Origin of the sequence: Pectobacterium versatile (genome assembly GCF_020166435.1) — a bacterium.
Lineage (GTDB): Bacteria > Pseudomonadota > Gammaproteobacteria > Enterobacterales > Enterobacteriaceae > Pectobacterium > Pectobacterium versatile.
The window spans coordinates 346029-403309 of sequence record NZ_JAINZP010000003.1 but is presented as its reverse complement, the minus strand read 5'-3'; the positions used below and the strand labels follow the sequence as shown (position 1 = coordinate 403309).

Below are 57281 nucleotides of genomic sequence, written 5' to 3'. Positions count from 1 at the left end.
ATTTTCATCTCGCATGATAACCATTCATTACCGCTCTTATAATTATGCACACGAATAAGTTTTTCATTTTATTCATGGTTGGCGTATTGAATTACTCTGACACCGATGAAATAAATATAAAATGTTAAGCACGCCACAGTTTATATTCAACCAACCGCAGACACCTGATGAATACGTGTTAGATTTTAACGTGAAACACCTCAAGCATATATTTAAAAGGAGATTTATTATGCTTACAGTAAATAAGAAACCACACCGTATATTCCACACATTATTTCCCGTATTATTTTCTGCCTTGTTACTCTCCCCATTCACCGCTTCTGCGGTCAGTTCCTCCAAAGACGCCGACAAACTCTATTTTGAGAATAATAAATATTATGTATTCAATAACGTCTGGGGAAAAGATGAAGTAAAAGGATGGCAGCAAACGGTTTTCTATAACAGCCCAACCAGCATGGGGTGGAACTGGCACTGGCCAAGTAACTCCTCCAGCGTTAAAGCCTATCCATCGCTGGTGAGCGGTTGGCACTGGACGGCGGGCTATACGGCAAATAGCGGCTTGCCGATAAAATTGTCCAGTAATAAAAGTATTACCAGTAACGTCACCTATTCCATCAAATCCACTGGCACTTACAACGCGGCTTATGACATTTGGTTCCACACCACCGACAAAGCCAGTTGGGATTCTACCCCTACCGATGAATTAATGATCTAGCTAAATAATACCAATGCAGGCCCGGCGGGTGATTATATTGAAACAGTTTTCCTCGGTGGCAGCAGTTGGAACGTATTCAAAGGCTGGATCAACGCCGGTAATGGCAAAGGGTGGAATGTCTTTTCCTTTGTTCGTACCTCCAATACCAACAACGCATCGCTCAATATTCGCCATTTCACCAACTATCTGGTGGGAACCAAGAAATGGATGAGCAATACAAAATATATCAGCAGCGTTGAGTTTGGCACCGAGATCTTTGGCGGTGATGGGCAGATTGATATCACCAAGTGGAGCGTAGACGTAAAATAACGCTTCTGTCGTCTCGACCCTTTCCGGTTCAACCTCTTTGTCACACTGGCGTGGGGTTGAGCCGAATTTATCTCATCGGCTTCACGATCCATTTCAGCTTGGACAGATGTCGCTCATATTTTAGGCGGGTTATCCTTCCCTTCCCAACAAAATCCGTGAGCTGTGGCACGTAAATTCCATTAGCGTTATGATAATCCCCTCTGCTAATCAGGAATTTCCCATGCGTAATACGTTCATCGTGTGCTGGCAGTATTTACGCGCTTTCGCATTGATTTATCTCTGCCTGCTGGCAGGCAATGCGGTATCCGCGTTACTCCCATTCACTATCCCCGGCAGTATCATCGGCATGCTGGTTTTGTTCACCCTTCTTGCCTCGCAAATCCTGCCCGCGCAGTGGGTAAAACCGGGCTGCCACCTGCTTATTCGTCACATGGCGCTGCTGTTCGTCCCTATCGGCGTCGGCGTGATGAATTATTACGATCTGGTCAGCCAACAGTTCGGCCCCATAGTGGTTTCCTGCCTGATCAGTACCTTTATTGTGATGTTGGTTGTGGGTTTCAGTACCCAGATAATGCAGCGTGAACGAGCCGTGGCTGGCGATCGCACGCCGCCGAAGGATAACGAATAATGTTCAGCTATTTGTGGTGGTCGCTGCCCCTCACTCTGATGGTCTTTTTCGCCGCACGTAAATTGGCCGTACTGACCAGAATTTCGCTGTTGAACCCGTTGCTGGTGTCGATGGCGATTATTATTCCGCTGCTCCTAATATTGAAGATTCCCTACGAGCACTATTTTCAGGGCAGCAAAGTCCTTAACGACCTGCTGCAACCGGCAGTAGTCGCGCTGGCGTTCCCGCTTTATGAGCAGTTGCATCAAATTCGCGCCCGCTGGAAGTCGATCATCAGCGTGTGCTTCATCGGCAGCCTGACCGCGATTATCTCCGGCACGCTGGTGGCACTGTGGATGGGCGCCTCGCCAGAAATCGCCGCCTCGGTGCTGCCTAAATCTGTCACCACGCCGATTGCGATGGCTGTCGCCAGCTCGATTGGCGGGATTCCGGCTATCAGCGCCGTCTGCGTGATTTTCGTCGGTATTCTCGGCGCTGTCTTAGGCCACAGCCTGTTCAACCGCGTCGGTATCAAAACCAAAGCAGCGCGTGGGCTGTCGATGGGCACTGCTTCGCACGCACTCGGTACGGCGCGCTGCGCAGAAGTCGATTATCAGGAAGGCGCATTTAGCTCGCTGGCGCTGGTCATCTGCGGGATCATCACGTCGCTGATTGCGCCGTTAGCCTTCCCTCTACTCTTGCATGTTGCTGGCTAAATCTAGCAGGGCGGTGCGTAGCTCGCATCGCCCGTTATAAAATTGAGATACATCTCGCATTTAGCAGTTAATTTGCATTCCTTTCACTCAACAAAGAGATTTTGATCACAATTTATTGCTACTCTGCTCCCTAACATGACGTCATTGACGGGTAAAAAGAGTACGCCACCATGCATCCACGATTTGAAAACGCCTTCCAGCAATTACCTGCCAGTCTGCAAACCGCGATCGGTCCCTTGATCGATAAACCGGATTTCGCAGCCATGCTAACGGCTGACGACGTGAATGCCGCCTGTGAAGCCAACCAGTTAGACGCCGACGCATTGGCCTTTGCGTTATTACCGCTGGCAGCCGCCTGCGCACAAGCGCCTATCTCGAATTTTAAGGTTGGCGCGATTGCACAAGGGCTCAGCGGCAATTTCTACTTTGGCGCCAACATGGAGTTCAGTGCCGTTCAACTACAGCAAACGGTGCATGCCGAACAAAGCGCCATCAGTCATGCCTGGCTACGCAATGAGCATGGATTGCGGGCGGTGACCGTGAACTACACGCCATGCGGCCACTGTCGCCAGTTTATGAATGAACTACGTAATGCCGCATCGCTGCGCATTCAACTACCGGGTCGCCAGCCTGCCGTGCTCAGCCACTATCTGCCGGATTCCTTTGGTCCCGTCGATCTGCACATCGATACCTTGCTGATGGATGACATCAACCACGGCGCAACCTTGCAAAATGTGGGCGCGCTTGCGCGTCAAGCCCTGGATGCCGCCAACCGTAGCCACGCGCCCTATAGCAAAGCCATCAGCGGCATTGCGCTGGAAACTTTAAGCGGCAACATTTATACCGGACGCTACGCAGAAAATGCGGCATTTAACCCTAGCCTGCCGCCTTTGCAAGTCGCGTTGAATCTGATGAACCTTGCCGGCGACGATCCGTGTACCATTAAATACGCGGCTGTCGTTGAGCGTCGCAATGCGGTTGTCAGCCAGTGGGCTATTTCGCAAATTATGCTGGCCGAATTGGGCTGCACCGACATTGAACATCACTTTATTGAGGAATAACGGCAGAGGTCAGCGCAGGATTTCAACAAAGGGAAGTGTGAAAAACGAGAGGTGAATCGATAAAGCCTGCATTTTGACTAAGATGCAAGCCATCTGTAACTATTTTAATTAACAATTTCTGTACATATTCTCTGGGTAATTTAAGATCCGCAACAGTTTTTATCGACAACACCTGAGTTTTTTTCTGTTATCCGAGAGTAAAAAGTCATGGAATTAGAATACGAAAGCAAACGTCCTCTCCATATTCCCTACGCTGGCCCAATATTGCTTGAATTTCCCCTGCTGAATAAAGGCAGTGCGTTTACCGAAGAAGAACGCGCTAACTTTAACCTGCATGGTCTGCTGCCAGAAGCCGTCGAAACCATCGAAGAACAGGCAGAACGCGCTTGGCGTCAGTATCAGGAGTTCAAACACGATATTGAAAAACACGTTTACCTGCGTAACATTCAGGACACTAACGAGACGCTGTTCTACCGCCTGCTGGACGGTCACCTCAGTGAGATGATGCCGATCATCTACACCCCGACCGTTGGCGAAGCCTGTGAACACTTCTCCGATATCTATCGTCGCGCCCGTGGCCTGTTTATCTCCTACCCTAACCGTGCACATATCGACGATATGCTGCAAAACGCCACCAAGCAGAACGTGAAAGTCATCGTTGTGACCGACGGTGAGCGTATTCTGGGTCTGGGCGATCAGGGTATCGGCGGTATGGGAATTCCAATCGGTAAGCTGTCACTGTACACCGCTTGTGGCGGTATCAGCCCAGCCTACACCCTGCCTGTCGTTCTGGATGTTGGCACCAACAACCCGCAGCGTCTGAACGATCCGCTGTACATGGGCTGGCGTCATCCGCGTATCACCGACGACGAATACTATGCCTTCGTTGACGAATTCATTCAGGCCGTTAAGCGCCGCTGGCCGAACGTGCTGTTGCAGTTTGAAGACTTCGCGCAGAAAAACGCCACACCGCTGCTGAACCGCTATCGTGATGAGATTTGTAGCTTTAACGATGACATTCAGGGCACCGCCGCCGTGGCTATCGGCAGCCTGATTGCTGCCAGCCGTGCAGCAGGTACTCAGCTACGCGATCAGACCGTCACCTTCCTGGGCGCAGGCTCCGCAGGCTGTGGTATTGCTGAGCAAATCATCGCACAGATGAAGTCTGAAGGGCTGAGCGAAGAAGAAGCACGCGCGCGCGTCTTCATGGTTGACCGCTTCGGTTTACTGACGGACAAACTGCCGAACCTACTCGATTTCCAGAGCAAGCTGGTGCAGAAAAGTGAACTGCTGGCTGACTGGGATTGCAACAGCGACGCAATTTCACTGCTGGAAGTGGTACGCAATGCCAAGCCGACCATCCTGATCGGTGTATCCGGCCAGCCGGGTCTGTTCACGGAAGAAATCATCCGTGAAATGCACAAGCACTGCGCTCGTCCTATCGTGATGCCGCTGTCTAACCCGACATCCCGCGTGGAAGCCCGTCCAGAAGATATCATTCGCTGGACAGAAGGCTCAGCACTGGTCGCAACTGGCAGCCCGTTCTCTCCGGTTAACTATCAGGGCAAAGTCTTCCCTATCGCACAGTGCAACAACTCCTACATTTTCCCAGGTATCGGGTTAGGTGTACTGGCATCGGGCGCCAAACGTATCACTGACGGTATGTTGATGGCCGCCAGCCGTGCTCTGGCTGACTGCTCGCCGCTGGCGAATAACGGTGAAGGTGCTCTGCTGCCGGATCTGTCCGATATCCAGCAGGTGTCCAAACGTATTGCACTGGACGTAGGTAAAGCCGCACAGCTGCAGGGCGCAGCCGTGGTGACCTCTGCCGATGCGTTGCAGAAGGCGATTGACCATAACTTCTGGCAACCACAGTACCGCAGCTACAAACGGACCTCGTTCTAACTGTCTTACTGCTAAACAGTGCGGCACAAGTGCCGCGCTCCGATTGCTGAAGAACCCTATGTTTTTACATGGGGTTCTTCTTTTTGAACTGATTGCAGGCCCAGATCGTGATATTTTTCCCTACTCTCATTTTTATCCACGCTGATACATCCCAATATCACCCTGAGTACCATTTCAGCCCTCTAATAGGCGGCAAAGAAGCACTAACAGTACAACCTTCTTCATATCTGTGATACCTGTACGGTTGCCGCCAGTAGGCATTGCATCTGCACTTTTATCAACCTACGGAGCCGTGCATAGCGGTCCGCATGATGTTGTGAGAATTCTCTATGCATGGCGGTCAATCCATTATTTAATCTGACCTAATTAGATCAAAGCCCCAACCAAACGGCTGGGGCTTTGTCAGTTATCTGAAGAAAGCCAATCGGCTCACTGTCTATTTTACTTGTCCGCTGGCTTACTGCGGTTTTGCGGACGCGGCGCGCGGCGCTGGCCTTCGCCACTGCCCTTACCGCTATTACCTTTACTACCACCCCACGGGCTATCGCTATTACCGCCCGCTTTACGCGGCTGGCGTTCGCCCTGACTCTGGCTACGCTCGGACTGACCGCGTGGCGCACCAGACTGTGCGCGAGGAGATGCATTACGAGCACCGCCGCCGCCACCGCCACGGTTGCCCTGACGGCCATTCACAATCGGCTCTGCCTTGATGGACGGATCCGGCTCGTAGCCTTCGATAGCGATACGTGGAATCTCACGCTTCAGCAAACGCTCGATGTCACGCAGCAGTTTGTGTTCATCCACACAGACCAGTGACAGCGCTTCACCCGTCGCTTCCGCACGACCGGTACGGCCGATACGGTGAACATAATCTTCCGGCACGTTTGGCAGCTCATAGTTCACCACGTGCGGCAGTTGGTCGATATCCAGACCACGTGCGGCGATATCCGTTGCGACCAGCACGCGAATGCTGCCGTCTTTAAAGTTCGCCAGCGCACGAGTACGCGCACCCTGACTTTTATTACCGTGGATAGCAGCGGCAGTAATGCCGTCTTTTTCCAGCAGCTCAGCCAGGTGGTTAGCGCCGTGTTTGGTGCGGGTAAAGACCAGCACCTGCTGCCAGTTATTTTCACCAATCAACTGCGACAGCAGTTCACGCTTACGGCGCTTATCAACAAAATGCACATGCTGCGTAACCAGTTCAGACGGCGTATTACGACGCACGACTTCAACCGAGGCGGGATTAGTCAGCAGCTTGTTCGCCAGCGCTTTGATCTCATCAGAGAAGGTCGCGGAGAACAGTAGGTTTTGACGCTTAGCAGGCAGCTTCGCCAGTACACGGCGAATGTCGTGAATGAAGCCCATATCCAGCATACGGTCCGCTTCATCCAGTACCAGAATTTCAATCTGTGACAGGTCAACGGCGCGCTGATGCTCCAGATCGAGCAGACGCCCCGGTGTCGCCACCAGAATATCTACGCCGCCGCGCAGTTTCATCATCTGTGGGTTAATGCTCACCCCACCAAATACAACCAGTGAACGCAGGCTCAGATACTTGCTATACGCCTTCACATTTTCATCAATCTGCGCGGCCAGTTCACGGGTTGGCGTCAGGATCAGTGCGCGTACCGGACGGCGACCTTTCCCTTTGTGTTGCGCTTCACGGCTGGTCAGCAATTGTAATAACGGCAGCGTAAAGCCCGCCGTTTTGCCCGTACCAGTTTGTGCGCTGGCCATTAAATCGCGCCCTTCCAGCACGACAGGAATAGCCTGACGCTGAACGGGAGTAGGATCGCGATAACCCTGCTCGTCAATCGCGCGCAGAATATCGGCACTCAGGCCGAGAGAATCAAATGACATAAAAAGAACAACTCCAGATCCGCTCTGACCGGACAGCAGCCGGTGTAGTTTTCAGAGGGTCAGTAAGACGGGTTTGGCGGGCCACTATTAACGTAACAACTCACGTAACAACAACATACGCAACAACCACGGTGAACGAGCACAACTACGGTGCATGACTGCTGACGATTGTAGCAGAGATTCTATCCCCGTCATACTTCAAGCTGCATGAGCGCTTGCCGCCTGCCTGCAACTCGAATTATTTAGGGGATAACGACGAAAAGATTTTTATCTGTGAAAGTCAGTTTTTTTATGGCTAGCTTCCTGCCCGCCACCCTATGGGCCGTCGCAAGCGACGTTGAAAAACGTTCCCTACGTTTTTTTATGGCGAGCTTCCTGCCCGCCACCCTGTGGGCCGTCGCGAGCGACGTTGAAAAACGTTCCCTACGTTTTTCTAGTGGGGCGCAGTAATGGGCAGTTTTGACAGTATTCCTGCGGCTGCGATGCCTTGTAATAAAAACAGCAGGTGCGGCGAAAGCGCACGTCACGAAAACTCACAGAACACCCGGCTACAGGAATCCGCGTTTTCGCACGAAAGAACGGTTTCAGCGGGTTGTCATCACAGCCAAAACGTTCGCCGGGCGCAGCCAGCAAGGCGTCGAAATCCTGCTGCACCTGTTGTGCCAGCGTCATTCCCGGCGAACATGCCGCCGCCGGATCGTCCCACTCAATGCGCTGCTCGTATAACGAAAACACCCGCACGGCGACGTTTTCCCACAGAATGCGCAGCGGCGCGCCCGACACCGTAGACAGCGTATGCAGGATCGGCGACACGTGTTGAGCAAATAGCGTGTCGAACAAGCTATCGCGCCACACATCTCGTTGCCCCAGCTCCGGCTGGGACACCGTCAGATCGTAAAGCGGCATGGTCGACGTCCACAGGCGGTTGTGTCCGAATTCCAGCACGCTGTTATCCAGCGTCATGTTCAGCCCTTTGTTATACACCGACATGGCGTACAGGCTGGCGGCCGTGGTTAAGAACCCTATCCGCTTCGCCAGCAGCGAGGCAGTAATCTTGATCGATGGCGACAGCAACGGTGGCGTCAGCGTTTCCAGCAGCCAGCGGCAATACTCAGGATCCAGCACCCGACGGCTCGGGCAACTCTCTTGCCCTGCCCGCTGTGAGGCATCCGTTAATTGCAGCGTGCCGGAGAGCATCGCCCACTGCGGTGCCGTCAGGCGGTTAGCCGACATCGGCCACATGCTCCGCCGCGTCACGTCCAAACGGAATGCACAGCGGCGTGCCGAAGAACGGGTCGTCAATGATGCGGCAGTTCAGGTTAAACACCGTCTTTACCGTGGCTTCCGTGAGAATGTCGCGCGGATTGCCCTGCGCAAACACCGTCCGGTTATGTACCGCCACCATGTGATGTGCGTAGCGACACGCCAGATTCAAATCATGCAGTACCATAACGATGGTTTTGTGCTGCTGCGCGTTCAGTTCCCGCAACAAATCCAGCACTTCCATCTGATGCGCCAGATCGAGATAGGTCGTCGGTTCATCCAGCAGAACGATATCGGTATCCTGCGCCAGCGTCATCGCAATCCAGACACGCTGGCGCTGCCCGCCGGACAGCGAATCCACCGCACGATCCTTTAATGCCAGCACGCCGGTGCTGCGCAACGCCTGAAGCACTTTTTCTTCATCTGTTGCCGACCACTGTTTCAACCATGACTGATGCGGGTAGCGCCCCATTTTCACCAGTTGATAGACCGTCAGCCCTTCCGGCGCGGTCGGCGTTTGCGGAAGAATCGCCAGTGCCTTCGCCACCTCAACGGTGGACTGCCGATGAATATCCGCCCCGTTGACAATAATCGTCCCACTCGTGGGTTTCAGCAGGCGGGCAAACGACTTCAATAACGTGCTCTTGCCGCAGCCGTTGCTGCCCACCAGCACCGAAATTTTTCGGGCTGGCAGTGTGATATCCAGCGCATCAATCACGACCTGTTTTTCGTAACTCAGCGTCAGCGACTGGCTGGCAATCGCTTCTCGGTCAGTTGGGGCGACGTGTGTTGGCAACATATTCTCTAGTATCATCTTGCGATCTCAGTAACGTTGCCGAAGCAGTAAATAGATAAAGAAAGGCGTCCCAAGCACGGAAATAAAAATACCGGCAGGCAGATCCAGCGGTAAGAACGCCGTGCGGCCAATCAAATCGGCCACCATCACCAGTAATCCGCCCGTCAGTGCCGACACCAGCGCCAGTCCGGGGAATGAACGGCTCGCCAACTTTTTCGCAATATGCGGAGCCAGCAGGCCGACAAATGCCATCGCGCCCGCATAGGCAATCGCCGCCCCTGCCAGCGCGACGCTCAGCGTCAACAGCGCGAGCCGGATGCGCCCGACAGATTGCCCGACACCGCAGGCCAGCGCGTCATCCAACTCATGGACATTAACATGTCGCGCCAGCCCCACCAGAAACGGCGCGCCAAGCAGCAGCCAGCCCGCCAGCGCCGATACATGCTGCCACTGTGCGCCGTAAATACTGCCCGTCAGCCAGACATAGGCCGTCAGCGTAGTGCCTATCGGGCTAAACACCAGCATCATAGTCACCGCCGCGCCCATAATGGCAGACAGACCAACGCCGACCAGCACCAGCCGCAGCGGCGATGCGCCTTGTTTCCAGGCCAGCAGATAAATGGCGACGGCGGTGATCCACGCCCCGCCCATCGCTGCCACAGGGAGCCAGCGCTGGCTTATCGCCGTCGCCAGAAACGAGAGGAAGAACACTGCCGCTGCCGATGCGCCGCTGGTAATCCCCAGAATATCCGGCGAGGCCAGCGGATTGCGCACAATGCTTTGCAGAATCAAGCCGGATATCGCCAGCGCGCCACCCACCAACAGCGCCTGCAGCGCACGCGGCAACCGCAGGTCGTTGACGATAAAGTGCATGCCGCTGTCTGCTTTTCCCAGCAGCGCCGACATCACCTGAACGGGCGACAGCACCACCTCGCCCAGCGACAGCGAGAGGAACACGACAGCTAACAACACTAGCAGGAGCGACAACGCTACCGCCGAGGTGCGTAGATCAATCTGGCGCGATACCCTTCCCACGCGCACGGTATATACCTTACCCATGCCGCATTCCTCTTCTCGCCAGATAAATGAAGAATGGCGCCCCCAGCAGCGCAGTCATTGCCCCGACCGGCACTTCCTGCGGCACGATCAGCAAACGCGAGGCAACATCAGCCAGCAGCAACAGCGTGGCACCGAAAATAGCGCAGCCGGGCAGCAGCCAGCGGTGATCGGCAGACAGCACGCGGCGCACAATATGCGGCACGATCAGCCCGACAAAACCGATATTTCCGGCTATCGCCACCGCACCGCCCGCCAGTCCGATCACGCACAGCCCAGACAGCGCACGCACCAGCGCGGTTCGCTGTCCCAGCCCTTTGGCAATCTCGTCGCCTGCCACCAGAATATTCAGGTGACGCGCCAGCAACAGCGCGAGGAATAGCGCGATAAAAAAGTACGGCAGGAGCGGTAACAGCATCGACAGACTGCGGCCGGACACCGATCCGGCCAGCCAGAACAGCATGCTGTCCAGCCCGTCCTGATTGATCACCAGCAACGCCTGCGTAAACGAAATAAACAGTGCGCTAATGGCGGCTCCGGCCAGCACAATGCGTAAGTGGCTAGAACGAGCGTTGCCCAGCGTTCCCAGCACGTACACCATGACGCCAGCAACAGCCGCGCCCAGATAGACCGTCCACGCCAGCGCGATCTGCGAGGAAAAGGTAAATAGCGAAGACAGCAGGACGATGGCAAACATGGCTCCCGCATTAATGCCAAATATCCCCGGCGAGGCCAGCGGGTTGCGCGTCAACGCCTGCATTAGCGCGCCAGCAACGGCAAGGCTGGCACCGACAACGATGGCAATCACCGTCCGCGACAGACGGGTCGTCAGCACCAGAATGTGATCGATCTGCTGCGGATCGTAATGGAATAGCGCGTTGAACACGGCGCCAAATGAAATAGTGGTTTGCCCCAGCATCAGGCTGGCGACAATACTCAGCAGCAGCAATACGACACCCACTGCCGTCACGATGCACTGTCTCATCGCGCCTGACTCTCCTTGGTGATATCGGTTTTTTTGCCAGCAGGATCCATGTTACCGGCGAACTGACTTTCGATATCATCCAGCATATTATTCGCGCCCAAAATACCACCAGACAGGCTCCAGGCTACGTTATCCACTGGATAAACCTGTTGCTGCTGAGGCGCATGCAGCCGCTGCCAGAGCGGATGAGCCTGCCAGTCACGGTAGTTCTGCGCAACCGCGGGCTTGTCTGACCGCAGCAAAACAAAGAACAGATCGGCATCCACCACTGGAATGCTCTCTTTGCTCGTAAGCTTTTGCATCACACCCGCCGTATAGCTTTCCGGCCGCGACCAGACAAAACCGATTTCCGACAGCACCGATCCGGCGAAGCTGGCGGGCAGATAGCTGCGCAGGTGATCTTCACGGAATTCAAGAATAGACACGCTGAGCGGCCAGCGTTCGCCAAACCGCGCTTTCAGCCTGTCGCGCAGGGAATCCACGCGCCGATCCCAATGGAATAAAATCTCGTTCGCCTTATCTTCCCGATTCAGCACTACACCCATCATCTGCACCGTTTCTTTAAATTCAGACACCCTGTCCAGCGCAATCGTCGGCGCGATCTGCGACAGCAGACCGTAGATTTTCTCATGCCGAAACGTAGACACCACGATGAGGTCAGGTTTGAGTAGCGCGATGGTTTCCAGACTGGGCTGCGTTTCCAGTCCAACCTGCGTGACGCCCTGTAAGGCGGGGCGAAGGTAGCGATAAATCGGCTTTTCCGTCCACGATTCCACCACGCCAATTGGCTTGACTCCCAGCGCGACGGCAGAGTCGGTCGCCCCCTGAAACAGCGTCACGATACGCAGCGGCGTCCCTGTTACCGTAGTCACGCCCAGCGCGTGCCTAATCTGACGCGGCGACTCAGATGCCTGCGCCAACGTCACCAGTAAAAAAGACAACAACACGGCCAGCGCAAAACGCGGTCGTGTTGCTGAATTGAGGGCGGAATTAAATCGGTTAAGCTTAGAAGTCAATCGAATAACCCAGCGTTACCGTGCGGCCGCGCCCTGAGAAATAGCGCGTATCGTTAACAAGCCCCGCCTGCGAATAGTAGGTGATGTACTGTTTATCCAGCAGGTTAGCCACCGCGACATTGAGGCGCCCATAAGGCAGTTTGTACCCCACGGCAGCATCCATCAGCAAGTAACCGTCAAACGCCATACCCGCATCCTCAAAGCTGCGGCCAAAGGCATAATTCGCCTGCACGAACGAGCTCCATTGGTCATTCCAGTTCGCCGACCAGCTGGTGATGAGACGATCCGGTGCGATATTCAAACCATTGAATTTCTTATCCACCTTACCGTCGCCATTGCTGTCATACTTCCCTTCGCTGTGTGCGTAGGAAGCATTGACTTTGTGCCGCTCGTTAATTTGGTAACCGGCTGTCACTTCAATACCTTGAATACGCGTTTTCTCACGCTTAGAGACAAAGGTATCGCCTTGCTGCTCTACACGATCACCCAGTTTGCTGTTGGACTGGTAATAGCTGGCTTCAAAATCAAAGCGATCCTTCTTAAAGCGGAATCCCGTTTCTACGTTGTCTGTGACAATCGGCTTCAGATTATTAAAATTACTAAGCTTCACGTTAGGCGCTTTCACGTCTCTCAGCACGCGCCCCACTTCCGGCATCCCAAAGCCTTCTGAATAGCTGGCAAATACGTCCAGTGAGTTCGTCACTGAGTAAACTGCACCAACGTTATACAATGTTTCATTGAACGTTAGTGACCCACCCTCAACGAATACGCCGTTATTCGCAGCCAGAGCCTGAAAACTGTCCACTTTAAGTTTAGCGCTCTCATGACGTACACCAGCATGTAGAACTAAATCATCCAGCAGTTGATATTCACCCTGAATAAACGGTGAATAGTTGGTGTACTCCATTTTTGGCACATAGGTACGCTTGGTCAGGTAGAGATCCTGTTTCCCCTTATCGTACAGCGTATCGAAACCGACCGTGACTTTTAGCGTGTCATCCAGTAGGTCGTCTTTGGTCAGCGCCAGCTTGGTGCCGTATTTATTAGCGACCGACTGTGACTGATCGTAGAACGAACCAACAGGTGCAAGCGCCGGATCCTGGAAAGAGGATGACTGCGTCGCACCAAATAGCGCTTCATAACGCTGGTTAAACACCAGTGCGGACAGTTTCATCCCAGCCAGATCGTGGTGTTCGTAGGTTAATCCCGTCGTCCAGATACTGTTATTCGGTGCTTCACCCGGCGGTGTGCCGCGTACCGACGTTGTCGGAATGCCTTGTGCACGAATACCATCTACGCTGAGGTAGTTATTTTCGCCTTTGATGTGGTAACGGTTCACGCTCAGTTGAATGCGCTGATAGTCATCCAGCCAGTACCCAACTTTCGCTAACAGGTCGTAAGAGCGTGAGTCCATGGTGTCACCCTGCGTGTTATCCACGCCGACAGGGCGATTGTTACCGTCCAGATACAGCCCCTGATTCTCATAACCAATCGCGAACAGATAATCGAGGTAGTCTTCACGCCCATCCACCCGATAGGTGGTTTTATAGCTGGCAGTTTCGCCGCGAATTTTCTCCGTCGGGATCGTGGTTTTCACATTGATGTGCTGATTAAATGAGCCGTTTTCCGGGCGACGGGTAATGATGTTAATCACCCCACCTGTCGCCCCCATGCCGTTGGTCGCGTTGGCACCGTGGATGACTTCAATACGCTCGACCATCGAGTAGTCTATCGTATGCATCTCACGCCCGGTCGGGCGCAACGGGTTGGATTGCGGAATGCCGTCAATCATCACCAGTGCCGCACGACCGCGGAAGGTTTCACCGCTGCCGCTCATTTTCTGCCGGCTGGGGGAGAACGAAGGCAGCAGATTGCTTAGAATTTGCGATGAGTCGGAGGTGACCTGCATCTGCTGCTCGATTTGCTCTTTGGTAATCACGGTGACCACCTGCGGCGCTTTCTGCTGCTGGATATTCGAGCGTGAGGCGGTAATCACCATCTCATCGCCGCTCGCCTCATCCTTTTTGGTCGTGTCATCCTGTGCATACGCCGGAGCAATCAGCACGCATGGCATCAGTGCGAGTAAAGTACGCATCTGGTTCACTGTCCTTCCCCTTTGGTTATGTATCCAACCGTGAATAAAAGTCATTACCAGTGACGGGTGACTTATCTAAAAACAGGCACCGCGACACGGACAAAAAAATGCCAAAATGCTTCGTTTCACGCGAAACATCTTGGCGGGTTATGATCGGTTCAGGCATTGAACGCAGAGTTTTCACTCTGTACACCACGTCAATGCTGCCAGATCACTATATCGGTGCAACAAACATGTAATTGCTAATAACAATTATTATCATTCAATGAAACAAATTACAATATTGCTACATTTCTTAAGTTTTAATTTAAAATCAAACACATAATAAAAACACAAGCGGAGGTGTCTGAAAGTATCGGCCGGATGCAATGTATTTTTGTGAACTCGATCACTCTAAATCGCCATAAACCCCTGTAACCCGTCATATGATTAATAACCTCCAGAAATAAGAGACGACCAGCCCTCTTAACGGCCTGCGGGATCGCTACCGCCGACAAGCACACCGCTGATAAACAAGGAACCATGCGTGATGAACAAGAAAAAACTGGCGTTCGCCGCCCTCGTCCTTATCCTGCTCGGCGCGGGTTACAGCTTTTATCACCACCATCAGCAGCAGGAAAAACCGCTCACGCTCTACGGCAATATCGATATCCGCACCGTCAATCTGGCCTTTCGCGTCGGCGGCAGAGTGGCAGAGTTGAACGTAGATGAAGGCGATGCCGTACAGGCAGGCCAGCCGCTGGCAACGCTCGATGCCGCGCCTTACCTAAATGCACAAAATCAAGCACAGGCGAATCTCGCCAGCGCGCAAGCACAGCTTCAGCTTGCGCAGGAAGGCTACCGGCAGGAAGAGATCGCGCAGGTACGATCTCAGGTTGTCCAGAGTCAGGCGGCCTATGATTACGCCAACAGCTTCTACCAGCGTCAGCAAGGGCTGTGGGACAAACGCGCGATTTCCGCCAACATGCTGGACGATGCCAGAACGACGCGCAATCAAGCGCTTGCGACGCTACAGGCGGCGAAAGACAAGCTGAGCCAGTTCGAAAGCGGTAACCGACCGCAGGAAATTGCCGCTGCGCAGGCAGCGGTGGCACAGGCCGAAGCCGGACTGGCTCAGGCGGAACTGAATAAGCAGGATACCGAACTGCTTGCGCCGTCTCCCGGCGTGATCCTCACTCGCGCTGCCGAAAAAGGCAGTATGTTGGCATCGGGCAGTACCGTTTTCACCCTCTCCCTCACTCGCCCAGTTTGGGTTCGCGCCTACGTGAGCGAGAAAGATCTCGGCCACGTCGTGCCCGGTAGTCAAATGCTGATTTACACCGATAGCCGCCCCAATCAGCCCTATCGCGGTAAAGTCGGTTTTGTCTCACCCAGCGCCGAATTCACGCCGAAAAGTGTCGAAACGGAAGATCTCCGCACCGATCTCGTTTACCGACTGCGTATTGTCGTTACCGATCCCGATGATGGATTACGGCAAGGGATGCCGGTCACGCTGCGTTTTGAGGATGCGCACATAGGAGATACCAATCGCGCCAACGAGCCCGCTCGTCATGACTAATGCTTCTACGCAGATTACGTTGGACGGGCTGGAAAAACGCTTCGCCGGACAGGAAAAGCCCGCACTCGCCAGCCTCACCGCCGAGATACGCAGCGGTGCGGTTACTGGATTAGTTGGCCCCGATGGCGCGGGTAAAACCACCCTGCTGCGCATGCTGGCAGGATTATTAACGCCCAGCCACGGTACGCTGCGCGTGGCGAATCTGGATCCCATCAAAGAGGATCGTCAGCTCCATGCCATTTTGGGCTATATGCCGCAAAAATTCGGCCTGTATGAAGATCTGACGGTGATGGAAAACCTGACGCTGTATGCCGATTTGCGCGGTATCACCGGCGATGTGCGCAAAGAAACCTTTGACCGCTTGCTGTCATTTACCGATCTGACCCGCTTTACCGACAGGCTGGCAGGCAAACTGTCTGGCGGTATGAAACAAAAGTTAGGGCTGGCCTGTACGCTGCTGGGGCAACCTAAGGTGCTTCTGCTGGATGAACCGGGCGTGGGCGTCGACCCGATCTCTCGTCGTGAACTGTGGCACATGGTGCACGAACTGGCCGACGACGGCATGTTGATCCTGTGGAGCACGTCATACCTTGATGAAGCTGAGCAGTGTCGGGATGTATTGCTACTGAACGAAGGCGAACTGCTGTATCGCGGTGCGCCGCGCGATCTGACCGCGTGCATGGCGGGACGCTGTATTTTGATTGATACCGGCGATCGCCGACATCGGGATGTATTGCAGGAAGCGCTGCGCCTGCCACAGGTCAGCGACGGTGTGATTCAGGGGCAGTACGTCAGGCTGATGCTGAAACCCGACGCGGATCGGGCATCGCTGCTCTCCGCCTTGCATCTGGAAGCTGGCAGCCTGCACGACACCGATCCGCGCTTTGAAGATGCGTTTATCGACCTGTTGGGCGGTGGCCCGGCCAGTGATTCATCGCTGGCGAGCATCATGCCGCAGATTGACGTCAGTCGTGGCGAAACGGTGATTGAAGCTCAGGCGCTAACGAAAAAATTTGGTGATTTCGCTGCAACCGATCACGTCAGTTTTCAGGTGAAGCGAGGAGAAATCTTCGGCCTGCTCGGTCCGAACGGCGCGGGAAAATCGACCACCTTCAAGATGATGTGCGGCCTGCTGGTGCCGACTGACGGCAAAGCGCTGGTGCTCGACATGGATCTGAAAACCAGCTCAGGCAAAGCCCGTCAGCATTTGGGTTATATGGCGCAAAAATTCTCGCTCTACGGCAACCTGACCGTCGAACAGAACCTGCGATTTTTCTCCGGCGTCTATGGGCTCAAGGGCAAGGCGCAGCGCGATAAAATGGCCGGAATGACCGACGCCTTCAACTTCCAGTCCATTTACCGCCAAACACCGGACGCCCTCCCTTTGGGGTTCAAGCAACGACTGGCACTAGCCTGTGCGCTGATGCATGAACCCGACATTTTGTTTCTCGACGAACCGACCTCCGGCGTCGATCCGCTAACCCGGCGTGAGTTCTGGATACATATCAACGGCATGGTCAACCGTGGCGTCACGGTGATGGTCACCACACACTTCATGGACGAAGCTGAATACTGCGATCGCATCGGACTGGTGTATCGCGGCAAGCTGGTCGCCAGCGGTACGCCGGACGAGTTGAAGCATCAGGCGGCCAGCGCACAGATGCCATCGCCGACGATGGAGGAAGCCTTTATCGCGCTGATTCAGGCGTACGACGGGGAGGCGGAACATGGTTGAACAGAATAGGCCTGAGCAGGATAAAACGAGCCAGCGCGGCAGCACGCACTTCTCCACGCGTCGCCTGCGGGCGCTGTGCCTGAAAGAGACGCGCCAAATCTTGCGCGACCCCAGCAGCGGGTTGATTGCGTTTGTGATTCCGCTGCTGTTGCTGTTTATCTTTGGCTACGGCATCAATCTGGACTCCAGCCGCCTGCACGTCGGTATCCTGATGGAGCAACAGAGCGAAGATGCACGCGATCTGGCGAATACCTTCGCAGCCTCGCCGTTTATCGCGCCAACCATCAGCAATAATCGTCAGCACCTGATTCAACAGATGCAGGCAGGCAGTATTCGCGGCTTAATCGTCATCCCCACTGACTTTGCCGAACGGCTAGCGCGGCCGGGCGATCGCGCGCCGATCCAGGTCATCACCGACGGCAGCGAACCCAACACAGCGAATTTTGTGCAGGGGTACGCGGAGGGCATCTGGCTACTTTGGCAACAGCAGCGGGCAGAAGATCGCGGTTATACCTTCGAGCAGCTTATTGAGGTGCAATCGCGCTACTGGTTTAATCCAGCCGCCATCAGCCAGCATTTCATCATTCCCGGCGCGATTACTATCATCATGACGGTGATTGGCGCGATTCTCACCTCGCTGGTGATCGCCCGCGAATGGGAGCGTGGGACGATGGAGGCGCTGCTCTCTACGCAGGTCACCCGTGCCGAGCTGCTGCTGTCCAAACTTATCCCTTATTACTTCCTTGGGATGATCGCTATGGCGCTGTGTATTCTGGTGTCGACCTTCATCATGCAGGTGCCCTATCGCGGTTCGCTGATTTTGCTGTTTGTTATCAGTAGCCTGTTTCTTGCCAGCACGCTGGGCATGGGGCTGCTGATCTCCACCCTAACTCGCAACCAGTTCAACGCCGCAATGGTCGCGCTGAATGCCGCATTTCTGCCGGCCATCATGCTGTCCGGCTTTATTTTTGAAATCGACAGCATGCCGGAATTTGTCCGTGGCGTGTCGTACCTCATCCCAGCACGCTATTTTGTCAGCACGCTGCAAACGCTGTTTCTCGCGGGAAATATCGGTACGGTGCTGATGACTAACCTGCTGTTTCTGATTCTCTCCGCGATGGTCTTTATTGGCCTAACGGCCTGGCAAACCCGGCGCAGGCTGGATTAGGGAGCCACTATGCTACATCGTCTGTGGACGTTGATTATCAAGGAACTGCAATCGCTGTTGCGCGATCCGCAAACGCGCTCCATTCTGGTGTTACCCGTCATTCTTCAGGTTTCCCTGTTTCCTTTCGCCGCAACGCTCGACGTGACCAATGCGACTATTGCGATTTACAGCGAGGATAACGGGCCGCATGCGATAGAGCTGACGCAGCGCTTTGCCAAGGCAAAATCCTTTTCTCACGTGCTAATGCTGCATCACTCGCAGGATATTGCACCGACGCTGGATAACCAGCACGCGCTTCTCATCCTGCGCTTCCCCCCACAGTTCTCGCGCGATATCGCCAGCGGGAACAGTACATCGATCCAACTTATTCTGGATGGCAGGCGCTCAAACAGCGCCCAGATCGCCGCCAACGACGTGCAGCACATCGTACGGGATTATCAGTTAGCATTGCTGGCGGCCAGACCGGCTCAAAACGCCGCCACTCAGAACCATTCAAATCCAAACAACAGCGAGCTGGTGGTACGCCACTGGTATAACCCGAATCTGGACTATAAATGGTTTGTGGTGCCGTCACTGATTGCCATGATCGCCACTATCGGCGTGCTGATTGTCACCGCGCTTTCTGTGGCACGCGAACGGGAACAGGGTACGTTGGAACAACTGCTGGTTTCGCCGCTGTCCACCAGCCAGATATTTATTGGCAAAGCCGTGCCAGCGCTGATTGTCGCCACGTTTCAGGCTACGATCGTGCTGCTGGCGGGCATATTGATTTTCCATATCCCTTTTGCCGGATCGCTGCTGCTGTTTTACACCACGATGCTGATCTATGGCCTGTCGCTAGTGGGCTTTGGCCTGCTGATTTCCTCGCTCTGTTCAACGCAGCAGCAGGCGTTTATCGGCGTGTTCGTCTTCCTGATGCCCGCTATTCTGCTTTCCGGCTATGTGTCACCGGTTGAGAACATGCCGATCTGGTTGCAGCACATCACCTGGGTTAACCCGATTCGTCACTTCACCGACATCACCAAGCAGATTTACCTCAAGGATGCAGACTTCAGCATTATCTGGGGAAGTCTATGGCCGCTGTTTATCATCACGCTAACCACCGGTTCGGCAGCCTACGCCATTTTTAGACGAAATATTGCGTAATAGCAGGTAAGAGGAAAAGATAGGTAGGAAGCTATCTGGCGCGTGGAACCGCGCCAGATAGATGAGCAAGAATTAACGACGGTTACCGAAAATACGCAGCAGCATCAGGAACAGGTTGATGAAGTCGAGGTACAGCGTCAATGCGCCCACGATGGAGTATTTACGGAAGCTGTCTTTGTCATCAACGGACAGTTGCTCGCCGATATTTTTCAGCTTCTGGGTGTCATACGCGGTCAGACCGACAAACACCACCACACCGATATAGGTTACTGCCCACATCAGCGCTTCGCTTTTCAGCCACAGGTTCACCAGCGAAGCCAGAACAATCCCGATCAGCGCCATGAACAGCATGCTGCCGAAGCCGCTCAAATCACGCTTCGTGGTATAGCCGTACAGACTCATCGCCCCGAACATCCCTGCCGTAATCACAAAGGTGCTGGCGATGGATTCACCGGAGTACATGATGAAAATGCTGGAGAGCGTCAGCCCCGTCAGCGCGGAATAAAGCATAAACAGCGACGTGGCGACCGTGCCGCTCAGGCGCTGCACCATGCCGGAAATCACAAAGACCAGCCCCAGTTGGGCAATGATCAGCCCGAAGAACGTGATCTGGCTGGAGAAAACAAAATTCAGTACGGCAGGCGTATTCGCCGCATACCAGGAGACGAACGCCGTCAGCAGCAGGCCGCAGGTCATCCAGCCATAAACTTGTGCCATATAGGCTTGGAGACCAGACTGCGAGCGCTCAACGATTGAACCCGAGCGTGGATATCTGTCCATGATGTTACCTTTGCATAAAGTTATCTGATTAACGCGGCGCGAACCGCCTGATTGGGGGATCGAGACGGAATATTCTCTCCTCACCACCCTTTTATCCTAACACAGAAATGGACTACCAGCGCTGCGCGGCCTGTTTATCACTGTCGCGTGATTCCACCCAGCGTTCGCCTTCCGGCGTCGCTTCTCGCTTCCAGAATGGCGCGCGGGTTTTCAGGTAATCCATGATGAATTGGGCGGCATCAAACGCCGCGCTGCGGTGAGCGGCACTGACGCCAACGAACACAATTTCATCCCCCGGATAGAGTGCGCCCACCCGATGAATCACACTTACACGCGGCAGTTCCCAGCGCTCTCGTGCCAGCTCAACAATCTCCGCCAGCGCCTTTTCCGTCATGCCGGGGTAATGTTCCAGCGTCAACGCGCTAACGTTTTTCGCCAGGTTGTGATTACGCACTTTACCGGTGAACGTCACCACCGCGCCATCTTCATCACACTGCGCCAGCCACTGATATTCATCCCCTACGTTGAAGTTTTCTTCGCCGACCAGAATACGTGTTTCTGCCACGATCAACCTCCTGTTACTGGTGGGAAAAACGCCACTTCATCGCCGTCCTGTAACGGGTGCGTGAGCTCAACCAGCGACTGATTCACTGCGGCCAGCAGTTTGCCCGCCTCCAGTGCCAGCGCCCAGCGCGCGCCGCGTTGGCATAGCGCCTGTCGGACGTCCTCTACGGTGGCATACTCAGCAGGCAGCGACAGGCTGTCGGTCTCGATCAGTTCACGGACTTGTGCAAAAAACAGAATCGTAATCATGCTCCCTCCGCCGTAAAGTCGCCGGATTTGCCGCCGCTTTTCGCCAGCAGGCGCACCGGACCAATCACCATGTCTTTCTGCACGGCCTTGCACATGTCATAGATGGTCAGCGCAGCAACAGAAGCCGCCGTCAGCGCTTCCATCTCCACGCCGGTTTTCCCCGTCAGACGACACACGGATTCGATACGAACGCGATTGTGCTCCGGCTGCGCTTCCAGCTCGACAGCGACTTTACTCAGCAGCAGCGGATGGCAAAGCGGAATCAGTTCCCAGGTGCGTTTCGCTGCCTGAATCCCAGCGATGCGCGCGGTGGCGAACACGTCGCCCTTGTGGTGGCTGCCAGCAATAATCATCGCCAGCGTCTGCGGTGCCATTTCAACGAAAGCTTCCGCGCGGGCTTCACGCACGGTTTCAACTTTGGCGGAAACATCTACCATCGCGGCTTCGCCAGCGGCGTTAATGTGGGTCAATTGTGGCTTAAGTGATGACATAGTGAATAAGGCTTACCGTTAAGAGGATTTTTTCAAGTGCGGGTAAAAATTGCACGGCTTCTGGCGCGCATCCAGCTGTTCCTGAATGATACGTTCCCATGCGGTTTGACAGGCGCGAGTCGAACCCGGCATGGCGAAAATCACCGTCTGGTTAGCCAGACCGGCAAGCGCGCGGGATTGCAGCGTCGCCGTGCCAATATCTTCATACGACACCATGCGAAACAGCTCGCCGAAGCCTTCAATTTCCCGATCGAACAAGACGTCAATGGCTTCCGGCACCACATCTCCAGCCGTAAAGCCCGTCCCGCCATTAATCAAAATGCCCTGCACCTCGTCGCTGGCAATCCACGCCGAAATCTGTGCCCGGATCTGGTACAGATTCTCTTTCACGATGGCGCTGTCGACAATGCGATGCCCTGAGGACTGCGCCGCTTCGCGCAGATAGTCACCGGAGGTGTCATCTTCCGCCGTACGGCGTTCGGACACGGTTAGAACCGCAAGATTGAGAGAAACGAATTCGCTGCTGACTTTGCTCATGTCAGGCTCCTTTAAGAATCAGTGATGTCGCGGATTAACCGCCGATAAATGACAGGTTTTGCGTGATGCCGCTATTCCCTTCATGCAGGAAATGGGTCTGCTTTTTCGCCGATAGCCCGCCCGAGATACGCATTTTCAAATCATCGAGGTGACGATCGTCGGCCAGCAAATCACGCAGCGGAATGCCCTGTTCGCCAAAGAGACACAGATGAAGATTACCCACAGCGGATACGCGCAGACGGTTGCAGCTCAGGCAGAAATCTTTCTCATACGGCATAATCAGCCCGATTTCTCCCTGATAGTCGGGATGGCTGAACACCTGAGCCGGGCCGTCGCTGCGTGCACGTTGCTGCTGCTGCCAGCCTTGTTGCAGCAGTTGCTGACGGATCACCTCACCGGAAACGTGGTGACGGCGGAACAAGTCGCCCCCTTCCCCTGTTTCCATCAGTTCAATAAAGCGTAGTTGAATCGGGCGGTGTTTAATCCAGTCGAGGAAAGTTTGTAGGCTACCCGCGTTCACATCGCGCATCAGCACCGTGTTGACTTTGACCTTGGCAAAGCCACAGTCAAAGGCCGCATCAATACCGTCCATCACCTGCCGGAATTTGTCCTGCCCGGTAATCGCATGAAACTGACGTGCATCAAGGCTGTCGACGCTGACATTCAGCGCCGTCAGGCCTGCATCTCGCCACTGAGCAACGTCGCGTGCCAAACGGTAGCCATTGGTGGTTACCGCCAGCGTGCGGATAGCAGGGTTTTCACGGATTGCCGCAATGATATCGACAAAGTCACGGCGCAAAGACGGTTCACCACCGGTAAGGCGAACTTTTTCCGTCCCTAATTCGGCAAAGGCGCGGCTGACGCGACGAATTTCATCGAGTGATAAAAAGCGATGTGGGTTCGTACCATTGGCCTGATAACCATCCGGCAGACAGTAGGTACAGCGAAAATTGCAGACGTCTGTAATGGACAGACGCAAATAGTAGAACTTGCGCGCAAACGCATCAGTCAGTTGACTCACCATAAACACCTTTCCAAATACGGGAGATGCAGGCATTTCTGCCTCGCACCCTGGTGACCGCGAAGGTCACGGCCAAGGCACCGTATCACGCGCAACAAGCGCATCACTTAGGCACCAAGGCTAGGAGTTTGATTCCTATCAGTTATCCGTTAAACAGCCGCGAGATAACCGCTCAAGAATCGTGATTTCATTAAGCAGTCTACTGCGAAAAAGCACAGTCAACCACTCTCAAAATCGGTATATAATTAAATATATAGCGAATTTTCAATATCTTATGGTGTACAGCATACGGAAAAATACGCGGCAGAAATTGTCTCAGGTCATGCCTGCGTGAGGATTTTTCGCGTTTTAAGGTGAAATCAGCTACCTTAGCGACAATTCTTATACCCTAAATAATTCGAGTTTCAGGACAAACGTTAACGTTTGAACAACGCAGAGCGTTGGCCCGCTAGGGCGAGGCTTATTTATAAGCCTTGTAACGCGGCAAGAAAAGGAATCCCGATGAGCTTACTCAGGTAAGTGATTCGGGTGACTGAACGCCGCCAACGCACATGCAACTTGAAGTATGACGGGTATACACGTTATTCATATTACTCTGGCTCATCCATAAGGTTTTCTATGCGCAATCGCACGTTGGCCGACCTAGACAGGGTTGTCGCGTTGGGAGGCGGGCACGGTTTAGGTCGTGTGATGTCTTCACTTTCCTCCCTGGGTTCACGGCTGACCGGCATTGTCACAACCACGGATAACGGCGGTTCGACTGGCCGCATCCGTCGCTCTGAAGGCGGCATTGCCTGGGGCGATACCCGCAACTGTCTGAATCAACTGATTACGACACCCAGCGTCGCATCCGCAATGTTTGAGTACCGGTTTAACGGTAACGGTGAGCTTGCCGGACACAATCTGGGTAACCTGATGCTAAAAGCGCTCGACCACCTGAGCGTCCGTCCGCTGGAAGCCATCAATCTGATTCGCAACCTGCTCAAGGTGGACGCTTTTTTAATTCCGATGTCCGAGCATCCTGTCGATTTGATGGCGATTGATGAACAGGGTAACCCCGTTTATGGTGAAGTCGAGATCGATCAGTTGGCAGCCTTGCCGCAGGATTTAATGCTGTATCCGACCGTACCAGCAACGCGTGAGGCCATCGACGCCATTGCCAAAGCCGATTTGATTTTAATTGGCCCCGGCAGTTTCCTGACCAGCCTGATGCCGCTGCTGCTGCTGGAAGATCTGACACAGGCGCTCCGTCGTACGCCCGCGCCCATGGTGTACATCGGCAATCTGGGCAATGAGCAGAGCAACCCCGCCGCCCGTCTGACGCTGGTGGAAAAGCTATCCTGGATTGAACATAAGGTAGGGAAACCCGTGGTTGATGCCGCGATTGTCGGTCCAAAAGTCGATATCAGCCAGATTGGTGACCGTCTGGTTGTACAGCAGGCGCTGGCCGCAGAAGATGTTCCTCACCATCACGACCGTGAGTTACTGCGCCAGGCCATCGATCGTGCGCTACAGCTGCTGGGCTCTCAATCCCGCAGCCACGGCGTATAAGTCACGCCAATCAGAATGCCTTCGGGACTCAGGAAACGCGTGACCTGCTGTCCCCAAGGCTCAAGACGGTTTTCCACCAGTAACACATAGCCTTGCGCTTTCAGCGTGCTGGTCGCTTCCACCATGTCAACCACTTCGAACTCCAGCCAGCTTTGCGGTTCAGGACGATCCGCAGGCCAACTTCCGTGCCCGAAACAGGATTCGCTAGCCTGTGACAGCGGCCATAGCGCGAAATGCTTCACGCCATCCATCTCATCGCTCACCAGATAGTCGCTCCCTTCCGCAACGGGCTTCAGCGGCAACTTCAGCGTATCGACATAAAGCGCATGGCTGTCAGAAAGGGATTTCACGATCGGCCCGAAACCCGCCACAAACAGCACTTCTACTCCCGGTATAGTCTGATCCATCATTGATCCTCAGTGAGTGCTTGCATCGTTAGGATACGGCGATAAATTGTGCGCGCAGTGCGTGTACTTCATCGCGCAGAGCGGCCGCCTCTTCAAATTCAAGGTTCTGCGCGTGCGTCAGCATCTTGCTTTCCAACTCGCGAATTTTCAGTTCCAGTGCCTTCGGCGTCATGAGTTCATAACGTGCTGCTGGCTCTGCCGCTTTACGACTGCCACGCCCTTTGCCTTTGTTCGTCGGTTTACCGAGTTGCAGGATATCGGAGATCTTCTTATTGATGCCCTGCGGCACAATGCCGTGCTCGGTGTTGTAGGCTTCCTGCTTCTCGCGGCGACGCTCCGTTTCACCAATCGCTTTCGCCATCGATGCCGTAATCCGGTCGCCGTAGAGAATGGCTTTGCCACGCAGGTTACGTGCCGCACGCCCAATCGTCTGGATCAAGGAACGCTCAGAGCGCAGGAAGCCTTCTTTATCGGCATCCAGAATCGCCACCAGCGACACTTCTGGCATATCCAGCCCTTCACGCAGCAGGTTGATCCCCACCAGCACATCGAACTCGCCAAGACGTAAATCACGGATGATTTCCACGCGCTCGACGGTGTCGATATCTGAGTGCAGATAACGTACCCGCTCGCCGTGTTCTTCCAGATATTCCGTCAGGTCTTCCGCCATGCGCTTGGTCAGCGTGGTCACCAGTACCCGCTCATTAATCGCGGCACGCAGACGAATTTCGGAAAGCAGGTCATCCACCTGTGTCCCAACAGGTCGCACTTCGATGATCGGATCGAGCAACCCAGTGGGGCGCACCACCTGATCGATCACGTCACCGCCCGATTTTTCCAGTTCATAGTTACCCGGCGTCGCAGACACGTAGATCGTCTGTGGAGCCAGCGCTTCAAATTCTTCAAATTTCATCGGTCGGTTATCCAGCGCTGAAGGTAGCCGGAAACCGTATTCGACCAGCGTTTCTTTACGCGCGCGGTCGCCGCGATACATACCGCCGATCTGGGGAACGGTGACGTGGGATTCATCAATCACCAGCAGCCCGTCCGCAGGCAAATAGTCAAACAGCGTCGGTGGCGGCTCGCCGGGGCCACGACCGGAAAGGTAGCGTGAGTAGTTTTCGATACCGGAGCAGTAACCCAGTTCGTTCATCATCTCCAGATCAAACTGGGTGCGCTGACTCAGCCGCTGCTCTTCCACCAGTTTGTCATTGGCCAGCAGCACCTTTTTACGGTCGGCCAGTTCAACCTTGATGTCTTCCATCGCCTGCAAAATACGCTCACGCGGCGTGACGTAGTGCGTTTTGGGATAGATGGTATAGCGCGGCACCGTTTGGAGTACGTGGCCCGTCAGCGGGTCAAACAGCGACAACCGCTCCACTTCTTCATCGAACAGTTCAACGCGCAGCGCGATTTCGTCAGATTCCGCAGGGAAGATATCGATCACCTCACCACGCACGCGGAACGTACCGCGCTGAAACGCCTGATCGTTACGGGAATATTGCAACTCGGCCAGACGCCGCAAAATAGCACGCTGGTCAATCAGCATCCCTTGCGTCAGATGCAGCATCATTTTCAGATAGAGATCGGGATCACCCAGACCATAGATCGCGGATACCGAGGCCACGACGATGACATCGCGCCGCTCCAGCAGCGCTTTTGTCGCGGAAAGTCGCATCTGTTCGATATGTTCGTTAACCGACGCATCTTTTTCAATAAAGGTATCCGAGCTGGGAACGTAGGCCTCTGGCTGATAATAGTCGTAGTACGAGACGAAGTACTCGACGGCATTATCGGGAAAGAATTCTTTCATCTCGCCATACAGCTGGGCTGCCAGCGTTTTATTTGGTGCCAGCATCATCGTCGGCCGATTGAGGTCGGCAATCACATTGGCGATCGTGAACGTCTTACCTGAGCCCGTTACCCCGAGCAGCGTTTGATGCGCCAGCCCGTCTTCCAGACCTTCTTTTAAACGACGAATGGCCTCAGGTTGATCGCCTGCTGGTTGAAAGTCAGAATTCAGTGTAAATACTTTACTCATCGTTAAGCACGCTACTTATCGTTATTACTCATCGCTAAATACGATGTTCGTGGGTGGACGCACGGAGGCAGGTAAAAGGCACAGACTGACGATTTTCAGCACGGGATGGGTCACACAGGTACAACCCCCATCGCATCGAACAAACGTCGTCCTACAACATTAGACACACGATGCTTTATTCTGAATGCCAATTGCGAAATTCGCCACCACCATGATACTGGATATAAAGACAGCATCAAGGGGATTATCGTTGGATTGGATGATTAATCAACAAGTGGGGTTGCTATCATATTCATGTTCAATCTACCAGACAAAATCATCATAATTTATCCCCAGCGCCTGTAAAAATGTAACATGCTAGGATGATCCGTGGCGCTAATTTATGCAACTACGCACCGTTGAGGTTCAAGACGCTTGATTTTATTTAACCATATGATAATAAATAAATTAGAAAAACCGTGGAGAATAGCGACAACCTAGCAACAACCCGCACCAGCTCTCGGTTAGGGCACGTTGTTTATCCATAATACACATAGTTATCCACAGAAATGGTGGATAACTCCCACAACCCCGCATCAGCTCTGAGTTAGAGAAATACCTGCTTCATTCACGATCCTCCCTGATAGGGATTTTCTTCACACTCTTTCTGTGATTTATCGCATAAGTATTCGACGGAAAAAGACTAAAAATAGCCAAGGACTAAAATGCCACAATGCAGGCACAGCAGGGTGTTAGAGAAAAATTCAAGAAGATTTTATCTATTGATCGGCATAAAAATGTAGATTTTATACTCATGAAAGAGATACCAGTAAAAAACAACAAAAACCGCTGTGATTATTAAACTCAGGTGAAGGTTTACCAAAAACAATCACCACAACTGTGATGGTGTAGTCACGTCTGAAGTTTCATCATCCTGCATCAATATTCAGCGAAAAGGTTGTGGAGAAGACAATAACTGATGACGACATTTTGGCAATTATTGCCGCAAGGATAGGTTTCGGGGAAGAGGCTGAACTGGACAGCGAGGGCGATCCTTGGATGGACAGATGCTACATGTTACCCGAGATACGTCATTTGGATATGTGCTGCGTAGCCGCTTTATTCTTGGCATGAGTAATAATGATGATCCCACTCATCCTACAGATGAGGTTGGACTGGCGTTAATGCGACACTGTTACACTGAATTCACTTTTTTATCTCGTTTCCTGCCTTCGCTATATTACGGTGAGAAAGGGAATGGCGAAAAAATTGAGTCGTTGATCATTTCAGTCGTCCTTATAAAGGACGGACCAGCCTAACATGCTTACGCTCAATTTAAGCGCCAGCAAACGACTGATGGCTATTGGAGAACAGAGATCATTTCTAGAATACTCAATGGGTAAACCGTTTCTGTGGTATTTCTAAGCTCATCCTCTGACCACCAATGATGTTGGTCAATGACGCAGTGAGGAACCTGTTGCGAACCGCGTCATTACCCCCTAATTTGAGCATTATTATTCACCCTTTGGGTATTCACTACTTTGATTGACGAGGGAAAATGGAACGCTTGTTTGTCTACGGTACACTCCGTCTGGGCCAGGCTAATGCATATATTCTGGAAAACGTCGGTGGAGAATGGCTGCCAGGTTACGTAACAGGCACATTTCATGAGCGTGGCTGGGGCGCTGCTGCGGATTTTCCGGGGATCGTACTTGATGATAACGGGCAGCACGTCAGCGGCTACCTGTTTTTGTCCGATAACCTTGAGCCACACTGGGCAATGCTGGATGAATTTGAAGAGGGGTACGATCGCGTTGAGGTTGTGGTTACTACGGCGGAAGGCCAGCAAATCACGGCATGGATTTATCAGTTACAGCCACAAACAGGTCAGTATGCAATATGAATAAAATACGTTCATTGCCCTGACCTACTTCAAGATTCAATACAGCACTCAGGCTAAATGATGGTCATTCAGATGCTTATCCCCAACATGCCCATTGTGATCTGCCCCAAATCCTGATAACGATCGAGAGTCGAAAGAGTGCTGTCCGGATGGTAGCCCGGTCGCCGTTTCATCTAACGGTAGCTCTCCTCTTGAGGTATCCGCAACACCTAGCCCGGCTTGCTGGATGTGAAGGTGTGCACGCAGATCGCTCTATGTCACCGTCGGCACACCTTTTGCCGAAGGCAAGGACGAGATTCTGGTCGGGATTTCTACTCAAACCCGTCAAATGGGCGAGGCCATGTTCGAGCGAATGAACAGCCGAGCCTAAAGCGTTCAGGAGAAAATACTAATGAATTCAGCCGCGTCGACTACCGTGACGTGGCCTCTCGGTCACAACGTTTTCAGGCCAGTTGGCAGCGGGATGATGCAGCGCACCCAAGTTCTTGAGCGCCGTAGCCAGCAAATAAGGACGTCGATGATCACGTCATCAGGTCGAAAGACGGAGCAGGGATTGAAATTCAGACGTTGCCTGAAGCGAATAGTGCTTCCCAGTTAGTGAACGGCCCGAATGGGATGACCTTCCAATCAATCACACCGACTTTAGCAAGAGGGAATTCGGCAAGAGCCGCCTTCGCAGCATCGACAAATTCGGCTTCGGAGAGGATAACAACCCTAGGACGAGGCTCAGAGATCAGCCGAGTATTGCCAGCGCACAAGCAGCTTGAAGTATGGCGGGTATATCGACTATTACACGACGATTAAATTAAATCGATAAAGTCATTCATTGACGCCATCCACTTTCTGAATAATAAAGTCGACAAAGGCTTTTATTCTTTTTGTTTTCCCAATGCTTTTTAAATAATAAAGATATACTGGTGGGTATTTTTTCCAATACGACGCCATAACGGGAATAAAGTTCTCTTTATCAGGCTGGAGTTTATAAATGGGTTCGAACAATCTACCAATCCCCAGTCCCTGACGTATACCGTCAGCCATAACCTCGATATCATTACTCATTAATTGAAAAGGCATATCTACTGTCAATTGCTCATTTTTATCTTCCAGTATCAAAGGCAAAATACGATTATTGGTGATAAATCGATAACCAATAAGTCGATGTCTGTGTAAATCTGCGGGGTACTTTGGTGTCCCATGCTTTGCAAGATAATCTGCTGAAGCATACAGACCCTCACGAAAAGGTTTCACTAATTGTCTGGCGACAACACCTCCTTCAAGAACATCCCCAAAACGTATCCCCAAATCAAACCTCTCATCGATAAGGCTGATAGTGCCGTCATATACAGATATTTCAAGCTGAATTTCAGGATAACATTGGCAGAATTCAGCCATATAAGGCTTTAAAATAAGTAAATAGGCGAATCGTGATATTGTAATGCGTACGAGCCCTGAAGGGGCCTGATTTATTTCCCTGATGTTTTCCACTGCCCTTTCAATAGACTCCACTGCCATTAAAGTTTGCTGCAAAAGTTGCTGGCCGGTATCTGTGAGCTCAATACGTCGGGTTGTACGAATAAAAAGTGGATGCCCAGTCTGCTGCTCAAGCAACTTTAATGCCTTACTGACAGATGGCGGTGTAATACCCAGTTTCCTTGCCGCTGCTGAAATGCTCCCCTCGCGGGCGATACTTTGGAAGATACGTATTTGATTATAAACAATGCTATTCATTTGCTTATCGCTGCCCAAGATACCCGTCATTGTTAATTTCCATCAGTCATCATTGAGCCAATGATGACCTAATTATATGCAAAGTGCGAGTATCGACGTCCCCCCTAACTCTTTAATTCATTTATTATCAGTAGAATAGAATGCCAATACGGCTACAGAGTTTGATCCCCTTGTCCCCATTTAACCGAAAAATCCACAATTTACCGTTCGCAAATTTTAATAGGATTAAGCAGCGATTGCTATTCTTAGATAGAAGCTAAAAGTCCTTAAGCTATTAATGCTCTAATCAATATAATAAAAAAATATTACAATAGTAGACACATTACCAACCAATTGTTTAATAAATAAAAAATGCAAAAAATCTTAATTATTTCAGGTCACCCTAATCTTGCCGAGTCAGTAGGCAATGCCTCTATTCTTAACGATGTTGCGAATGCCCTGCCGGAGGCCGAAATTCGTCGTCTTGACTCACTTTACCCTGACTTCAAAATTAATGTGTCAGATGAGCAGGACGCGCTGCTCAATGCGGATGTGATTGTCTGGCAGTTCCCTTTTTCATGGTACTCAGTACCGGGTTTGATGAAATTATGGATCGACTTGGTATTCGTTCATGGTTTCGCGCATGGCTCAACAGCCAAACTCGGCGGTAAAAAACTCATTGTGTCTTTTACTACCGGTGCACCACAGGAATTGTACTCGCCAGAAGGTTTCTTCATGCATAACGTTAAGGATTACCTCGCTCAGTTTGAAACCACAGCATCACTGTGCAATTTGGATTTACAGGAACCAATTTATACCTGTGGCATCAGCTACGCGGGTCGTGATGACGCCAAAACCGCCGAGCAAAAAGTTATGGTATCAAAGCACGCAGCACGCTTGATCGACGCGATAAAAGAAATGACCCTGGAACTGGCCGTCTGAATGTTAAGGAAGAGAAATGTATATTATCAACATCACCGTTAATACCGATGTCTCATCTGAGCAACATGGCACGCTCTTTCCCAAGCATGTCGAGTGGTTCAAGAAATATTTTGATGCAGGAAAATTTCTCGTTATCGGGCCTTATGCAGACCGCGAACATTCAGGCGTAATTATTGCTCAAACCAAAAACCGTAATGAGTTGGAGACAATTCTGCATGAGGATTCTTACTATCCAAATCAAGCAGAATACGAGATCCGCGAATTTACTCCGAAAATGATTGCAGCGAATGTGCAAAATCACCAGGCTGAATGAAAAAGAGCACACGGGAAAAGTCACGTGGGAGGTTTTGCCTCACTCAGCCAGTGTCTTCAGTGCAGGGGAGAAGCCAACCATAGAACAGGATCAATTCATCATCAAACGAGCCGATGAGCTAATCTCTTCTCTGCATCATATTTCAATGACTGAAATCTCGCTGGCGTGGTAACTGACCAAGGTTACCACTTCAATAATAGGCACAACTGAAAAACGCCTCAACAGGTAGGCTATGAAAACAAAACTCATTCTTACAGTGTCTCTTGCCTTAAGCTGCTCCGTTTTTGCGCAAGAACTGAGAATATCTGATGCGCCAGTGTTCAATATTTTTGAGCTCGGGATTAAACAAGGCCAAACTATCCCTTACGATGAGGTTGCTAAAAATAACATCACTACGTCCATAAACGGTGAAAGCGGCACGTTGGGAATGTTTTCCTTAAAGCAAAAAAACCATCCTGAAACGGCGTATATGATCGAGATATATGCTGATGAAAACGCTTATCAAAAACATATTAACTCACCACAATACAAAGAATTTCTGCACCGTTCCCCTCAGATAATACAGGCTGAACACAAAAGAAGAATTACCGTCACACCGCAATTCCTAGGTGACAAAAAAATCGTGCAGAATGGGGAAACGATTAACAATCTAGTCATCGTTGATGTAAAACCCGAATTCGATAAAATTTTTCGAGATATTGTATTTCCTGAAATGGCGCAGTCGCTCAACGTTGAAGATGGTGTGATGGCAATGTACGCCGTTACTGGAAATGGCAACTCAACCCGTTGGTATTTTTATGAAATTTATGCAAGCGAAGACGCCTATCAAGCACATCGGCGAACGCCACATTTTCAGGATTACTTAAATCAGACGGAGAATATGACAACCTACAAAAAAACCATATCTGTTGTCCCTACTCTGTTGATGAATAAGGGCGGCCTGACATTTGTAACAAAGTGAAATATTTTAAATATCGAAGCCGCTTTTAAGGAAAGGCGGCCTGGACATATTTCAAAATAATTCCCCACGAGGTTAAACGAGACTCAGATAAAAACATCTATACCGTGGTCGGGATAAAAAAATAGAAGTCAGAATAACCAATGGAAAAATTTCATTTTTTATTCTTTCGTGTCCAGTTGGAGACTGTTACGCACGACTTTGTCCAGAAATTTTGCAGGCGCAAATCTAAGCAAAAAATTTAATTTCCCTGCCAGTTTTCCCGCTGTGTAGCGCAACGTTGGATGTGAAGTCTTAGCAGCCTTAACAACCACTTCAGCCACCAATTCTGGGCTTTCCGCTTCTGCCATTGCCTTACTAACAACTTTCGTCAGCTTAGCCCGAATCATTTCATACTCACCAAGCTTCGCATCCGGCTCTATATTATTAACTTCAAATTGCGTTTTTATGTAGGCAGGTTCGATGACGGACACTCTGATGCCCTGAGTGCGCAGTTCATGATCCAGTGCTCCCGAATACCCTTCGACCGCATGCTTACTGGCGGCATAGAGTGCCACATACGGCAACGGAATAACGCCCAGTATCGAGCCGATGTTAATAATACGACCGCTGCCCTGACGTCGCATGTGAGGGACTACCGCCCGAGTCAGCCGAACTATACCGAGAAAGTTTGTGTCGAAAATGCTCTTAGCCTGTTCGATTGAGCTTTCTTCCGCTGCCGCTGGAGCAACACCAAAGCCCGCATTATTCACCAGAATATCGATCCGGCCTTCTCGTCGCAGCAGTTCATCAATAGCGGCCTCAACGGACGCGTCGTCTGTTACATCAAGCGCCAATAAAGGAAAAGGATGTTTACCTGCCTGGGAGCCGCGTCGACTCGTGCCATAGACCGTATATCCTGCTGCTAATAGTTGGTTAGCTGATGCCTCGCCAATACCTGATGAGGCCCCCGTCACCAGTGCTACACGTTTATTTGTCATGCTGAAATAACCTTCATAAGCCGTTTGGGGTTTATCGTATCAGTGGTGAGATGACAAGCTATACCCGTCATACTTCAAGCTGCTTGTGCGTTGGCAATACTCGACTCATTTCTGAGCCTTGCCCGAAGGGCTGCCAAACAAGCCGCGTTCAAATTGGCTAAGCCAATTTGTCCTTACTCACCCCAGCCACTTACCTGAGGTATATCTCTCTGCAGAACAACCTCAAAAAGCATTATCAGTGTTCTGCAGAGTGTCACTTATCGACTAAAGCGCTTTATATCGCTCTGCGGCTTCATCTTGTTTGATGTCTGAAAGCAAAGCCTGACGCGAAGCATCGAGGGTGTCCCAGCGTGCAGCATTATGTAAAGGTGGGATGGTGACAAGTTCACGGCGATCAAATCCAACCAGTGCGGCATCCACTAACTCGCCCACTTCCATGAATTTTGACGAATTACTGATGTCGATACCCGCACGTTCCCAAATTTCCGTATAAGTGCCAGCAGGAAGTACCGCCTGAACATAAATACCCTTGGATGACAGCTCCAGATTCATTCCCTGAGACAAGAACAGGACAAAGGCTTTGGTCGCGCCGTAAACCGTCATTGCAAATTCCGGGGCAAGTCCGACGATGGAACTGATATTGACGATCGAACCTTCTCCGGCTTTTACCAATCGTGGCGCCACAGCACTGGCAAGTCTCGTCAGGGCAGTGACGTTAAGCGCGATAAGACTTTCTATCGAATCGGGCGTCTGCTCTGTAAAACTGCCGGACTGCGCGATACCCGCGTTATTGATAAGAATGCCAATCCGCGTGTCTTCACGCAGGCGAGCTTCGACCACAGCTAAATCACTCGTTTGCGTGAGGTCAGCAGGCAGAACGTCGACAGAAATGCCATTTTCTTGCCGCAGACGTTCTGCAAGGGTATCGAGTCTTGTTTTGTCACGAGCAACCAGCACAAGATCGTGACCTCGGCGTGCAAACCGCTCAGCGTAAACTGCGCCAATACCTGTAGAAGAACCTGTAATGAGAACTGAAGATTTGGTCATAGATTTATTTTCTTTATTAATAAGTAAACAGAATCCGCAATGTGCGGTGTATAGAAAACAGTGACGCTCACAGAACTACTTGCTGACATCGGAAAGCGACGGGTAATCGGTGTATCCCTCTGCGCCACCGCCATAAAGTGTTTCAGGGTTCAGTGCTATAAGAGGTGCGCCAGTCTTTAATCTTTCGACCAAATCTGGATTCGAGATAAACGGACGCCCGAAAGCAAACAGGTCTGCTTTACCTTCAGACAACTGAGTTGACGCCAACGTCAGGCTATAGCCGTTGTTGCCAATATAGGTATTTTTAAAGCGTCGGCGCAGAGAACCGTAATCAAACGGTGATACGTCACGCGGCCCTCCCGTTGCACCTTCAACAACATGGAGGTATACGATGCCCAATGTGTCGAGTTGTTCAGCGAGGTAGTCATATTGTGGCTGTGGATCACTGCATGAAATCGCATTCGCAGGTGAAACCGGCGAAATACGGACACCAGTACGTTCGGCACCAATCTCATCGATAACAGCGGCAGTGACTTCTAACAGCAGTCGTGCACGATTTTCTACAGAACCGCCGTATTCATCCGTACGCTGGTTAGCACCATCTTTGAGGAACTGCTCCAGCAGATAACCATTCGCGCCATGAATCTCAACACCATCAAACCCAGCAGCAATGGCGTTGGCTGATGCCGTTCTGAAATCTTCAATAATGTGCTTTATTTCTCCCAGTTCGAGCGCACGTGGCTCAGAAACATCAGAGAACCCATTGTTCACAAACGTTTTAGTCTCAGCCCGAATGGCTGAAGGTGCCACTGGTGCAGCGCCGCCCGGTTGTAAGTCAACATGAGATATACGCCCTACGTGCCATAACTGTACGAAGATATGCCCGCCTTTTGCATGAACCGCGTCAGTCACTTTACGCCATCCTTCAATCTGCGCTGGTGTGTAGATCCCCGGAGTATCTTGATAGCCCTGCGCTTGTGCTGAAATCTGCGTGGCTTCGGTAATTAACAACCCCGCAGTTGCACGCTGTGCGTAATACGTCGCTGCCAGTTCGCTGGGTACCAGACCCGCTCCGGCGCGGTTACGAGTTAACGGCGCCATCACAATGTGGTTGGTAAGCGTTATTGGCCCAAGATTATAGGGTTGAAATAATTGTGGGTTTGTCATGTCTATTCCCTTGCTAAGTGATGTGTGATGAGTTGAATTTAATGATGATGATCTAAATCTAAAAAGTCAATCAGTTTGATTATGGTCATCATCAATGTATACTTGTGGCATAACTTTTTAAGAAAGGGTCGGGAAACGATGAAAGTGTCGAAAGAGAAGGTTCGCGAAAATCGAATGCGTATTGTTGAAACTGCCTCCGTGTTGTTTCGTGAACGTGGCTATGACGGCGTGGGGATCGCTGAACTCATGTCAGCCGCAGGTTTAACGCATGGCGGGTTTTATAAGCACTTTGGTTCCAAGGCCGATTTGATGGAGGAAGCGATGAGCTGCGGTTTTTCCCGCTCGGCAGAAAGTACGGTGGGTGTGGGCCGGGAAGATTTTGTCGAATACTACCTCTCCCGACAGCATCGTGATTCGATGGGAAAGGGTTGCGTGATGTCTGCACTGAGCACCGATGCAGCGCGTCAGTCCGAGTCAATTAAGGCAACGTTTGCAACTGGAATTGAAAACCAGTTGGCACTTTTAGCGAATGAAAATGGGCCGAGCGGCGGCACGCGTGCCGATCTCATCAACACCATTGCGCATCTTGTCGGTGCGCTTGTGTTATCGCGTGCCTGTCCAGATTATTCCGCCCTCGCCGATGAGATTCTGGATGTGTGCCGCTCACGAATCCTCGGTAGCGAAGTCCATGAGGATTGAATTCCTCAGCAACTCATACCCTCAGCTCAATTCCGAAATGCGCCTGTAGTGCCGCCCATCCGGACTTTGTAATTGAAATTTTACGACTACCGGGATGCCTCTTCATCCAGTTCCAGGCAATGTAAGCATCCATCAAATAAACCCCGAGTGGACCAGCTATATGATGCTGCCTTTCCGTCCAGTCAAGGCATTGACGGGCATGGTCTTCCTGCTCAAAAATCGGATTGCCACTGTCAAGTCCGGCACTCTCCAGCCAACCATAGCCCTTGGTAGTCAGTACATATGTGCGTTCACCATTTTTCACGATCAACTGGCGTTCAAGCATGGCTTGCGTGATGGCAACACCAATCTCACCAGCCAGATGGTCATAGCAGCAGCGAGCAAACTGAAGTTCTCTGGCGGAACGGTTCGGGGTTGTGCGCCAGGCCATTTCGGCAGGCCCAGCAGCAGCCAGGCTTTCCAGCGCAGCCACGACATGAGGGCCAGCAAGACGGTAATAGCGGTCGTCCATCGCGCTGCATAGTGAGCAATCCACCATCGAGTAGTTTGGCGAGATGAGAGCTTGCGGTTTGGGCCGTCACGCCTGCCGCTTCGGCAAGCGCCCTCGCAGACAGCGCGCTGCCATCTGAAAGCGTGATCAACATGACTGCCCGAACCGGCTCAGCAATCAGATGAGCAATAGTGGAAATATTATGAGTAGACATCGTGGTAGCTTCCCTCGGCCTTCGTACACCCAGCATAGGTATAGTTCGATACACAGCGAATCATTCTCGAAGCACAACCAGCTATAGTCAATCGATCATAGATACACCAGAGTAAGATTGGTATGAATGTCCAGACAGACCAGCATCGACGCATACTGATGGCAACGTGCCTCAGCTACGTCCTTGTCATCCTCGATACGTCGATTGTGAATATTGCCCTCGAACCGATATCCACCAGCCTCAATGCTGGTGTAGCAGGTTTACAATGGGTGGTTAACGCCTACACCTTAACATTTGCCAACCTGCTGCTAACCGGAGGCGCGCTCGGCGATCGGCTGGGCGTGAAGAAAATCTATCTTGTTGGGCTGTTAATTTTCGCATCAGCATCGGCACTATGTGGATTTTCCCCGACACTTCTGGCGCTTATTTTTGCCCGAGTGCTGCAAGGCATCGGAGCTGCCTTGCTTGTCCCCTGCTCATTGGCCCTCATCAATAGTGTCTATCCTGACGCAAGTGAACGCGCTGGCGCGATTGCAAAATGGGCTGGATTTGGCGGTATCGCGATGGCGGCAGGGCCTCTTGTTGGCGGCGTGCTGACTCACTACTTTGGATGGCACTGCATTTTTCTGGTTAATGTTCCTCTGGCTCTGGCCGGTGTATGGCTTACCACCCGCGTCCAAATTGAGAACGTGACTGCTCGTTCCGTCCACCATCCTGACGGCGTAGGGCAAATTTTGGCAATTGTTGCACTGGCATCTACCGTAGCCGTTCTTACCGCGAGTGCAAAGCTCAGTTGGGGGGATTTACGAATAGTTGCAGGCAGCGTTGTGGCGGTTATCGCTTGGGGACTATTCATGCTGGCGGAAACCCGCGCACGGCAGCCAATGCTGCCTCTACGATTTTTCAAAAACATGGTGTTTTCCGCAGCGGCTTTCATCTCTCTGGTTTCAGCGCTGGTGTTCTACGGACTTTTTTTTCTCCTGAGTTTGTATTTCCAGACTATCCGTAACTGGACTCCCTTACAGACGGGGCTAGCCTTTCTACCACTGACTCTCTTTGTCACTCTCGGCAGTTTTGCCTCCGGGCCGCTAAGCAGATACTTGAGCACATTGCACCTCGTTGGCGGAGGATTCCTCCTGTATGCGGTCGGCTTTCTTGGCCTTTATGCCGTAGCAGATAACGAGCCTTACTGGCGGATTGCGTTGTATTTTCCTGCAATGGGGTTCGGTGCTGGCATCATCACACCGGCGGTGACGGCTTCATTGATGAATGTAATTGATAAATCACAAACGGGCATAGCGGCGGGAGTATTGAACGCCAGCCGCCAAGCGGGTTCTGCGTTTGGCGTGGCGATTTTCGGTACAGTACTGACCGGGGCCGGAACGCTCAGAGACAGCATCAATCTTGCGATTAGCCTCGCAATTGGGCTTTCATTATTGGCCGCTCTATGCTGGACACTGGCGCTAAAACGTGACGCGCGAAGAGAAGAACTGGGAAGATAATCACACCAGGTGGCTGTGGGAACGATGAGCTTTATTAGGTGTCATTAAACAGCAGTGAAAATCATTGTGCACCGCTGTTACGCTTTGTGAATCGGTGTAAAGGCTAGCTTTCGCTGCACGCTGGCTGTCAGCCAATGCGCAGCGGAAGCCGCAGATTAATTATGAAGATCAATACTTGACCACCACTTTACCGAAAACGTTGCGGCCCGCCAGTCGCTCAAAGCCAAGCTTAGCATCGTCAAAATCCCAGGTGCTGTCGATGCAGGGACGAATGGCGTGTTGCGTCACACATTGTAAGAGATCTTCCAGATCTTGTCGGCTGCCGACGACGATTGGCTGATAGCGGGCTTGGCTTAAAAACATTGCCATAAACTCCACCCCACCCTGCATACCTGCCAATGCGCCCACCATTGAAACTTGTCCACCAATAGCGATCGCTTTTACCGATTGTTCGAAAGTACCAGGGCCACCGACTTCGATAATACGATCGGCACCCTTTCCAGCCGTCAACTCCCGCACCCGCTGTGACCATTCTGGCTGAGTCTTGTAGTTAATAATTTCATCGGCACCGAGTGCTTTGATCTGCTCAATTTTTTTATCGCTTGAGGTGGTTGCTATCACCCGGGCGCCCATTGCTTTCGCCAGTTGTATGGCAAAAAGCGAAACACCACCGCTACCCTGCGTGAGCACCGTGTCACTCGGCAGCACGCCTTTCAATGCCGACCATGCCGTAACACCTGCACAAGGCAACGTAGCGGCTTCCTCAAAACCTAAGTCGTCTGGAATAGGGATCAGTGCCTCTGCTTGTACCACGCGATAATCTGTCAGCCACCCGTCAGTGTCAGCAGAATAGCTTGAGCCCTTTCCGGTATACGGCCCATCCAGCCATTCAGGGATAAATGAATTGGTGACCCGATCGCCAGGGCTAAATCGAGTGACATCAGGCCCAATCGCGACAATCTCTCCAGCGGCATCAGAAAGCGGAATTCTCCCCGCAGGCACTGGTAGGAAGTAGTTGCCATCCAGAATGATAATATCCCGATAGTTCAGTGAGGATGCACGAACACGCACAAGAACTTCACCTGGGCCAGCAGTAGGAATGGGAGTAAAACCGCTAACAAGACCCTCAAGGCCTCCGAGTTTTTCAATTCTATAAACGCGAGCTGTGGTGGTTGATGAGATCATAACATTTCCTTAAGAGAGGAACGAGGAAAGGTATCTTCACCCATAATGCAGTACTTGATAATCCCACGTTAAGTACTCACACTGTGTAGATGAACTACACAATTGGTCGAAGCGATTTAGATGGCGTGGTGGTATTTCTGGCCGTCGTAGAAGAACGGGGTTTTCGCGCGGCAGCGCGACGTCTCGGCATAACACCATCGGCAGTCAGTCAAGCGATCCGCACCTTCGAGGCACGCGTTGGCGTGGCGTTATTGGTACGCACAACCCGAAGCGTCGGATTGACAGAGGCTGGAGAGCGGCTGTTACTTCAGGTGCGGCCTGCGGCCCAACAAGTGCTTCAGGGAATTGAATCAGCCCGCAGTTTAAGCAAGTCGGCCACTGGCCTCCTGCGCATTAGTGTCCCAAAAGCGAGCGTTCCCATTCTGACAGAACGTTTTGTTTCTGGCTTTCTGGCCGCAAACCCAGGGGTGCAATTAGAGCTCATCGGGGATGATCGATTGGTGGATATCATCGCCGAAGGGTGTGACGCAGGTGTACGCCCACGCAGTTATGTGCAGGCGGACATGGTCGCCGTTCCACTAACAGCAGAAGAACCACAGGTGGTTGTCGGTTCCCCCTCGCTACTGACACGCCACGGCAGACCTTCACTACCGGATGATATCCGTCATCTTCCGTGCATCGTATTTCGTCAGGCCGACGTCGTACTTAACGAATGGGCGTTTAGTGTGATGGGGAAACGGCATGTCGTTCCTATTCGGGGGCCATTGATACTAGACGATGTCAATGCCTGTATCCAGGCAGCCGAACAGGGGGTTGGACTATTTCGACTACCACGTTCGATTGTTGCACGCCACATCCACGCAGGAACACTTGAGGTCATTTTAGATGACTTCTCCGTTGTATTCCCTGGGCTGGCGTTATACTACCCTAGCCGACGAACGGTTCTTCCTAAGTTGCGTGCATTTATCGACTCTGTCTTGTCCAACGTTCGTTGACGCACAATCCCGCGCAAAGGCTCCCACAAACTGCTGAGACAAAAAATATCCGGCGCAGCCACATGCTAGAAAAAAATGTTCCCGCCGGAAAAATGCGCTAAAGCTGGCAGACAAACACGCCAGCCCGTATGCCAGTTAACTGATATCACTACCGTTAGTGGCAATCACTTTCTGATACCAGTGGAACGATTTCTTCTTATAGCGGTTGCCGCTGCCGGAGATCGTGTCATCCAGATCGACATAGATAAAGCCGTAGCGTTTGCTCATCTCACCGGTAGACATACTGACCAGATCGATGCAGCCCCACGGGGTATATCCAATCAACTCAACGCCGTCAGCAATCGCGCCTGCCATCGCTTCGATGTGCTGACGCAGATAGTTGATGCGATAGTCATCAGCGATGTAGCGATCTTCATCCAGCTTATCTACCGCACCCAACCCGTTTTCGACGATAAACAACGGCTTTTCATAGCGGTCATACAACTGGTTGAGCGCAATTCGCAGCCCTACCGGATCAATTTCCCAGCCCCATTCGCTGGCTTCCAGGAACGGATTGCGAGCCCCGCCCAGCAGGTTACCGTGGGCCGTCGCCGCATTCGGGTCAGTTTTATAGGTGGTGGAAGACATGTAGTAGCTGAAGCCGATATAGTCGACGGTGTGCTGTTTAATCAACTCCAGATCCCCCGGCTGAATATCCAGCGTGACGCCCAGCGACTGCCACAGGCTTTTCGCGTAGTAGGGATATTTCCCGCCCGCCTGCACGTCCGCGCAGTAAAAGTTAAATGACTGAGTCTCTTTCAGCGCCGCCAACTGATTGATGGGGTTACAGTCATAAGCGTAGTTAGTGGCAAACAGAATCATGCAGCCAATCTGGATCTGCGGATTGGTCTCATGCGCAATTTTCACCGCCAGACTGCTGGCAACAAACTGGTTATGCCACGCCTGGAATTTCGCCTGTGGCTCCAGTGCGCCGGTTTGTACTGTCAGACCCTGACTCATGATCGGGAAATGGGCAGCACTATTGATCTCGTTAAAGGTCATCCAGTACTTCACTTTGTGGCCGAAGCGCTCCAGCACCGTGCGGGCAAAACGCTCGAAGTGAGCAATTAACTCACGGTTTTTCCAGCCGCCAAAAACGGTGGCAAGGTGCAGCGGCATCTCATAGTGAGAGATCGTAATTACGGGCTCAATGCCGTGGGCGATGCAGGTATCAATCACCTGTTCGTAGTGACTCAGCCCCGCTTCATTGGGCTGCTGCTCAACGCCGTTCGGGTAGATGCGCGTCCAGGCAATAGAAAAGCGATAGCATTTGAAGCCCATCTCGGCAAACAGCGCAATATCCTCACGAAAGCGATGATAGTGGTCGATGCCTTTATGGTTAGGATAGGTGTAACGCTGTTCATCCAGCGTGAAGTCAAACGCGTCGGAAGCAACGATGTTTAAACGCGCTTTACCACCGGGAATAGCATCCACAATCGACAACCCTTTGCCGTCGATATTGTAGGCCCCTTCAACCTGATTCGCTGCGGTTGCCCCGCCCCACATAAAGCCGTGCGGAAATCTTTCGCTCATGGCACTTATCCTTTATCAATGCTGATTATTTATCGATGATGATTCTTTAATGTGGTGGGCCTGCCTGATGTTGATTTGATTCAGCTCGACCCGAGTTGCAGAAATTCTAGAGGAAAAAAGAGGACATGAACAGAAATAAGAAACCGGTTGCATATCCGGTGTGTGCGGGTCCGCCAGCATAGGTACATTCGCCACGGCCAGCGGATTGCGCTTTATTTTTTCGTCTTCTTAGGCGCCTTTCGCGTGGCTGGTTTACGCGTTTTATCCTGCATCTGGCCTCTTCGGTGCGTGATTTCAACGAGCTTCCTGAACGTCGGACATTCCATATGCGATGGCGCAGAACAGTCGGCGACGTGCCGCAGCGTGTCACGCAATACCTTCAACTCCTGAATTTGCCGATCGATGTCGTCGGCTTTCTGATGCAGCGCGGCGCGGGGCAAGTCCGGCATCCCATCCTTGTTAAACATGCCGGCGATTTCTTGCAGTGAGAACCCCGCCGATTTCCCCATCGTAATCAGCCTGAGTTGCAGCAGCACGTCAGCAGGAAACTGCCGCCGGAGCCCATTCCGAGACACCGACGCAATCAGCCCAATCTCCTCGTAATAACGCAGCGCCGAAGGCTTGATTCCACTCTTCTCCGCGATTTCGCCTATATCCAGAAATTTCATGCTTGACCTCAAGTCGACTTTAATTCGTAGCATGCTCTGGAACCCACATTCTGACAAGGATAAAAAATGACAATTAACCAACCGGACGAACCAGATCAGGCCAAACCGGGGATCACCCTCACACTGGCGCTCGCAATACTGTCAGCCTCGCTGGGGACAAGCATTGCCAATATTGCCCTTCCGACGCTGACAGCGGTATTTTCAGCGCCCTTCGCGCAGGTGCAGGCCGTGGTGATCGCCTATCTTGCAGCCATGGCACTTTCAGTTGTGATCGCGGGTCGCCTTGGCGATCTCTATGGGCTGAAGCCCGTGTTCATCACTGGTCTTGGGCTCTTCGCCATCGCTTCGCTACTATGCGCCATTGCCCCCCAACTGTGGCAACTTATCGCGGCAAGAGCATTTCAGGGGATCGGTGCTGCCTTCCTGATGACGCTCGGCATGGCACTGCTGAGGCAGACGGCTGGGGAAAAGCATGTCGGGCGAGCAATGGGGATAGTAGGAACGGTGTCCGCACTGGGTACTGCGCTTGGCCCTTCTGTCGGAGGGTTTCTTCTTGCGATAGCAGGATGGCGTAGCCTGTTCTGGATACAGATCCCGCTGGTCACGATCGTTCTGTTCATGGCCTTTACTCTACTGCCAGCCACACCGGTAAAGGAAAAAGCGTCGCTCTCAGGGGGATTGTCGTTATGGAACACTACGCTGTTGCTGAATCTCACGATCAATGCGGCCGTCACCGCCGTTATTATGACGACGTTAATCGTTGGCCCCTACTACCTTGGCCTGGGTCTTGGACTGAAGGAAACGCTGGTGGGACTGGTGATGGCCATTGGCCCTGCCGTTGCGACCTTTAGCGGGATTCCATCAGGGCGATTGGTTGATACCTGGGGGTTTCGACGGGCTCTCACCGCCGGGCTCTCTCTCGTGGTTACCGGCACCTTTATGCTGGCGATCCTGCCCAATCTGCTCGGCGTCACGGGATACATTCTTGCCATTATTGTCCTGACGCCGGGCTACCAGCTCTTTCAGGCGGCCAACAACACCGCCACCCTTGCCGAGGTTCCCGGAAACCAGCGCGGTACCGTTTCTGGCCTGCTCAACCTGTCGCGCAATATTGGGTTGATCGCCGGTGCCTCGATCATGGGGCAGGTTTTCGCTTTAGGGGTCGGCACGGAAGATTTTACCCATGCTGCACCCGCTGCCCTCGCGAATGGCATGCAGTTCACCTTTTTTCTGGCTGGCGGTATGGTGCTTGTCGCCATCGCATTTACCCGACTACCAAAGTGGAAACAGGCCACCCGATAACAGATCAGACATGCACCTTTTGAATTCGGGGCGACAGCGCCCCTTTCCCGCTATAAATCACCAATGATTTATGAGCGTCATTCATAACGTCTATCCAGTCGCGCACGATTATCACGGGGCGTAATCCCAGTAGATAATCCAAAGAATATAAAACCAAACGGACAGATATGACTCAAATTCAGACGCGCTCAGAAAAAACGTCAGGGCTATTTTTTATTGCCATTCTCAGTGCACTGATGGCGTTTACCTCTTTATCGACAGACATTTATTTACCAGCTATGCCCATCATGGCGGAGGATTTACAGGGGAATGCAGAGCTAACCATCACCGGCTTTTTAATCGGCTTTTGCATCGTGCAGCTGATTTGGGGCCCGTTAAGCGATCATCTGGGCCGCCGAATACCGCTGTTTATTGGTATGGTCCTATTTATCATCGGTTCCGTCGGCTGCGCCCTGTCTACGGACATGCCGCAGATCGTTTTTTGGCGTGTCTTTCAGGCGCTGGGGGCATGTACAGGCCCGATGCTGGCTCGTGCGATGATTCGCGACCTCTTTAGCCGTACTCGCGCAGCGCAAATGCTCTCAACACTCATGATCGTGATGGCGATTGCGCCGATTGCCGGGCCGCTACTCGGCGGGCAATTGATCAAAGTGACATCATGGCACGCCATTTTTTGGCTGCTGGCGGTGATTGGCATCGCTATGCTGATTTCATTACGCTGGCTGCCTGAAACGCTTCCAGCAGACAGGCGAGTGAAAGCGTCGTTGCCCAGCGCCTTTCGCAACTATTATGCCCTGCTGACGAACGCGAACTTCATGCGTTTCACCTTATGCCTGACGTTCTATTATGTTGCCGCCTACGCCTTTATTACCGGTTCGGCCTTTGTCTACATCACCTACTTCGGTATCGATCCACAGCATTACGGCTGGCTATTTGCGCTGAATATCGTCGGCGTGATGGGCATGAGCGTGGTAAACCGTCGTCTGGTTCAGCGCTATCCGCTTGAGAAGTTGCTTAAATTTGCCGTGCTGATCGCAGCCGCCGCATCGTTCATTCTGGCTATTGGCACGAAACTGCATATCGGTGGAATAATTCTGATTGTGGTCTCGGTGTTCGTGTTCTTTTCGATGAACGGCATCATCGCCGCAACGTCAACAGCCGCCGCACTTGATGCGGTGCCAAACATGGCCGGTTCAGCGTCAGCATTAATAGGGTCGCTACAGTACGGCAGCGGCATTATCTCCTCCTTGCTGCTTGCGCTACTGAGCGATGGGACGCCGTGGACCATGGCGTGGATCATCGCCTTGTTTACCGCAGCCAGCGCGGTAATCGCACTCATCACACCAGTCACAAAAACAGCCAGTTAGCGAGTAACACATCAAACTTGTCCATCATCGGAACGATAAGGAACCTAAGGCCATGACTGACGAACATGATTCCACTCGAAGGATGCTGATTACCGCATTGGCAGGATTAACGCTGGCGAACGTCGCTCTGCCGTCCACCGCTGCCGACGCCAGAAATAAGCCCATCAATAGCCGAATTTTGGTCGCGTACTTTTCCAGAAGCGGTAATACGCGGGTCATCGCAGGCGTAATTCATCGCAGCCTGAAAGCCGATCTTTTTGAAATTGAGCCTGCGAATCCCTACCCAGAGGATTATTTTCAGACCGTGGCGCAGGCAAAAGACGAACGTGACCGCGAAATAAGACCACCATTAAAAAATAACGTCGCCAATATCGAACGCTATCAGACGATTTATTTAGGTTTCCCCATTTGGGGGACGACCGTTCCTCCTATCGTGCAAACCTTTCTTCGTTCACATAACCTGACAGGAAAAATACTCATTCCTTTCATTACCCACGGGGGATACGGCCTCGGCAACAGCGAGGATATTCTTGCCGCCCTGACGCCAGGGAACCGATGGCGAAAGCCACTCGTCATTGAATCCGATCAGGAAAGAAAAACGACCGAAACGGTCACTCACTGGTTAGATACGATCCAAACCGACTGATTTGGACGAATAATGAATCAGAAGCAATGCGACTACATTCATGCTGGAGCAATAATCTAGACGTATTTCATCCGGTGCTAATTCCCGGTGCCATGTTTATAAATTGTCCATCCAATAGCTGATCGAACATGAACGTCGCTACTTCTTCCCGGGATAACATCATGGTGTGTTTGGTCTTACCATAAAGCCCCACGTTGAGGTAACTCGACGCAGGATTATTATTAAGAAAGGCGACGCGGACCAACGTCCAATCTAATTCCGAGGCGCGGATTGTTTTTGCGAGAGCAATAATGTCCTGATAAGCGCTCGCCATCATTATTTTGATCAACCATGCAGGCAACCGAATTCTCCAGTCCGAACCGTCGTCTGGGTCAGCCGCCGTTCCGGTCGATATAGCAATCAGGCGGGTGACATTTTCCTGTTTCATCACCGTAATAATGGATTGCATCGCTCGGGTAATCGGTAACGCTTTAGGGTGCTTGAATGCGGTTGGGCCAAGCGCGGACAACACAGCATCTGCACCCTGAATCGCATTTTTCAGCGCTTCTTTGTCAGTGAATTCACCGCGAATAACACGGACGTTTGGATCGTCAAATAAAGAACCTGTGCGCGCAAACACCGTCAGTTCAATTCCACGTTTAAGGCCTTCGGCGATTAAATAACGCCCTGTTTTCCCCGTCGCGCCGAACAATGTCACTTTCATGTTGCACCTTTATGTATTTATCAAAATGAATAACCAAGATGTGAAATGTCAAAAAACAAGGCTGCCATCGGCAGGTAAGCGAGTCAGTAATAACCGACGGCTTACCAGACTCAGGCGCTTCAGTGCGCGCTCCCCTGTCCGCTGAACGTCAGGTGTTGCCCCGCGATAACGCCGCCATAGGGTGAAGAAGTATCGTGCGCAGTATTTTGGGTGGTAAATGAAACGAGCAAAAAGACCAGCCCCAGTCCTGCGGGTAATGCGCCGCTAGGTTTGCGCACGCCAATATGCGCAATAGCCGAAAGAAGCAGATGAAAGAACATGCCCGCATAGGCCAGATCGCTGAGCGGCACGCTAATGCGGGAGAGGATGGTAGCGACAGCGAGGAGCTTCACTGCGGTGAGGATCGGCACAAGATAACCGGGATAACCAAAATTAATTATGGTCTGGCGAACCCACTCCCTTTTGGTGATATATATCGTCGCTGAGGCGATATACAGCAGTGACAACAGTGCGGTACTGATCCAGTAAATATAGTGTGCTTGCATGACATTTCCTCAAAGGTGTTTTCCAACGTTGGTGCAGAATGTCTGCTAACATGAATTACCGCAAGTAGGATGAAATAGTGATGGTTAGTATGGAAAATAAGACTAATGGCGATCCTGAGATCAACATGCACGAGGAAATGCGCCGTGCATTTGGGCTGCTGGCAGGCAAGTGGAAACTAGAAATTATGTGGCTGCTCAATCAACGGATTTATCGCTTCGGAGAGCTCCGAAAAGCGATACCCGGCATTACGCAACACATGCTGACGGCCCAACTGCGCGAGCTGGAAACGGATGGTCTGGTATCTCGCACCGTTTTCGCGGAAGTGCCTCCACGTGTCGAGTATGAAATTACGGATAAGGCTCGCGGGCTTGGGCCGACAATGCAGGCGTTAACCGCATGGTGGATAGAATACGGCCAAACGGTGCCCGTCAAACCTGCTGCGCGGGGACGCACAGCCAGGCCAAAATCGCAGGGAAAGTAATAATTTTAGCGCCCTTTACTGCTGACGAGAGGCGAGCTTTGCAAGCTCAGATAATGCGGTGGTTGCCTCGTCTAAGCGCTCAGGGACGAGTTTGTAGAACACCCAGTTTTTGATGCGTTTCGATGTGACAATTCCGGCTTTCGATAGATATTGAAGATGGCCAGTGACAGTCGGCTGGCTCAGGCCGATCTTCTCAGTGATAAACCCTACACACACCCCGTCCTTAACCAGATCGCCATCCTGCTGTTCTGGGAAATGTGCCCGAGGATCGGCCAACCACTCCAGAATGATGAGCCGCTGTTCATTGCCGAGCGCCCGTAATAGATCGGCCGTTGTCGTTGCCTGCTTGTTCATATAGCCAAATACCTATATAGTCATTTCCATATACAGCTGATAGAGAAATACTATGACAGACCAATATCAAAGGGCAACCGACTCTGTAACGTTGAAGGACATTTACGCTGCGTCTCAGCAGATCAAAGCAACAATAAGCAGAACACCGCTAGACCACTCGCAGGAATTATCCGCTCTTGTTGGTGCAGAAATTCGACTCAAAATGGAAAACCTCCAGCAGACCGGTAGCTTCAAACTACGGGGGGCGGCAAACGTTCTTGCCAATCTGGATGCAGAACAGCGCCGCGTTGGCGTCATCGCCCCAACGGCAGGAAACCACGGGTTAGGGCTCGCCTATGCTGGGCAGGTCGCGGGCATCCCCGTAACCATCTTTTTGCCACGCGCGGCAGATCCCATGAAAGTCGCAGCCATGAAAGGCTGTGGTGCGCGTATTACGTTCTTTGATGACATCGAAGACGCGCGACAGGCGGCAATAGTGGCTGCACAACAGTCTGGTGCCACCTTCGTTTCGGCCTACGATAACCCACATATGATTGCAGGCGGTGGCACCGTCGGTCTTGAGATTATGGAAGACTGGATGGATGCGGAGATCATCCTGGTGAATATCGGCGGCGGCGGGCTGGTCTCAGGGATTGCGACAGCGGCCAAAGCAATCAACCCCGCTATCGAAGTGTGGGGCATACAAAGTGAAGCGAGTCCGACGTTCGCTCGCTGGAAAGAAGCCGGTGAAACACTTCCCGTCGATCTGGCTCCCTCCATCGCCGAGGGCGTCAGTGGCTACATAGAGCCCAGTGCAATGACCTGGCCGCTGGTTCGTGACCGTGTCGATCGCGTACTCACGGTATCAGAAGACGAAATCAAAGCCGCGATGCGATCAATGCTCGATCTGCATCGCCATGTTGTCGAACCTTCTGGGGTGCCTGCCGTCGCGGGAGCCATTCGCTACGCGAAAGAGATTCGCGGGCGCAAAACCGTCTGCGTGGTCACCGGCAGGAACATTTCGGGGTCACGCTACCTCACGTTGCTTAATGAGTCGACAGCCGACGTAAACCGGTAGAACAAGCGCCTCTTTGCTGGGTAACCTGCGGAGGCGTTACAGCATAAATTCGTAATGCGAGCCGTCCGGTAGTTCAACATCCCGGTTCTTGCATTAGATTGGAGAGAGCCATTGATTAAGCGTCAAATGGCCGTTCAAGCATTGTTTTGTCTGGCCTGACGGCGAGAGCGGCAAATTTCGGCATGGTTCTTATCAGCCCACTGAATCAACAACTGCATGGGTTGCAAAAAGGAGTGCCCTAATGGCGTCAGCGTGTATTCCACGCGCGGGGGAACTTCCGCATAGATCGTCCGATGTATGAACCCATCAGCTTCGAGTCGTTTTAGCGTGCGTGACAGCATCTGACGCGAAATATCGTCGATATGGCGATTTAATTCATTAAAACGCAGCGTCTGTTGCGCCAGCGCTTCTAGTATTAACAAACTCCACCGATCGCCGATGCGATCCAGCACATCACGGATCGGGCACGGATGATCAAACGCGGAATCGTTGGGGTTTTCCGCTGGCGATGTTTTTTGGCTAACCGCGTCATTGGTGAGGGTGTCATTAGTCATTGTTGTGTGACCTGGTTGCATACCGGTGACTTCTTGTGGAGAGAAAGTCGGGAATGTACCATCCAGATTCTCTATAGTCTATTTTTGTTACTTAGTCCCAAAACAAGAGAATAAGGAGTCTACATGTCACATATCGCTCTCATTGGCGCCTCAGGCGATGCCGGTTCACGCATTCTTAAAGAACTATCGGACCGCGGGCATACGGTCACCGCCATCGCACGCGCGCCAGAAAAAATTGCTTCACTGCCGAACGTTACCGCTAAGCAGGGTGACGCACTGGACAAAGAGGCTCTCGTCGCATTATTCAAAGGACATGACGTCGTGGTCAGCGCCGTTAAATTTGGTTCGTCCGATCCGGCTACCCTGATTGCAGCCGTTAAAGCCGCAGGCGTGAAACGCTATCTGGTCGTCGGCGGCGCGGGAAGCCTTGAAATTGCGCCCGGCCAGCGCCTGATCGATCAGCCAAATTTCCCTGATGCTTATCGTCCTGAGGCCTCTCGCGGCGCAGCCTTTCTCGACTTGTTAAAACAGGAAAACGATCTTGACTGGTCGTTCCTCTCACCGTCCGCCGAATTTGTTCCGGGTCAACGCACAGGCACCTTCCGCCTCGGCAAAGACACGCTGCTGAGTAACGATAAAGGCAGCAGCATCTCCTTCGAAGACTATGCCGTTGCGCTGGTTGATGAAATTGAAAACCCGGCACACACTCGTCAGCGCTTTACCGTCGGCTATTAAGCCTTGACGGCGATCCGCACATTTCTTCCCTCAGCAATGTGCGGATCTCGCGTTATACCCTAAATAAGTAGAGATAGAACAGAACGGTATCAGCGAGCCGCGTGAGTTTGTTATGGTGTTGACTTAACTCGCTCTCTTTTCATGCCTAAGGAGATTTTGAATGGCTACGTCCCCAACCTATGTGCCGCCAAAAGTCTGGCAGCCCGCCGCTTCCGGCGGTGCTTTCGCCAATATTAACCGCCCAATAGCTGGCCCAACGCACGAAAAAGCGCTGCCCGTTGGCAAGCATCCACTTCAGCTTTACTCGCTGGCAACGCCAAATGGCGTGAAAGTGACAATCATGCTGGAAGAGCTGCTGGCGCTAGGCCATTCGGGAGCAGAGTACGATGCCTGGCTGATTAAGATAGGTGATGGAGATCAGTTCTCCAGCGGGTTTGTCGACGTCAACCCGAACTCCAAGATCCCCGCCTTGCTTGACCAAAGCGGCGAAAAACCGGTTCGCGTGTTCGAGTCCGGTTCCATTCTGGTGTATCTGGCCGAGAAATTTGGCGCGCTGCTGCCGAATGACCTCGCCACGCGCACCGAAACCTTGAACTGGCTCTTCTGGCAGATGGGCTCCGCCCCTTACGTTGGCGGTGGGTTCGGGCACTTCTACGCCTACGCACCGGAAAAATTTGAATACCCGATCAACCGTTTCACGATGGAAACCAAGCGCCAGTTGGATGTGCTCAACCGTCGACTGGCAGAGAGCCGTTATCTGGCGGGTGACAGCTACACGATTGCCGATATCGCCGTCTGGCCGTGGTACGGCGGGCTGGTACAAAACGCGCTTTACTCCGCCGGAGAGTTCCTGTCCGTACACGACTATACGCATGTGATTCGTTGGGCTGACGAGATTGCCGCTCGTCCGGCAGTGATTCGTGGTCGCAAGGTCAACCGGACCTGGGGCGAAGAATCTGAGCAGGTTGCCGAGCGCCATCAGGCATCTGATTTGGATTAATCTTCTGCCGCCTGCCGATAACTATCAGCAGCTAAAAAAATCGGCCTCTGCCCTCTCCAGTAAAGGAGGAAGCAAAGGCCGAATGTGGTAATACACACGCTTGACTAATTAGCGGCGTACTTTCACTTTATTCAGTACGGTCTGAATCGCCGTCGACAGCTCATTGATCTCGAATTTCGCGACATAAGCATCTGCGCCAACATTGCGTACGTGATCTTCGTTCGCACTACCAGACAGTGAAGAGTGAATCACCACAGGGATATTCTTCAGAAACTCTTCACGCTTGATGTTTCTTGTCAGCGTAAAGCCGTCCATTTCCGGCATTTCCAAATCGGTCAGGACCAGCGAGATCTTATCCGAGATAGGTCGGCCTTCTGACTGCGCTTCCTGTGCAATTTGTCGAATTTTGTTCCAGGCATCCTGTCCGGTGATGTGCATGCTAAACGGAATGCCCATCTGAGTTAGCCCCTGCTCAAGCAGCGAGCGAGCAACTTTGGAATCTTCCGCCACAATCGCAATCGCACCTGGCGTATAGGGGTAAGTTTTCTCTTCTGCGTTCTTGAGCTTGGTTTCGCGATCGCCAGGAATGATGTCAAACAGAATCTGTTCAACATCCAGCACCAGCGCCAGACGGTTGCTGTCTTTGTCGTTATCAAGACGCGCAATACTTGTGATGTAAGAGCTACTCACGCCTGCTTCAGCAGTCAGAACCTGACTCCATTCCAGACGAACGATATCATCTACCGATTCCACTGCGAATGCCTGCGTACTACGTGCATATTCAGTGATAAGGAGAATGTTCAGACCGGTTTCCGATGCACTGCCGACTACGGCAGGAAGATCGATAACGGGAATGATTTGCCCACGAATGTTGACCATACCCAGCATCGGCGATTTCATGCCGGCCGCTTTAGTCAGTGTAGGCATCGGCACAATTTCACGCAGTTTAAACACGTTGATGCCAAACAGCTCCGATTTGCCACCTTCAGGTGATTTGCCCAGCTGGAATAATAAGAGTTCAAATTTATTAGCAGAGGTGAGGTTTGTTCTCTCATCAATTTCTTTTTGAAAATTATCCATGCTTTCCTCAGTGCGAGTCATTGTCATTATAGGTATACCGTAACCAGGCAACATTCGAGATGTGAGCAAACAGGAACCAACATCCGACCGCTCCACTGTACGTGATAGTCGTGTTTTTCAATCTTATCCAGTGTCAAAATTAAAATATCTGTGAAGTGTGTCAACTTAACTCATCCAACGATGGCATCATCGGACCAGTAGATGGATATCAGCCCTCTTCAGTATGACAGTCGGCTCGCATCCCTTAGGTACAGATAACATTCCCTGAATCATTAATATCGGCAGAATTTACCAACACCTTATCTCAAATAGTGACAGAAATGTTGCCGGAGAAGAAAACCTCACGTAACGATTGACACCACCGTCAGAAAACACGCCGTGCAGTTTAACTATGAGCGCAGTACGTGAGGATTATTCGCTAAGTTCACCCTGAAGGCGTTCAAACGCAATGGCGTTTGTGCTATTGCTGTCCCACTCACAATATACTAGCGGCGAAGGCGCGATAATGGTGAAGAATGGACCCACGCTGCGCATTCACGATCCATATAGAGAAGAAAAAATGGCCGCGATCGTAGAAGCGCTAAGTGGGTGTGGTGATATTCTAAAGTCGATGAATGGTATCAATAACCTTCCAACAGCTACCATCGGACATATACATCAGGTGCAGGCCCTTGTTTATCTTCCTAACACTACCATTTACATGAATTGATGAACTGGAACTAGTTTGATGACCCACAAATATTGACTTCCATTTAAGCCTGTCAGGCTGCGGAAAATAGATATTTGGCGCCCAACTACCATCCTGAGAACGAATAGCGACTAAATCGACTTTTTCTCATGCGTCCGAAATGGTCACCGCAGCCAAATCGCTGGCATTGACAATCGATACTTCTGGTGCATTGGGAGAGGCTATCGCCCCAAGATTGTTTACGGTATTGATAAAGGCATTATCATTACACGAAGTTTGTACCACGTAAGGAGCATTACAGTTTCCGTCAGTATAGGTACTCTGTTTTGTCTTCGTTTTGTCATCGCCTAGTGGGGTCAGAAAGACAGAGCGTTGAGCCCACATCACATAACAGGAAGAAAGTTGTCCATTCCCTTGTAAAAATTCTTAAAACCCAAAGACGCAGATAGCTTACAGAATGTATCTGAAACTTCAATAACGCCGACAGTCGTGACAGACCCATCCGTTAGGTCTGTCACGACGCCTGTAACCAGATTTCCATTTTTGGAAACATCTAATTTGTACTGATGCCCAATTTTCCACGGCACAACAATTTGGCATTGCACCCCAGAACTTTCTGGGGTTAAAGTAAGAACACTCACCGCTCTTCCATTCTTTTGTATTCCAGATAGAGTAATTAAAGGCATAAACTCTACCCTCCTATTTTGTAAACCAATATACCCACCATCTCCTTGTTTAAAATAAAATTGGTTTGCCCAATAGTAATGGGAGTCTGTTCCACCAGCGTTACTTATCTGCTGAAAAAAGATAATTTATTAAATTCTTGGTTATCAGGCCATGAATGTTGGACCGAAAAAATCCCTATTAATTTTATTTACCTCCACTGACAAAGCGCTGGCAATACTCACTAGAAATTTTTTGTTCAGGATTACTGCTGGTAGTCAAATCTACGAAAGTGTATGACGAAGGATTATCACGATTGAAGCTCCATATACCAATGAAGCCAAGTGATTGCTCTTTAGCGAAAGTTGCTAGGCTGTGTCCCGTAACTATTTTTTGTACAATACGAAGCATAGTTTAACCACAAAAAATCCTTCAATTTGGCTCGTTACGATTTCCCTGATGATGCATGGTTGCTGATTGCCCTCATGCTGCCACCTGAGAGCGGTTCTGCTAAAGGAGGCCGGCCTTATCTTGCGCACAGGCGTGTCATGAATGGCATATTTTGGGTTCTTTGTTCTGGAGCACCGTGGAGGGATTTACCCGAACGCTATGGTCACTGGAAAACGATTTACAACCGCTTTAACCGGTGGTCAAAAAACTGGAATAATGAACAGCCTTTTCAATAATTTACTTCAAATTTTGGATGAAAAAGCACTGATTGACTGGGATATCATCGCGCTTGATGACAGTAATATTCGAGCCCTGAAAGCCGCTGCGGGAGCCAAAAAAACATCCCGATGAACTCGACGATCATGGGCTGGGTCGCTCTCGTGGCGGCTTTGGCACCAAAATCCATCTGGCGACAGATGGCACCGGATTGCCATTAAGTTTCTGTCTGAGTGGTGGGCAAGTCCACGAAAGTCAGTATGCAAAAATCTGCTCAACCGAGTTGGTGTTATTCGTAAAAGTGGGTGCCTGAAATCGCGTCCAAAAGCGATACTGGCAGATAAGGGATATTCAGGGAAAAATCTTCGTATTTATTTGAAGATTAAGAGAATAAAGTCATTCATCCCTTTCAAACGGAATGAGAAGGCCAGTCAGGATAAACGCAGAAAACTCAATACACGGTTGTACAAAAAACGCAATGTTGTGGAGCGCTGCTTTGCGGGATTAAAAGAAAATCGTCGCATCGCTACACGTTCAGAAAAAACAGCAAGAAATTATCTGAGTATGCTTAAACTGGGGGCGATCTGGTTATTTTTGAAAAGGCTGTTAAGTTAAGAGACACAGCCTAGCAAAGGCCTTTTAGGTCGAGTAACAAAACCAACTCATATGCAATTTGAAGTATGACAGGATAACTGCTTTTAGGGCGTATGGCTTAACACCACACGCCCTAAATTCAGCCGACAGAACAGGAGCAAAATTATGGGTAATTCCCTGGATTGGCAAATCAATTTGTAACAATTTTTTTAAAATTTACTTTCTTAAATTTTTTATAAATTGCCCTGTTCATAAAAAAATTATAAGTGATATCATAGAGTAACAATAGTTAGACTTAGGTATAGGTTAGTACTATACTTTTATGAACTCATCTATATGATGGGTACATTATTGTTTTTATTGAGGTCGTTATATGTCTGTATTTTACTCTGACAATGAAATTATCAACAATACGATAAAAAGCCACCTCAGCCGAAAATTAAAACAGTATGGCGACCTGAAATATGCCTACATGATCATGAACAAAAAAAACCCGTCTCAGGTCGTGATAATCTCTAATTACCCGCAGAAATGGGTGAATACCTATAAAGAAAATAACTATCAGCATATCGATCCGGTTATTTTGACGGCGATAAATAAAGTGTCCCCTTTCTCTTGGGAGGACAACATTGTTATCAACTCTAAGCTGAAATTCTCCAAAATTTTTAATCTGTCAAAAGAGTACGAGATTGTTAATGGTTACACCTTTGTCTTGCATGACAACAATAATAACCTAGCGGCGTTATCGATTATGTTTGAAGAAAACGCGCCAACAGATATGGAAAGTATTGTTGAGGAAAACAAAGACAAACTGCAAATGTTGCTCATTGCCGTTCATGAAAAAATCACCACGCTTTACAAAGAGCTGACGCAAAGCCCGCAGAGTAGAAAA

The 57281-nt window shown here is 51.6% G+C and carries 55 protein-coding genes, 3 pseudogenes and 1 riboswitch (1 of these 59 only partly in view); of the genes and pseudogenes, 27 read left to right on the top strand and 31 right to left on the bottom strand.

All coding sequences use genetic code 11. From position 1 onward, the window contains the following. Positions 1 to 229: 229 nt before the first annotated feature. From K7X24_RS06635 to K7X24_RS06615, 5 genes and pseudogenes are all read left to right on the top strand, one after another. Positions 230 to 1024, top strand: a pseudogene (locus K7X24_RS06635) (GH12 family glycosyl hydrolase domain-containing protein). A gap of 220 nt (positions 1025 to 1244) precedes the next feature. After that, on the top strand, positions 1245 to 1652 hold the full coding sequence (locus tag K7X24_RS06630) for a CidA/LrgA family protein (RefSeq protein ID WP_010303345.1): 408 nt from the start codon (positions 1245 to 1247) through the stop codon (positions 1650 to 1652). Further along, positions 1652 to 2347: a CidB/LrgB family autolysis modulator gene (locus tag K7X24_RS06625; RefSeq protein ID WP_224553821.1), complete on the top strand. Its 696-nt coding sequence runs from the start codon at positions 1652 to 1654 to the stop codon at positions 2345 to 2347. Before K7X24_RS06630 ends, K7X24_RS06625 begins: the two co-directional genes overlap by 1 nt. Positions 2348 to 2517: 170 nt before the next feature. After that, on the top strand, positions 2518 to 3408 hold the full coding sequence (gene cdd, locus K7X24_RS06620) for a cytidine deaminase (protein WP_224553819.1): 891 nt from the start codon (positions 2518 to 2520) through the stop codon (positions 3406 to 3408). Positions 3409 to 3615: 207 nt separating this feature from the next. Continuing rightward, the gene (locus tag K7X24_RS06615) at positions 3616 to 5313 is read left to right on the top strand and encodes an NAD-dependent malic enzyme (RefSeq protein ID WP_224553817.1); all 1698 of its coding nucleotides are present in this window, start codon (positions 3616 to 3618) and stop codon (positions 5311 to 5313) included. 441 nt (positions 5314 to 5754) lie between these two features. Here K7X24_RS06615 and rhlE read toward each other — a convergent pair whose 3' ends face one another. The 7 genes from rhlE to K7X24_RS06580 form a co-directional block, all read right to left on the bottom strand. After that, the gene (gene rhlE / locus K7X24_RS06610) at positions 5755 to 7173 is read right to left on the bottom strand and encodes an ATP-dependent RNA helicase RhlE (RefSeq protein ID WP_224553815.1); all 1419 of its coding nucleotides are present in this window, start codon (positions 7171 to 7173) and stop codon (positions 5755 to 5757) included. Between the two features lie 423 nt (positions 7174 to 7596). Continuing rightward, complete coding sequence (locus tag K7X24_RS06605; RefSeq protein ID WP_224553813.1) at positions 7597 to 8406, bottom strand: IucA/IucC family C-terminal-domain containing protein; 810 nt, start codon at positions 8404 to 8406, stop codon at positions 7597 to 7599. Beyond that, complete coding sequence (locus K7X24_RS06600; RefSeq protein ID WP_181919118.1) at positions 8396 to 9250, bottom strand: ABC transporter ATP-binding protein; 855 nt, start codon at positions 9248 to 9250, stop codon at positions 8396 to 8398. The genes K7X24_RS06605 and K7X24_RS06600 overlap by 11 nt, the downstream gene beginning before the upstream one ends. A gap of 9 nt (positions 9251 to 9259) precedes the next feature. After that, positions 9260 to 10291, bottom strand: coding sequence for a FecCD family ABC transporter permease (locus K7X24_RS06595; protein ID WP_224553811.1), 1032 nt, complete (start codon positions 10289 to 10291; stop codon positions 9260 to 9262). After that, positions 10284 to 11273, bottom strand: coding sequence for a FecCD family ABC transporter permease (locus K7X24_RS06590; RefSeq protein WP_224553810.1), 990 nt, complete (start codon positions 11271 to 11273; stop codon positions 10284 to 10286). Before K7X24_RS06590 ends, K7X24_RS06595 begins: the two co-directional genes overlap by 8 nt. After that, entirely contained in the window at positions 11270 to 12289 is a 1020-nt protein-coding gene (locus K7X24_RS06585; protein WP_224553808.1) for an ABC transporter substrate-binding protein, read from the bottom strand. The genes K7X24_RS06590 and K7X24_RS06585 overlap by 4 nt, the downstream gene beginning before the upstream one ends. Beyond that, positions 12279 to 14384 (bottom strand): TonB-dependent receptor, encoded by a 2106-nt coding sequence (locus K7X24_RS06580; RefSeq protein ID WP_224553806.1) that lies wholly within the window; start codon positions 14382 to 14384, stop codon positions 12279 to 12281. The genes K7X24_RS06585 and K7X24_RS06580 overlap by 11 nt, the downstream gene beginning before the upstream one ends. Before the next feature lie 529 nt (positions 14385 to 14913). Here K7X24_RS06580 and hlyD point away from each other — a divergent pair. From hlyD to K7X24_RS06560, 4 genes are read left to right on the top strand one after another with little or no spacing between them, the layout of a single operon-like run. Further along, on the top strand, positions 14914 to 15942 hold the full coding sequence (gene hlyD / locus K7X24_RS06575) for a secretion protein HlyD (RefSeq protein WP_224553804.1): 1029 nt from the start codon (positions 14914 to 14916) through the stop codon (positions 15940 to 15942). Beyond that, positions 15935 to 17677: an ATP-binding cassette domain-containing protein gene (locus K7X24_RS06570; protein WP_224553802.1), complete on the top strand. Its 1743-nt coding sequence runs from the start codon at positions 15935 to 15937 to the stop codon at positions 17675 to 17677. Before hlyD ends, K7X24_RS06570 begins: the two co-directional genes overlap by 8 nt. Next, complete coding sequence (locus K7X24_RS06565; RefSeq protein ID WP_224553800.1) at positions 17670 to 18845, top strand: ABC transporter permease; 1176 nt, start codon at positions 17670 to 17672, stop codon at positions 18843 to 18845. Before K7X24_RS06570 ends, K7X24_RS06565 begins: the two co-directional genes overlap by 8 nt. A 9-nt stretch (positions 18846 to 18854) precedes the next feature. Then, the gene (locus K7X24_RS06560; RefSeq protein WP_044203551.1) at positions 18855 to 19991 is read left to right on the top strand and encodes an ABC transporter permease; all 1137 of its coding nucleotides are present in this window, start codon (positions 18855 to 18857) and stop codon (positions 19989 to 19991) included. A 72-nt stretch (positions 19992 to 20063) separates the two neighbouring features. On the opposite strand, the gene K7X24_RS06555 is transcribed toward K7X24_RS06560, so the two are convergent. The 6 genes from K7X24_RS06555 to moaA form a co-directional block, all read right to left on the bottom strand. Beyond that, entirely contained in the window at positions 20064 to 20771 is a 708-nt protein-coding gene (locus K7X24_RS06555; RefSeq protein WP_010297658.1) for a Bax inhibitor-1 family protein, read from the bottom strand. Positions 20772 to 20883: 112 nt separating this feature from the next. After that, complete coding sequence (gene moaE, locus K7X24_RS06550; RefSeq protein WP_039512532.1) at positions 20884 to 21336, bottom strand: molybdopterin synthase catalytic subunit MoaE; 453 nt, start codon at positions 21334 to 21336, stop codon at positions 20884 to 20886. A 2-nt stretch (positions 21337 to 21338) separates the two neighbouring features. Beyond that, complete coding sequence (gene moaD / locus K7X24_RS06545) at positions 21339 to 21584, bottom strand: molybdopterin synthase sulfur carrier subunit (RefSeq protein ID WP_039512531.1); 246 nt, start codon at positions 21582 to 21584, stop codon at positions 21339 to 21341. Further along, positions 21581 to 22075: a cyclic pyranopterin monophosphate synthase MoaC gene (moaC, locus tag K7X24_RS06540; protein WP_039512529.1), complete on the bottom strand. Its 495-nt coding sequence runs from the start codon at positions 22073 to 22075 to the stop codon at positions 21581 to 21583. Before moaC ends, moaD begins: the two co-directional genes overlap by 4 nt. 18 nt (positions 22076 to 22093) lie before the next feature. Then, positions 22094 to 22612, bottom strand: a complete 519-nt coding sequence (gene moaB / locus K7X24_RS06535; RefSeq protein WP_224553798.1) for a molybdenum cofactor biosynthesis protein B — start codon at positions 22610 to 22612, stop codon at positions 22094 to 22096. 34 nt (positions 22613 to 22646) lie between these two features. Beyond that, a complete protein-coding gene (moaA, locus tag K7X24_RS06530; RefSeq protein WP_119158566.1) occupies positions 22647 to 23636 on the bottom strand; it encodes a GTP 3',8-cyclase MoaA in 990 nt (329 codons plus the stop codon). Beyond that, positions 23624 to 23772, bottom strand: a riboswitch (molybdenum cofactor riboswitch). It overlaps the preceding gene by 13 nt. Before the next feature lie 479 nt (positions 23773 to 24251). Between moaA and yvcK the strand changes: the two genes are divergently transcribed. Beyond that, a complete protein-coding gene (gene yvcK / locus K7X24_RS06525; protein ID WP_224553796.1) occupies positions 24252 to 25184 on the top strand; it encodes a uridine diphosphate-N-acetylglucosamine-binding protein YvcK in 933 nt (310 codons plus the stop codon). Here the strand turns inward: yvcK and K7X24_RS06520 are convergent. Next, a complete protein-coding gene (locus K7X24_RS06520; protein ID WP_224553794.1) occupies positions 25160 to 25591 on the bottom strand; it encodes a glyoxalase in 432 nt (143 codons plus the stop codon). The genes yvcK and K7X24_RS06520 overlap by 25 nt on opposite strands. Before the next feature lie 28 nt (positions 25592 to 25619). After that, positions 25620 to 27632, bottom strand: a complete 2013-nt coding sequence (uvrB, locus tag K7X24_RS06515; RefSeq protein ID WP_224553793.1) for an excinuclease ABC subunit UvrB — start codon at positions 27630 to 27632, stop codon at positions 25620 to 25622. Positions 27633 to 28678: 1046 nt separating this feature from the next. Here uvrB and K7X24_RS06510 point away from each other — a divergent pair. Both K7X24_RS06510 and K7X24_RS06505 read left to right on the top strand, forming a co-directional pair. After that, positions 28679 to 28930 carry a DAPG hydrolase family protein gene (locus tag K7X24_RS06510; protein WP_224553790.1) on the top strand — a complete coding sequence of 84 codons (252 nt, stop codon included), beginning with the start codon at positions 28679 to 28681 and terminating at the stop codon, positions 28928 to 28930. Positions 28931 to 29169: 239 nt separating this feature from the next. Beyond that, positions 29170 to 29514, top strand: coding sequence for a gamma-glutamylcyclotransferase family protein (locus tag K7X24_RS06505; RefSeq protein WP_224553788.1), 345 nt, complete (start codon positions 29170 to 29172; stop codon positions 29512 to 29514). A gap of 819 nt (positions 29515 to 30333) precedes the next feature. On the opposite strand, the gene K7X24_RS06500 is transcribed toward K7X24_RS06505, so the two are convergent. After that, positions 30334 to 31242: a LysR family transcriptional regulator gene (locus K7X24_RS06500; protein WP_224553874.1), complete on the bottom strand. Its 909-nt coding sequence runs from the start codon at positions 31240 to 31242 to the stop codon at positions 30334 to 30336. Between the two features lie 351 nt (positions 31243 to 31593). Between K7X24_RS06500 and K7X24_RS06495 the strand changes: the two genes are divergently transcribed. The 3 genes from K7X24_RS06495 to K7X24_RS06485 all read left to right on the top strand — a co-directional run bounded on the left by K7X24_RS06495 (position 31594) and on the right by K7X24_RS06485 (position 33437). After that, positions 31594 to 32163: an NAD(P)H-dependent oxidoreductase gene (locus tag K7X24_RS06495; protein ID WP_224553786.1), complete on the top strand. Its 570-nt coding sequence runs from the start codon at positions 31594 to 31596 to the stop codon at positions 32161 to 32163. A 16-nt stretch (positions 32164 to 32179) separates the two neighbouring features. Continuing rightward, positions 32180 to 32476 (top strand): YciI family protein, encoded by a 297-nt coding sequence (locus K7X24_RS06490; protein WP_224553784.1) that lies wholly within the window; start codon positions 32180 to 32182, stop codon positions 32474 to 32476. Between the two features lie 232 nt (positions 32477 to 32708). After that, positions 32709 to 33437 (top strand): putative quinol monooxygenase, encoded by a 729-nt coding sequence (locus K7X24_RS06485; protein ID WP_224553782.1) that lies wholly within the window; start codon positions 32709 to 32711, stop codon positions 33435 to 33437. A gap of 158 nt (positions 33438 to 33595) precedes the next feature. Here K7X24_RS06485 and K7X24_RS06480 read toward each other — a convergent pair whose 3' ends face one another. From K7X24_RS06480 to K7X24_RS06470, 3 genes are all read right to left on the bottom strand, one after another. Further along, complete coding sequence (locus tag K7X24_RS06480) at positions 33596 to 34414, bottom strand: oxidoreductase (RefSeq protein WP_224553780.1); 819 nt, start codon at positions 34412 to 34414, stop codon at positions 33596 to 33598. 264 nt (positions 34415 to 34678) lie between these two features. Continuing rightward, entirely contained in the window at positions 34679 to 35461 is a 783-nt protein-coding gene (locus K7X24_RS06475; protein ID WP_224553778.1) for an SDR family NAD(P)-dependent oxidoreductase, read from the bottom strand. A gap of 75 nt (positions 35462 to 35536) precedes the next feature. Further along, the gene (locus K7X24_RS06470; protein WP_224553775.1) at positions 35537 to 36628 is read right to left on the bottom strand and encodes an alkene reductase; all 1092 of its coding nucleotides are present in this window, start codon (positions 36626 to 36628) and stop codon (positions 35537 to 35539) included. Between the two features lie 138 nt (positions 36629 to 36766). Here K7X24_RS06470 and K7X24_RS06465 point away from each other — a divergent pair, with 138 nt between their 5' ends. Further along, positions 36767 to 37327, top strand: a complete 561-nt coding sequence (locus K7X24_RS06465; RefSeq protein ID WP_224553773.1) for a TetR/AcrR family transcriptional regulator — start codon at positions 36767 to 36769, stop codon at positions 37325 to 37327. 13 nt (positions 37328 to 37340) lie between these two features. On the opposite strand, the gene K7X24_RS06460 is transcribed toward K7X24_RS06465, so the two are convergent. Further along, complete coding sequence (locus tag K7X24_RS06460) at positions 37341 to 37838, bottom strand: hypothetical protein (protein ID WP_224553876.1); 498 nt, start codon at positions 37836 to 37838, stop codon at positions 37341 to 37343. A 55-nt stretch (positions 37839 to 37893) separates the two neighbouring features. Next, positions 37894 to 37971 (bottom strand): annotated as a pseudogene (locus K7X24_RS21985) (transcriptional regulator); the annotation flags it as partial. 218 nt (positions 37972 to 38189) lie between these two features. On the opposite strand from K7X24_RS21985, the gene K7X24_RS06450 reads away from it, so the two are divergent. Next, the gene (locus K7X24_RS06450) at positions 38190 to 39533 is read left to right on the top strand and encodes an MFS transporter (RefSeq protein ID WP_224553771.1); all 1344 of its coding nucleotides are present in this window, start codon (positions 38190 to 38192) and stop codon (positions 39531 to 39533) included. Between the two features lie 168 nt (positions 39534 to 39701). On the opposite strand, the gene K7X24_RS06445 is transcribed toward K7X24_RS06450, so the two are convergent. Further along, positions 39702 to 40718, bottom strand: coding sequence for a zinc-dependent alcohol dehydrogenase family protein (locus K7X24_RS06445; protein ID WP_224553769.1), 1017 nt, complete (start codon positions 40716 to 40718; stop codon positions 39702 to 39704). Between the two features lie 89 nt (positions 40719 to 40807). Between K7X24_RS06445 and K7X24_RS06440 the strand changes: the two genes are divergently transcribed. Beyond that, positions 40808 to 41713, top strand: a complete 906-nt coding sequence (locus K7X24_RS06440) for a LysR family transcriptional regulator (protein WP_224553767.1) — start codon at positions 40808 to 40810, stop codon at positions 41711 to 41713. Positions 41714 to 41848: 135 nt separating this feature from the next. Here K7X24_RS06440 and K7X24_RS06435 read toward each other — a convergent pair whose 3' ends face one another. Both K7X24_RS06435 and K7X24_RS06430 read right to left on the bottom strand, forming a co-directional pair. Beyond that, on the bottom strand, positions 41849 to 43285 hold the full coding sequence (locus K7X24_RS06435; RefSeq protein ID WP_224553765.1) for a glycoside hydrolase family 1 protein: 1437 nt from the start codon (positions 43283 to 43285) through the stop codon (positions 41849 to 41851). A gap of 212 nt (positions 43286 to 43497) precedes the next feature. Further along, complete coding sequence (locus K7X24_RS06430) at positions 43498 to 43953, bottom strand: helix-turn-helix domain-containing protein (protein ID WP_224553762.1); 456 nt, start codon at positions 43951 to 43953, stop codon at positions 43498 to 43500. Between the two features lie 66 nt (positions 43954 to 44019). On the opposite strand from K7X24_RS06430, the gene K7X24_RS06425 reads away from it, so the two are divergent. From K7X24_RS06425 to K7X24_RS06415, 3 genes are all read left to right on the top strand, one after another. After that, positions 44020 to 45255 (top strand): MFS transporter, encoded by a 1236-nt coding sequence (locus tag K7X24_RS06425; RefSeq protein WP_224553760.1) that lies wholly within the window; start codon positions 44020 to 44022, stop codon positions 45253 to 45255. 167 nt (positions 45256 to 45422) lie between these two features. Further along, a complete protein-coding gene (locus tag K7X24_RS06420; RefSeq protein ID WP_224553759.1) occupies positions 45423 to 46622 on the top strand; it encodes a multidrug effflux MFS transporter in 1200 nt (399 codons plus the stop codon). 52 nt (positions 46623 to 46674) lie between these two features. Further along, the gene (locus tag K7X24_RS06415; RefSeq protein ID WP_116362869.1) at positions 46675 to 47268 is read left to right on the top strand and encodes a flavodoxin; all 594 of its coding nucleotides are present in this window, start codon (positions 46675 to 46677) and stop codon (positions 47266 to 47268) included. Positions 47269 to 47335: 67 nt separating this feature from the next. Here the strand turns inward: K7X24_RS06415 and K7X24_RS06410 are convergent, their stop codons facing one another. Then, positions 47336 to 47971 carry an NAD(P)-dependent oxidoreductase gene (locus K7X24_RS06410; protein ID WP_107333072.1) on the bottom strand — a complete coding sequence of 212 codons (636 nt, stop codon included), beginning with the start codon at positions 47969 to 47971 and terminating at the stop codon, positions 47336 to 47338. A 119-nt stretch (positions 47972 to 48090) separates the two neighbouring features. Then, complete coding sequence (locus K7X24_RS06405) at positions 48091 to 48516, bottom strand: DoxX family protein (RefSeq protein WP_039540880.1); 426 nt, start codon at positions 48514 to 48516, stop codon at positions 48091 to 48093. A gap of 89 nt (positions 48517 to 48605) precedes the next feature. Here K7X24_RS06405 and K7X24_RS06400 point away from each other — a divergent pair, with 89 nt between their 5' ends. After that, a complete protein-coding gene (locus K7X24_RS06400; protein WP_125232553.1) occupies positions 48606 to 48998 on the top strand; it encodes a winged helix-turn-helix transcriptional regulator in 393 nt (130 codons plus the stop codon). A gap of 15 nt (positions 48999 to 49013) precedes the next feature. On the opposite strand, the gene K7X24_RS06395 is transcribed toward K7X24_RS06400, so the two are convergent. Beyond that, positions 49014 to 49352 carry an ArsR/SmtB family transcription factor gene (locus K7X24_RS06395; RefSeq protein WP_103862011.1) on the bottom strand — a complete coding sequence of 113 codons (339 nt, stop codon included), beginning with the start codon at positions 49350 to 49352 and terminating at the stop codon, positions 49014 to 49016. 52 nt (positions 49353 to 49404) lie between these two features. Here K7X24_RS06395 and K7X24_RS06390 point away from each other — a divergent pair, with 52 nt between their 5' ends. Then, the gene (locus K7X24_RS06390) at positions 49405 to 50409 is read left to right on the top strand and encodes a threonine/serine dehydratase (RefSeq protein WP_109226037.1); all 1005 of its coding nucleotides are present in this window, start codon (positions 49405 to 49407) and stop codon (positions 50407 to 50409) included. A gap of 134 nt (positions 50410 to 50543) precedes the next feature. On the opposite strand, the gene K7X24_RS06385 is transcribed toward K7X24_RS06390, so the two are convergent. Continuing rightward, the gene (locus K7X24_RS06385) at positions 50544 to 50984 is read right to left on the bottom strand and encodes a winged helix-turn-helix transcriptional regulator (protein WP_224553757.1); all 441 of its coding nucleotides are present in this window, start codon (positions 50982 to 50984) and stop codon (positions 50544 to 50546) included. A gap of 102 nt (positions 50985 to 51086) precedes the next feature. Between K7X24_RS06385 and K7X24_RS06380 the strand changes: the two genes are divergently transcribed. Both K7X24_RS06380 and yghU read left to right on the top strand, forming a co-directional pair. After that, entirely contained in the window at positions 51087 to 51698 is a 612-nt protein-coding gene (locus K7X24_RS06380) for an NAD(P)-dependent oxidoreductase (RefSeq protein WP_224553755.1), read from the top strand. Between the two features lie 160 nt (positions 51699 to 51858). Then, positions 51859 to 52698, top strand: a complete 840-nt coding sequence (yghU, locus tag K7X24_RS06375) for a glutathione-dependent disulfide-bond oxidoreductase (protein ID WP_103862016.1) — start codon at positions 51859 to 51861, stop codon at positions 52696 to 52698. Between the two features lie 108 nt (positions 52699 to 52806). Here yghU and K7X24_RS06370 read toward each other — a convergent pair whose 3' ends face one another. From K7X24_RS06370 to K7X24_RS06365, 3 genes are all read right to left on the bottom strand, one after another. Further along, positions 52807 to 53778 (bottom strand): chemotaxis protein, encoded by a 972-nt coding sequence (locus tag K7X24_RS06370; RefSeq protein WP_224553752.1) that lies wholly within the window; start codon positions 53776 to 53778, stop codon positions 52807 to 52809. A 601-nt stretch (positions 53779 to 54379) separates the two neighbouring features. Further along, positions 54380 to 54592, bottom strand: a complete 213-nt coding sequence (locus K7X24_RS22145) for a hypothetical protein (protein ID WP_411961338.1) — start codon at positions 54590 to 54592, stop codon at positions 54380 to 54382. 257 nt (positions 54593 to 54849) lie between these two features. After that, positions 54850 to 55152, bottom strand: coding sequence for a hypothetical protein (locus tag K7X24_RS06365; protein WP_224553750.1), 303 nt, complete (start codon positions 55150 to 55152; stop codon positions 54850 to 54852). A gap of 414 nt (positions 55153 to 55566) precedes the next feature. Between K7X24_RS06365 and K7X24_RS06360 the strand changes: the two are divergent. Then, positions 55567 to 56410, top strand: a pseudogene (locus K7X24_RS06360) (IS5 family transposase). A gap of 352 nt (positions 56411 to 56762) precedes the next feature. Further along, positions 56763 to 57281 carry the 5' portion of a helix-turn-helix transcriptional regulator gene (locus K7X24_RS06355; RefSeq protein WP_224553748.1) on the top strand. Its footprint extends 219 nt past the window's final position, so 519 of the gene's 738 nt are visible here — the first part of the coding sequence; its start codon is at positions 56763 to 56765; its stop codon lies off the right edge, out of view.

Coding starts and splice junctions, on each gene's coding strand:
- K7X24_RS06435 (WP_224553765.1), bottom strand. CDS start 43,285: ATGAGCGAAAGATTTCCGCACGGCTTTATGTGGGGCGGGGCAACCGCA.
- K7X24_RS06555 (WP_010297658.1), bottom strand. CDS start 20,771: ATGGACAGATATCCACGCTCGGGTTCAATCGTTGAGCGCTCGCAGTCT.
- K7X24_RS06390 (WP_109226037.1), top strand. CDS start 49,405: ATGACAGACCAATATCAAAGGGCAACCGACTCTGTAACGTTGAAGGAC.
- K7X24_RS06370 (WP_224553752.1), bottom strand. CDS start 53,778: ATGGATAATTTTCAAAAAGAAATTGATGAGAGAACAAACCTCACCTCT.
- K7X24_RS06425 (WP_224553760.1), top strand. CDS start 44,020: ATGACAATTAACCAACCGGACGAACCAGATCAGGCCAAACCGGGGATC.
- K7X24_RS06570 (WP_224553802.1), top strand. CDS start 15,935: ATGACTAATGCTTCTACGCAGATTACGTTGGACGGGCTGGAAAAACGC.
- K7X24_RS06480 (WP_224553780.1), bottom strand. CDS start 34,414: ATGACAAATAAACGTGTAGCACTGGTGACGGGGGCCTCATCAGGTATT.
- K7X24_RS06485 (WP_224553782.1), top strand. CDS start 32,709: ATGAAAACAAAACTCATTCTTACAGTGTCTCTTGCCTTAAGCTGCTCC.
- K7X24_RS06595 (WP_224553811.1), bottom strand. CDS start 10,291: ATGGGTAAGGTATATACCGTGCGCGTGGGAAGGGTATCGCGCCAGATT.
- K7X24_RS06450 (WP_224553771.1), top strand. CDS start 38,190: ATGGCAACGTGCCTCAGCTACGTCCTTGTCATCCTCGATACGTCGATT.
- K7X24_RS06385 (WP_224553757.1), bottom strand. CDS start 50,984: ATGCAACCAGGTCACACAACAATGACTAATGACACCCTCACCAATGAC.
- moaD (WP_039512531.1), bottom strand. CDS start 21,584: ATGATTACGATTCTGTTTTTTGCACAAGTCCGTGAACTGATCGAGACC.
- K7X24_RS06420 (WP_224553759.1), top strand. CDS start 45,423: ATGACTCAAATTCAGACGCGCTCAGAAAAAACGTCAGGGCTATTTTTT.
- K7X24_RS06615 (WP_224553817.1), top strand. CDS start 3,616: ATGGAATTAGAATACGAAAGCAAACGTCCTCTCCATATTCCCTACGCT.
- K7X24_RS06440 (WP_224553767.1), top strand. CDS start 40,808: ATGAACTACACAATTGGTCGAAGCGATTTAGATGGCGTGGTGGTATTT.
- K7X24_RS06380 (WP_224553755.1), top strand. CDS start 51,087: ATGTCACATATCGCTCTCATTGGCGCCTCAGGCGATGCCGGTTCACGC.
- K7X24_RS06560 (WP_044203551.1), top strand. CDS start 18,855: ATGCTACATCGTCTGTGGACGTTGATTATCAAGGAACTGCAATCGCTG.
- K7X24_RS06510 (WP_224553790.1), top strand. CDS start 28,679: ATGCTACATGTTACCCGAGATACGTCATTTGGATATGTGCTGCGTAGC.
- K7X24_RS06410 (WP_107333072.1), bottom strand. CDS start 47,971: ATGAAAGTGACATTGTTCGGCGCGACGGGGAAAACAGGGCGTTATTTA.
- cdd (WP_224553819.1), top strand. CDS start 2,518: ATGCATCCACGATTTGAAAACGCCTTCCAGCAATTACCTGCCAGTCTG.
- K7X24_RS06405 (WP_039540880.1), bottom strand. CDS start 48,516: ATGCAAGCACACTATATTTACTGGATCAGTACCGCACTGTTGTCACTG.
- moaA (WP_119158566.1), bottom strand. CDS start 23,636: ATGGTGAGTCAACTGACTGATGCGTTTGCGCGCAAGTTCTACTATTTG.
- K7X24_RS06490 (WP_224553784.1), top strand. CDS start 32,180: ATGTATATTATCAACATCACCGTTAATACCGATGTCTCATCTGAGCAA.
- K7X24_RS06505 (WP_224553788.1), top strand. CDS start 29,170: ATGGAACGCTTGTTTGTCTACGGTACACTCCGTCTGGGCCAGGCTAAT.
- K7X24_RS06365 (WP_224553750.1), bottom strand. CDS start 55,152: ATGCCTTTAATTACTCTATCTGGAATACAAAAGAATGGAAGAGCGGTG.
- K7X24_RS06580 (WP_224553806.1), bottom strand. CDS start 14,384: ATGCGTACTTTACTCGCACTGATGCCATGCGTGCTGATTGCTCCGGCG.
- K7X24_RS06630 (WP_010303345.1), top strand. CDS start 1,245: ATGCGTAATACGTTCATCGTGTGCTGGCAGTATTTACGCGCTTTCGCA.
- K7X24_RS06520 (WP_224553794.1), bottom strand. CDS start 25,591: ATGGATCAGACTATACCGGGAGTAGAAGTGCTGTTTGTGGCGGGTTTC.
- moaB (WP_224553798.1), bottom strand. CDS start 22,612: ATGAGCAAAGTCAGCAGCGAATTCGTTTCTCTCAATCTTGCGGTTCTA.
- K7X24_RS06475 (WP_224553778.1), bottom strand. CDS start 35,461: ATGACCAAATCTTCAGTTCTCATTACAGGTTCTTCTACAGGTATTGGC.
- uvrB (WP_224553793.1), bottom strand. CDS start 27,632: ATGAGTAAAGTATTTACACTGAATTCTGACTTTCAACCAGCAGGCGAT.
- K7X24_RS06495 (WP_224553786.1), top strand. CDS start 31,594: ATGCAAAAAATCTTAATTATTTCAGGTCACCCTAATCTTGCCGAGTCA.
- K7X24_RS06625 (WP_224553821.1), top strand. CDS start 1,652: ATGTTCAGCTATTTGTGGTGGTCGCTGCCCCTCACTCTGATGGTCTTT.
- K7X24_RS06465 (WP_224553773.1), top strand. CDS start 36,767: ATGAAAGTGTCGAAAGAGAAGGTTCGCGAAAATCGAATGCGTATTGTT.
- K7X24_RS06600 (WP_181919118.1), bottom strand. CDS start 9,250: ATGATACTAGAGAATATGTTGCCAACACACGTCGCCCCAACTGACCGA.
- K7X24_RS06500 (WP_224553874.1), bottom strand. CDS start 31,242: ATGAATAGCATTGTTTATAATCAAATACGTATCTTCCAAAGTATCGCC.
- K7X24_RS06565 (WP_224553800.1), top strand. CDS start 17,670: ATGGTTGAACAGAATAGGCCTGAGCAGGATAAAACGAGCCAGCGCGGC.
- K7X24_RS06460 (WP_224553876.1), bottom strand. CDS start 37,838: ATGGACGACCGCTATTACCGTCTTGCTGGCCCTCATGTCGTGGCTGCG.
- K7X24_RS06395 (WP_103862011.1), bottom strand. CDS start 49,352: ATGAACAAGCAGGCAACGACAACGGCCGATCTATTACGGGCGCTCGGC.
- hlyD (WP_224553804.1), top strand. CDS start 14,914: ATGAACAAGAAAAAACTGGCGTTCGCCGCCCTCGTCCTTATCCTGCTC.
- K7X24_RS06605 (WP_224553813.1), bottom strand. CDS start 8,406: ATGTCGGCTAACCGCCTGACGGCACCGCAGTGGGCGATGCTCTCCGGC.
- yvcK (WP_224553796.1), top strand. CDS start 24,252: ATGCGCAATCGCACGTTGGCCGACCTAGACAGGGTTGTCGCGTTGGGA.
- yghU (WP_103862016.1), top strand. CDS start 51,859: ATGGCTACGTCCCCAACCTATGTGCCGCCAAAAGTCTGGCAGCCCGCC.
- K7X24_RS06415 (WP_116362869.1), top strand. CDS start 46,675: ATGACTGACGAACATGATTCCACTCGAAGGATGCTGATTACCGCATTG.
- K7X24_RS06590 (WP_224553810.1), bottom strand. CDS start 11,273: ATGAGACAGTGCATCGTGACGGCAGTGGGTGTCGTATTGCTGCTGCTG.
- K7X24_RS06445 (WP_224553769.1), bottom strand. CDS start 40,718: ATGATCTCATCAACCACCACAGCTCGCGTTTATAGAATTGAAAAACTC.
- moaC (WP_039512529.1), bottom strand. CDS start 22,075: ATGTCATCACTTAAGCCACAATTGACCCACATTAACGCCGCTGGCGAA.
- K7X24_RS06430 (WP_224553762.1), bottom strand. CDS start 43,953: ATGAAATTTCTGGATATAGGCGAAATCGCGGAGAAGAGTGGAATCAAG.
- K7X24_RS06400 (WP_125232553.1), top strand. CDS start 48,606: ATGGAAAATAAGACTAATGGCGATCCTGAGATCAACATGCACGAGGAA.
- K7X24_RS06470 (WP_224553775.1), bottom strand. CDS start 36,628: ATGACAAACCCACAATTATTTCAACCCTATAATCTTGGGCCAATAACG.
- rhlE (WP_224553815.1), bottom strand. CDS start 7,173: ATGTCATTTGATTCTCTCGGCCTGAGTGCCGATATTCTGCGCGCGATT.